Raw genomic sequence first — 57,671 nt, 5'->3', positions numbered from 1 at the left:
ATCGCCAATAGATACAGCGTTTTTCAGATGAACAGGGTGTAGGGGATAGGGTGTGGGGTGTAGGGAAATTAAGCCACCCACAAGGGGCGAGGCTTTAAACCTTACTTCGGGGCTAGTTCTTCCCCTACACCCAACACCCCACACCCTACACCCGCCCCGAAGGGGCTTGGAGTAAATGAAGTAGGGGCGAACAGCCGTTCGCCCTGACAATTATCTCCACAAAATAAATTGCTTTTTTGTAAGAGATTGATTGAGACAGATTAACAATTACAGCCCATTAATAGTAGTTGAGGGCTGAGATGGTTGAATATCAGGCTGAGGTGGAGGTGGAGGCTGAGGATTGAGAAATTGTTGCCAAGTCTTAATTTGCTCTCGTGCCGTACTGTAAACAGCACTAGCGCGGGGAATCAACCTTGCAGTCTCAATGGCTCTAGCAATATCAGATTCGCCTTGAGAGCGTGCGATGTCAAATAACTGCTGACTCCATTGGTCGATAGCCACATTCACATCTAAGCGCAAAACACTACTGTTTGATACCTTATCTGCAAGCCGTATCGCTTCTGCTAAAGCATCTGGCGTGCCGGCAACTGCTACTTCTCGTGCTTTCTTCCAGTTTTCTCTAGCCTGGATTTGCCCGTCCCAGTCATTTATTGCTGCTTGTGCTTCACTAGAAAGCGATCGCCCAGAAGATGCAATTGCTTGAGCTGTATTAATAGCAGCGGGTAAATCTCCACTTTGAGCTAGTTCTCTGGCTCGATCCAAATACGGTTGGTCTTGAATTCGCTCAACCTTAGCTGTCCAAAGGCGAATTCTTTTACGTGCTTCTGGATACAACGCCCGACCTCGACGGATTTGACTAGCCTCAGCGATCGCAGCTTGTAAAGAGTTGATATCGTCTAGCAATGCAATTTGTTCGGCACGGTCTAAGTACGGTTGGTCTTCGATAGTTTGCACTTGGCCCAGCCAACGACCCGCCTCTTGCCTAGCTTCTGAGCCGCGAGGGTTATTCACGGGGACAAGCTGTGCTTCGGCGATCGCTGCTGTTAAATCGTTAATTGTCCCTTGACTAGCCAGCGTTCGCGCTTTGTCTAAACGCGCTACATCTTCAATTTCCAACTGCCAACGAGCAATTAACTGTTGTGCTTTGTCATAAACTGGTCTAGAGGGATCGATTTGTTGTGCTTGGGAGATTGCTGCTTGTAAACCATCAATACTACCCGTCCACGCACTCCTTTGAGCATCAGCTATCGCGATAAAGTCTTCAACTTCCCCTTGCAGGCGGGTATTATCTGGAATTTGCCTGGCAATATCTAAGGCTGTATCTGCATCCCGTTGGTCTAACTTTGCCTGTGCTAACTCCAGCATCTTGTGTCCAAACGCGGGGATTAGCTCTTGAGCTTTTTGATAAAGGTAACTGTCTTGCTCAATGCCCTCAGCTATTTTGATTGCTTCGAGTAAATTATCTACTACTTTACTGTCTGCTAAACCTTGAGCTTTTGCCAATTTTTCGCCATCTTCTTTAGCTGAGGCAATGATGCGATTTAACTGGTCGTATTTGGTACTTGCCCAGTATTTATTGTCTACGCGCAGCAATTTCGACGATAACATAAATGCTGATTGCGAGTTTCCTCGGGCCAATTCGTCTTCTGCCTTGCGGTAGATGTCATCTGCCTTAGACCAAATTGATTGCCACTGGGAAATTTGAGCGTCTACTAATTTATAAGCCGCGAGGTCTTCGGGTATCTTACGAGCAGTAGCGATCGCTTCATCTAAATTCCCTGCTTGGAAACTTCGATCGGCTAGCTGCAAGATATCCTTTGACCATTCTTCGATAAAACGATTGATTTCTCCCCGCAGTGGGTGATCTTGTGGCAGTTCTTTGACTAAGGCGATCGCTTGCAGTAAGTCATTCACATCCTGCTTGGAGGCTGCCAACTGAGCGCAATGCAACCGCACCGAAGCACTAGCCAAGGGCCAAAAAATTGATGGACAATTTGGCGCAGCTGGCAATTTCAGCAGCATTGCCATTGCCAAGAAACCTACACTGCCAGGAATTAAAGCTAATAATGCTGACCACAATACCCAACTTTTTGTCCAGCCTGGCAGTTTCCGAGAAATTTTGCTGGGTAAATTAGTGTCTGCGGAATTTTTCTTTTTTCGCTGCTTCACTGACTTAGAGGTAGAACCAGTAGCTGGGACACCAAATGCTTGAGGTTCCCCTAATTGGGGCGTTCGGGACGATCCTTCCATTTGATCTGGCTCTCCTGCTTTGGTTGGCGACCAACCGTCTGGAATATCCCGCTGTGTCATCTCTCACACCAAAATAATTGAATAGCGATCTGTTCTAGAATGATAATTCCGTTTTTGTTATAGTAACTTTCTCGTCATTAAAAAGCTACTTTTTACATTATCTTTCTCCCAAAATACCATTAATTACTTAAAAAAATAGTGTTGTTTTATACCTAATCGCTAATAGCAGCTTCTGTCTGCAAATCAACAATTAACTGAGCTAAGCGATCGCTACTTGCTTGATAAACTTTGCCACAAAAATCACAAGTTGCTTCAGCACCATCATCTTTAATAATCATGTCTTGCAGTTCGGCTTCTCCGAGGATCTTAAGCGCTCCCAAAACGCGATCGAAAGAGCAACCACAGTGAAAGCGGAGCATTTGGCTTTCTGGAAAAATTGTCAGCCCCATGTCTCCCAAGAGATCGTTGAAGATTTCCGTTAAAGTCTTGCCAGCTTGCAACAACGGTGTAAATCCTGATAAAGCAGCTACCCGCGATTCCAACTTTGCTACTAGGGCTTCATCTCTAGCAGCTTTAGGTAAAACTTGCACCAACAGACCTCCAGCCGCCGTTACACCATCTGCTCCCACAAACACCCCAAGAACTATTGCTGAAGGTGTTTGTTCGGAATTCACTAGGTAATGAGCTACGTCATCACCAATTTCGCCGGAAACGAGTTCTACAGTACTAGAGTAAGGGTAGCCGTAACCAATATCTCGTACTACATAAAGGTAGCCTTGACCTACTGCACCACCAACATCTAGCTTACCTTTGGCATTAGGAGGCAATTCTATAGCTGGGTTTCCTACATAGCCGCGTACTGTCCCATCTAAGCCTGCATCAACCAATATACCACCCAAGGGACCGTCACCCTTCACCCTGACGTTAACCCTAGAGCCAACTCGCTTCATACTAGAAGCCATCAACAAGCCTGCTGTCATCGTCCGACCCAGGGCTGCTGTTGCCACATAGGAAAGCTGATGGCGTTGCCGTGCCTCTTCTGTTAAACGTGTGGAGATTGCGCCTACTGCACGAATTCCACCTTCAGCTGCTGTGGCACGAATTAACTGATCTGCCATGAAAAACCTTACATTTCTTAACAAGTCCATTTGTTCTATTCTAGGTTCTCATCAGCTAGAAAAGTGATGCTGTCATCATCAGTACAAAAAAGTAGGGAGATTAGGGAAAGCTGAGAACTAAAGGGAAAAAGACTCTATTCCCTCATCTTCTTGTTTTCTCCTACTTTTGCCTCCCAACAACTAATTACTTTAACGAGTTAACTTTAATTTATGGCAACTTAACTTTATAAATAATCCTCAAAAAATGCTGGGTAATTTTCAACAAAGCCAACTGCGAATAGAGATTGAAGCATCACCCGATGCCATTCGTGACAGCCTGTTGCATCCGGAACAACTAAGAAAATGGCTCACATGGCAACGTTTTGCTCCAGGAATGCCAGAAGAATTGCATACAGGATTTCAATTTACAAGCTGGACTGGTCCAGTGCCAATTCATCATCAAGTTGAGGTGGTCAAACCTAACTGTCTGCGTTTGCTACTCAGTGGAGGTATTGATGGGTTTCACGAGTGGTATTGGGGAGAAGGTTGGGTGCAATCTCGCTTAGAAGGAGTTTCTGCTTTACCTTTGAATTTAGGTCAAACCCTAAGTTTGTTTAGCTTGCGTCAATTTTTAGCAACTCAAAGACGTTAGACTTCTTGCAGAAGCAGGGAAAAGGAATAAGAACAACCTTTTCCCTTTAAAAATGCACCCCTGACGCGCAAGAGTACAACATGCCAATCGGGCGATCGCAGTAGTTTAAAGTTTTTAAATTGGTATTACCCGCTCTAAGTTGGCTTAACCACTAACACCGAACAATTAGCTTCTTCCACAACTTGACTGCTAACAGAACCTTGAACAATTCGTTTCATACCAGTCAGCCCGCGACTGCCAATTACAATCAAGTCAGCTTTGTAGATATTAGCAAGGCGAATAATCTCGTCCGCTGCATCGCCTGTCACCAGTTCTAATTCACTTTCAACTGATAACTTCTCTTGATAAGATTGCAGCAATTTTTCAATTTGAAAAAAAGAAAGTGTTGGAGAATCTGGATGAGGGCGATCGGCAGGTAGTTCTAACTCTGACTCTGGTGTAGGAAAGACATGGCAAAGAATGAGTTTTGTTTCTGGTGAAAACACCAAATCCTCTATAGTCTGAATGACTCGTTCTGCAATTTCCGAACCGTCCAGAGCTACCAAAATATTTTTTAGCACTGCTCTCGCCTCCTAAAAGAGTAGACACCTGACATCAGTGCCTCAAGAGTTTATTGGCTACGACACCAAATAATTCTCCAGATCGACACTTAGTCTGTATTATCGAAGTTGCACCGTGCGGAATCTTGCCATTTTGCTTGATTTAGGTAAGCTCTATGCCACTTGCCTAAATTCAACTAACCCTATCCAACTTTGCTTACTAGGCAAATAGTTTCTTTGTTGTAGACGCTCAGAGGGCAGCTTTCCGCAGGGTAACAACTATCGTCCAAACTTTCAGTGTGATGCCACTGAGTAACTTTTGTCCCTAGTTTAGGAAAAAATTAAACATTGCAAATCACTCTTCTTGCTGAATTCGCCGTCGTACTGAATCGGTATGAGAAGGTAAGCCTTCAGCTGTTGCTAAGGCATCAATTGCACCAGCCACCTTTTGCAATGCAGTTTGTGAATACTGAATAATACTGGAATGTTTGAGGAACGTTTCCACCCCTAATGCCGAGGCATAGCGGGCTGCGCCAGAAGTTGGCAAAATATGGTTAGGCCCTGCTAAAAAATTTCCTACTGCTTGTGGTGTAGAGTAACCTAAAAATATTGCCCCAGCATGGCGAATGTGTGGCACAAGTGCCCAAGGATCTTTAATTTCTAACTCTAGGTGTTCGGGAGCAAATTCATTTGAGAGTTCTGCCGCTGCTTCTAGGGATTCTACAAGGACAATTAAACCGTAGTGAGCGATCGCTTTTTCCGTGTCTATTCGCCGTGGGTGATCTACTAACTGTCTTTCTACAGCTACTTGTACGTTTTTTGCCAAAGCAGTATCTGTTGTCAACAAAATTGCTGCTGCCATCGGATCGTGTTCGGCTTGTGCCAGCAAATCAGTTGCAACGTGAACGGGATTTGCATTTTCATCGGCAATAATTAATACTTCGCTCGGCCCGGCTAAAGAATCGATACCCACAGTCCCGTAGACCAGTTTTTTCGCTAAGGTGACATAAATGTTGCCCGGCCCGACGATCGCATCCACTTTGGGAATCGTTTCTGTACCGTAAGCTAAAGCTGCGATCGCTTGCGCTCCTCCAACGCGATAAATTTCTTGCACTCCAGCTTCTTGGGCAGCCACCAGAACTGCTGAGTTTATCGCTTTTCCTGCTCTTGGCGGTGTCACCATCACCACGCGAGGTACGCCAGCTATCTTGGCTGGAATTGCATTCATCAGTACCGTACTAGGATAGGCAGCACGACCGCCAGGTACGTATAACCCTGCTCGGTCTACAGGGGTGTAGCGTTTGCCCAGCACTACATCATCATCGCCAAAGTGTACCCAGCTTTTCGGGACTCGCTGACGGTGAAATGCTTCGATTTGACGGCAAGCTAGCTGAATTGCCTGGAGCAAATCCTTGGATACCTGTTGGTAGGCTGCATCTAGTTCTGAACCTGTAACACGCAGTTCTTCAGGTTTCAAGGTTTGATTGTCAAATTCAGCTGTATAATGCAACACAGCTTTGTCGCCTTGGCGCTTCACTGCTTGCAACACTTCCCGCACCGTAGCTTCTTTGTGAAGCACCTGTTCGTCATGGGTGCGATCGCAGATCCGTTGTAGTTCTGCTTTAACGTCTGCCTGCTGAGTAATGATTCGCAGCATGGAGTAAGGACAATGCCAAAGTTTAAAATATTCCCGCCTGAGAATTCAGTCTTGCTCTTGACCCACAAGGGGTGTCAAGCCAACCCTAATTCTCTTCTCTAGCTTAACCTGGATTTTTTTGATACTCCCAAGGCTGCCAGCATCTGGGTTGCTTGAGAAGGCTACTAAATTGCTCAGTCCGACTTGCCTGTGAGGGCTTGCGGCAGGGAGTGGGCGCGCCAATTCCCACCGTCCTTATGTCTCTATTCCTCACTCCCTGTGGGATATAAATGGCGTGCGATCGCATCCAAGTTTCCCCCGATCTTGGGTGAGAAATAGAATCTGAGTATAATTTTTACTGATTTTTCTACTTTAGTAGTTAATTTATGTACAGATACAATGATAACGTGTCTGTACACCTACAGTTATTGACTGCGATTTATTGCAGTCACACCGCTGGGTCAGGTAGTGAGTAATTAAAGTTGCGATTTATCGCAGCACCTCATTCTAACGCATTTCTTTGTTTGAGCAAACACTAAATCAAGGCTGGGCAAGATGGCAAAAGCTGAAAGCGCAAAGGAAAAAACTTTGTTTAACCTTACCCAAGAGCCTTGACTCGATATCAAATTTTTTGCACAAGTCTTAACATTAGCAATATGGGTGCTATATTAGTAAATCTAGTAGTGTGTGTACATCATTAATAGTCTTATTTGGAATTGACTGTGGCGAATACAAAGTCTGCTCTTAAGCGCGCCCAAACTGCAGAACGCAACCGACTGCGTAACAAAGCTTACAAATCAGCAGTCAAAACGCTGATGAAGAAATACCTGAATGCTGTAGAAACCTATACGGCTAATCCTACCTCAGAAGCCGAACAAGAAGTACAAGTGTGGCTGTCTGAGGCTTATAGCAAAATCGATAAAGCTGTAAAACGGGGTGTTCTTCATCCCAATAATGGGGCGAGGAAAAAGTCAAGATTGGCTAACAAACTTAAGCCAGTTACACAAACTGCTAAATAGTCAGTTGTTATTGGTGAGCCAATGTTTTCTTCAGGAGCCAGTCTGCTTCACCGCAGTGGCTCACTAAATAGAACCAGCGACCTGCGACGCAGGGGCATCACCTGAAGGGTCAGTTGTTTGTGCTTTTCCACTAACAACTGACCAATGACTGCTGACAACTGACCTTTAACAACAATGCAGCTGATTGACACCCACGTTCATATTAACTTTGACATTTTTCAACCGGATTTAGCCGGAGTGCGATCGCGATGGCAACAAGCAGGTGTAGTGCGTTTAGTACATTCCTGCGTCGAGCCAGCAGAATTTTCCAGCATTCAAGCCATCGCCCACCAATTTCCCGAACTGAGCTTTGCTGTTGGATTGCATCCTTTAGATGCCCAGAAATGGCAGAACGAAACAGCCGAAAACATCAAGTCATTGGCTAGTTTAGAATCGAAAGTTGTAGCAATTGGTGAAATGGGGTTGGATTATTACAAAGCCGATAACTACGAGCAACAGCAAATAGTATTTGAGGCACAATTAGCGATCGCTTCACAATTGAATTTACCAGTGATTATCCACTGTCGTGACGCGGCTAACCAAGTCAGGGAGATATTGCAAAAATGGCAGAATGTCAAAGGAGCAAACCTGCGGGGTGTCATGCATTGTTGGGGCGGAACGCCAGAAGAAACACAATGGTTCGTTGACTTAGGCTTTTATATTAGCTTTAGCGGGACTGTAACATTCAAAAACGCTAAAGACATTCAAGCCTCAGCAGCGATGGTGAGAAGCGATCGCTTACTGATTGAAACAGATTGTCCTTTTTTGGCTCCCGTGCCCAAACGCGGTCAAAAGCGTAACGAGCCTGCTTATGTCCGACATGTGGCGGAAAAAGTTGCTCAATTGCGAGGGGAAACAGTAGAAGCGATCGCCCATCAAACTACCCAAAATGCTTGCGAATTATTTGGTTTAGCTTTATAAAATTTTCCCGGTCGTGTCGTTGGCAATCGAAAAAATAAAACCTCAGGAGGACAAAATTATGTTAATATTATTCCCTCCAAAACATTTTGCTTGCGTCATAATAAAAAAGGAAGGATTCTGAGAACTCCTAAGCTTGATATTGTAATGTTATCAACTTGACCATTCTCCTAGTCTCTACATTAGGATACTCTCGATACCCAACCAACTCAAATAACCGAACGCGAGTTATACTTTGGCAAAAAGCTGCCTGCTGTGTATTTAACCTATAGAAAATTGTTAAAAGTAATTGTCTTGTGAGAACAATCCAGCAAAATAAAGCCATTCCACCTCAGAGCCGACAAAGTACGGCTCGTTCCCTTGGTCTTAAGATATCACCGTGAGTCTAGTGGTGAACTCAAGACCAATAGTCTAGAGCCGCGGCGGAGACTAATTCACGCGCTTTTGGGAGGGGAAGTGAGGAAAGCAAATCAAATTCAGGAATATCTCAATTATTTGCTAATAAGGAATCAACCTAATAACTGGATTGTAGCGATTATCCCTTCTCCTTTGGAGACGCTAAAGCTAACGGGGTTCGCCAGTCGTTCGGCAAAAAACACTGCTTCACCGCGTTGGCTCAGTTTATATCAAGGGCGATTACCCCCCTTGTCAAAATCGCTTTTTCCAGTTTAAATTGCTGCGTTTGCCTGCACCTGTAAACAGCAGGCGGCGTAAGGAGAATTTCCCTAATAGCTACGAACACTGGCTTGCGGTGGAAACCGTCTAAATTCAGTGTTCTCTAATAAGTTTAACCAGGTTGACTAAGGTAGAGGCATGATTAGCGAAAATTATATTGAACCCGCCTTTTTGTTGCCCGACTTGATTGAAATCCAGCGTTCAAGCTTTCGCTGGTTTTTAGAAGAAGGGCTGATAGAAGAACTAAACTCCTTTAGTCCGATTACAGACTATACGGGCAAACTAGAACTGCACTTTTTAGGTCAGAACTACAAACTCAAGGAGCCGAAATACAGCGTTGAAGAAGCCAAGCGTCGAGATAGTACCTATGCCGTACAGATGTACGTGCCTACACGTCTGCTGAATAAAGAAACAGGAGACATCAAAGAGCAAGAAGTATTCATTGGAGATTTGCCTTTGATGACCGATCGCGGCACGTTTATTATTAACGGAGCCGAGCGGGTAATTGTCAATCAAATCGTGCGATCGCCGGGAGTATATTACAAATCAGAAATCGACAAAAACGGGCGGCGTACTTATTCAGCTAGCTTAATTCCCAACCGGGGGGCATGGCTGAAATTTGAAACAGACCGTAACGATTTGGTGTGGGTACGCATCGACAAAACCCGCAAACTTTCAGCACAGGTACTACTCAAAGCTTTAGGTCTATCAGACAACGAAATCTTTGACGCTTTACGCCATCCAGAGTACTTTCAAAAAACCATTGAAAAAGAAGGGCAGTTTTCTGAAGAAGAAGCTCTGATGGAGTTATATCGCAAACTGCGTCCTGGCGAACCACCGACAGTCTTGGGCGGACAGCAACTTTTAGATTCGCGGTTTTTCGACCCCAAACGTTATGACTTAGGTCGCGTTGGACGGTACAAGCTCAACAAGAAATTGCGGCTGTCAGTTCCGGAAACTATGCGCGTTCTAACTCCTAGCGATATCTTAGCAGCAGTAGACTACCTGATCAACCTGGAATATGACATCGGTAATATCGATGACATTGACCACTTAGGCAACCGTCGGGTAAGAAGTGTTGGTGAATTACTGCAAAACCAAGTCAGGGTCGGACTCAACCGTTTAGAGAGAATTATTAGAGAACGGATGACCGTATCCGATGCGGAAGTGCTAACCCCCGCCTCCTTGGTGAACCCGAAACCATTGGTTGCCGCCATTAAAGAATTCTTTGGTTCCAGCCAATTAAGTCAGTTCATGGATCAAACCAATCCCCTAGCAGAACTGACCCATAAACGCCGTCTCAGTGCCCTAGGCCCTGGTGGTTTAACCCGCGAACGCGCTGGGTTTGCAGTGCGAGATATTCATCCAAGTCACTACGGACGAATTTGCCCGATTGAAACACCAGAAGGTCCCAATGCTGGTTTGATTGGCTCCTTAGCAACTCATGCAAGAGTCAACCAGTACGGCTTCTTAGAAACCCCATTCAGACCTGTAGAAAACGGACGGGTGCGATTTGACGTAACGCCCGTGTACATGACAGCCGACGAAGAAGATGACCTCCGGACTGCTACAGGAGACGTGCCATTAGATGAAAATGGCTACATCAAGGGGCCGCAAGTGCCAGTTCGTTATCGCCAAGATTGGGCTACCACAACCCCAGAACAAGTAGACTACGTAGCCGTATCCCCAGTACAAATAGTGTCTGTTGCTACAAGCATGATTCCCTTCTTGGAACATGACGATGCTAACCGAGCACTAATGGGGTCGAACATGCAACGGCAGGCAGTACCTTTACTCAAACCAGAGCGTCCTTTGGTAGGTACTGGTTTGGAAGCACAAGGAGCAAGAGACTCCGGGATGGTGATTGTATCCCGGACTGATGGTGATGTCACTTACGTGGATGCTACAGAAATTCGCGTCCGTCCCAAAGCCAATGCTTCAGAGATTAAGTACTACCTTTCCAAGTACCAACGTTCTAACCAAGATACCTGTCTCAATCAAAAACCCCTCGTCCGGATTGGCGAACGCGTTGTTGCTGGTCAAGTACTAGCTGACGGTTCTTCTACCGAAGGTGGAGAATTGGCTTTAGGGCAAAATATTGTCGTCGCTTATATGCCTTGGGAAGGCTATAACTACGAAGACGCAATTTTAATTTCCGAGCGACTCGTACAAGATGATATCTACACCTCAATTCACATCGAAAAATATGAAATTGAGGCTAGACAAACCAAACTGGGGCCAGAAGAAATTACCAGAGAAATTCCCAACGTCGGGGAAGATGCCTTGCGCCAGTTAGACGAACAAGGAATCATTCGCATCGGGGCTTGGGTAGAATCGGGAGATATCTTGGTAGGAAAAGTCACACCCAAAGGTGAATCTGACCAACCACCAGAAGAAAAATTGTTGCGTGCCATATTCGGGGAAAAAGCACGAGATGTCCGGGACAATTCCTTGAGAGTACCTAACGGTGAAAAAGGGCGCGTAGTTGACGTGCGCTTATTTACCCGCGAACAAGGTGATGAACTGCCACCAGGAGCCAACATGGTAGTTCGGGTATATGTAGCCCAGAAGCGCAAAATCCAAGTTGGCGACAAAATGGCAGGACGACATGGCAATAAGGGAATTATTTCGCGGATATTGCCAGCGGAAGATATGCCTTATTTGCCTGATGGTTCGCCAGTGGACATCGTACTCAACCCCTTGGGCGTACCCAGCCGGATGAACGTAGGACAAGTGTTTGAATGTCTATTGGGTTGGGCTGGTCAAACTTTAGGAGTGCGGTTTAAAATAGTCCCCTTCGACGAAATGTATGGGGAAGAGTCATCCCGCAGAATTGTCCACGGCAAATTGCAAGAAGCAAGGGACGAAACAGGCAAAAATTGGGTATATAACCCAGACGATCCCGGCAAAATCATGGTATTTGACGGTCGCACAGGCGAACCCTTTGACCGACCGGTTACCGTGGGTGTGGCTTACATGCTGAAGCTAGTGCATTTGGTGGATGACAAGATTCACGCTCGGTCTACAGGGCCGTACTCCTTAGTAACACAGCAACCCTTGGGTGGGAAAGCGCAACAAGGCGGTCAGCGATTTGGAGAAATGGAAGTGTGGGCATTGGAAGCCTTTGGTGCTGCTTACACCTTGCAAGAATTGCTGACAGTTAAATCTGACGATATGCAAGGACGAAATGAAGCATTAAATGCGATCGTTAAAGGCAAGGCAATTCCCCGACCCGGAACGCCAGAATCCTTTAAGGTGTTAATGCGAGAACTGCAATCTTTAGGTTTAGATATTGCCGTACACAAAGTAGAAACCCAGACAGACGGTAGTTCTTTGGACGTAGAAGTCGATTTGATGGCTGACCAAGCAGCACGTCGCACACCTCCTCGACCAACCTACGAATCTCTCTCCCGTGAATCTTTGGAAGAAGACGAGTAAGGAGTGCTGAGTTGTGAGTGAGAAGTTAAGAGTTATGAGTGAAGAATTCTTCACCCATAACTTACAACTCAACACTCATTACTCAACACTCATCACTCAACATTTACTACTCAGCACTCAGCACTCAGCACTTAAATATGAGACCAGCCCAAACTAATCAGTTTGACTACGTAAAAATCGGCTTGGCATCGCCAGAACGCATTCGGCAGTGGGGTGAGCGAACATTACCTAACGGTCAACTAGTAGGTGAAGTCACCAAGCCAGAGACAATTAATTACCGGACTCTCAAGCCGGAGATGGACGGCTTGTTTTGTGAGCGGATTTTTGGCCCTGCTAAAGACTGGGAATGTCACTGTGGTAAGTATAAAAGAGTCCGCCACAGAGGAATTGTCTGCGAGCGCTGTGGTGTAGAAGTCACCGAGTCACGCGTGCGCCGTCACCGGATGGGATATATAAAACTTGCGGCCCCAGTAGCGCATGTTTGGTATCTCAAAGGCATTCCCAGCTATATTTCCATCCTGCTAGATATGCCTTTGCGGGATGTAGAGCAAATAGTTTATTTCAACTCTTATGTTGTCCTTAGTCCAGGGAATGCCGAAACTTTAACCTACAAACAACTACTAAGTGAAGACCAGTGGTTGGAAATTGAAGACCAAATTTATAGCGAAGATTCTACTTTGCAAGGGGTAGAGGTAGGCATTGGTGCGGAAGCTTTGCTGCGCTTGCTTGCTGATATTAATTTAGAGCAAGAAGCTGAAACTCTGCGAGAAGAAATTGGCAATGCTAAAGGGCAAAAACGGGCAAAACTAATTAAGCGTCTGCGGGTAATTGACAACTTTATCGCCACTGGTTCTAAACCAGAGTGGATGGTCATGGCTGTAATTCCCGTGATTCCGCCGGACTTGCGCCCAATGGTGCAGTTGGATGGTGGACGGTTTGCCACTAGCGACTTGAATGATTTGTATCGGCGAGTCATTAACCGCAACAATCGTTTAGCACGCCTGCAAGAAATTTTAGCACCAGAGATTATCGTGCGGAACGAAAAGCGGATGCTGCAAGAAGCAGTGGATGCTTTGATTGATAACGGTCGTCGGGGACGCACGGTAGTAGGGGCAAATAACCGACCTCTGAAATCTTTGTCCGACATTATTGAGGGTAAGCAAGGACGTTTCCGGCAAAACTTGTTGGGTAAACGAGTTGACTACTCCGGGCGTTCCGTAATTGTAGTCGGGCCAAAGCTGAAAATTCACCAGTGCGGTTTGCCAAGAGAAATGGCAATTGAACTGTTTCAACCGTTTGTGATCAATCGTCTGATTCGCAGTGGGATGGTGAACAACATTAAAGCAGCGAAAAAGTTGATATCGCGCAACGACCCTAGTGTTTGGGATGTGCTGGAAGAAGTAATTGAAGGACATCCAGTTATGCTGAACCGTGCGCCGACGCTGCACCGTTTGGGTATTCAAGCTTTTGAACCGATTTTGGTGGAAGGTAGAGCAATTCAACTACATCCTTTGGTCTGTCCGGCGTTTAACGCGGACTTTGACGGCGACCAAATGGCGGTACACGTTCCTCTGTCATTGGAAAGTCAGGCTGAAGCACGATTGTTAATGTTGGCTTCCAACAATATTTTGTCTCCAGCTACAGGTAAACCGATTGTTACACCTAGCCAGGATATGGTGTTGGGAGCATATTACTTAACAGCAGAAAATCCCCAGGCTACAAGGGGGGCAGGCAAGTACTTTGCTTCCCTAGACGATGTAATTATGGCTTTCCAGCAAGAAGAAATTGACTTGCACGCCTACATCTACGTGCGATTTGACGGTGAAGTTGAATCTGACCAGCCAGATACAGAACCAATTGAGGTACATGAAAACGGCGATGGTAGCCGGACTTTGCTCTACAATTACCGCCGAGTTAGAGAAGACGCTCAAGGTAATTTAATTTCTCAGTATGTACGCACAACACCCGGTCGTGTTATTTACAATAAAGCGATTCAGGAAGCACTAGCAAGTTAGTTGTTCGTTGTCAGTTGTCAGTTGTTTCTTACCACTGACTACTGACCCCTTCGGGGTTCGCTAGTCGCTCATGGGGGAAACCCCCAAGACCGCGCTAGCTCACCACTGACCACTGACCAATAACTAATGACTAAGGACTAAGGACTAATGACTAACGAAAATACCGTTTTTCGCAATCGCGTAGTTAACAAAGGTCAACTGCAAAAATTAATATCTTGGGCGTTTACGCACTATGGGACAGCGCGTACCGCAGTAATGGCGGACAAGTTGAAAGATTTGGGATTTCGCTATGCTACTAAAGCAGGGGTTTCCATCAGTGTAGATGACTTGATGGTACCACCTAGCAAGCGATCGCTCCTAGATGCCGCCGAAGAGGAAATTCGCGCTACAGAAGCTCGTTACCAACGGGGAGAAATCACGGAAGTGGAACGCTTCCAAAAAGTAATTGACACGTGGAACGGTACTAGCGAAGCTCTCAAAGATGAAGTAGTCGTTCACTTCAAAAAAACCAATCCCCTGAACTCCGTATACATGATGGCGTTTTCGGGAGCGCGGGGTAATATCTCCCAAGTGCGGCAATTGGTGGGGATGCGAGGACTAATGGCAGATCCTCAAGGGGAAATTATCGGTCTGCCGATCAAAACCAACTTCCGCGAAGGACTCACCGTTACAGAATATATTATCTCGTCTTACGGGGCGAGAAAAGGATTGGTTGATACAGCTTTACGAACGGCTGACTCTGGTTATCTTACCCGCCGTTTGGTGGATGTATCCCAGGATGTGATTATTCGGGAATTCGACTGCGGTACTACCAGAGGCATTAACATCCGTCCAATGACAGAAGGTGCAAAAACCTTAATTCCTTTAGCAACACGCTTGATGGGACGCGTCATTGGAGAAGATGTAGTACATCCAACCACTAAAGAAGTAATTGCACCACGCAATACTCCGGTTTCCGATGACTTAGCTATGGCAATTCAAAAAGCTGGCGTGAAGGAAGTCGTCGTGCGGAGTCCCTTGACTTGTGAAGCAGCGCGTTCTGTTTGCCAACACTGCTACGGCTGGAGCTTAGCCCATGCCAAAATGGTAGACTTAGGCGAAGCTGTGGGAATTATTGCCGCCCAAAGTATCGGCGAACCCGGAACCCAGCTAACCATGCGGACATTCCACACAGGTGGTGTGTTTACTGGGGAAGTAGCGCAACAAGTACGTTCTAAAACAGATGGTACTATGCGTTTGCCGCGTAAATTACGCACCAGAGCCTATCGCACCCGCCACGGTGAAGATGCCTTGTATGTTGAAGCCAACGGGATCATGATTTTGGAACCGAAAAAAGAAGGTTCTGAAACTCCAGCTAACCAGGAGATTCATGTTACTCAAGGTTCCACACTTTATGTAGTTGACGGACAGCAGGTAAAACAAGGTCAGCTATTGGCAGAAGTTGCCCTTGGCGGACGTACAGCTCGTGCTAATACAGAAAAAGCGGTGAAAGATGTGGCCACCGACTTAGCAGGAGAAGTACAGTTTGCCGAGGTAGTTCCAGAACAAAAAACAGACCGTCAAGGTAACACCACGACTACAGCAGCACGCGGTGGTTTGATTTGGATTTTGTCTGGAGAAGTTTATAACTTACCGCCTGGTGCAGAGTTGGTAGTGAAAAATGGTGATGCCATTGTCTCAAATGGGGTTTTGGCAGAAACCAAATTAACGACTTTACACGGTGGTGTAGTCCGCTTGCCAGAAGCTACCCCTGGTAAGAGTACCAGAGAAATTGAGATTATCACTGCTTCTGTAGTCTTAGACCAAGCAACAGTCACAGTGCAAAGCGGTCAAGGACGCAATAGCTACTTAGTTTCCACTGGCAACAACCAAGTATTTAACCTTCGAGCTACTCCAGGCACAAAAGTGCAAAATGGTCAAGTAGTAGCTGAGTTAATCGATGACCACTATCGCACAACCACTGGTGGTTTCCTGAAATTTGCTGGTGTTGAAGTCCAGAAAAAAGGTAAAGCCAAACTCGGTTACGAAGTGGTGCAAGGTGGTACTCTGCTGTGGATTCCCGAAGAAACCCACGAAGTCAATAAAGATATTTCCTTACTGTTGGTGGAAGATGGACAGTTTGTTGAAGCTGGCACCGAGGTAGTTAAGGATATCTTCTGTCAAACCAGCGGTGTAGTAGAAGTCACCCAGAAAAACGACATCTTGCGGGAAGTGGTGATTAAGCCAGGAGAACTGCTAATGGTAGACGATCCAGAAGCAGTGATTGGGCGCGATAACACCTTTGTCCAACCAGGTGAAGAATTTCAAGGCACAGTTGCCACAGAATTGCGCTATATCCAGTATGTGGAGTCTCCAGAAGGACCAGCCTTGTTGAGTCGTCCAGTAGTGGAGTACGCTGTCCCCAATAATCCTGATGTACCATCAACTACATCTGTAAGCCAACAAACAGGACGTTCCATTGAATTGCGGGCAGTACAGCGCCTACCTTACAAAGATTCCGAACGCGTTAAGTCTGTTGAAGGTGTGGAACTGCTGCGAACTCAGTTGGTGTTAGAAATTGAGCAAGAAGGCGAACAAGACCATACCGCTTCTCCTTTGGCAGCAGATATTGAATTGGTACAAGATACCGAAGACCCAGACGTACAACGCTTGCAGTTAGTAATTTTGGAGTCCTTGGTCATTCGTCGGGATATTGCGGCTGATGCTACCCAAGGCAGCACTCAGACAAGTCTGGAAGTACAAGATGGCCAAACCATTGCCCCTGGTGCTGTAGTCGCGCGTACCCAAATTCTGTCTAAAGAAGGGGGTATTGTGCGAGGCATTCGCACTGGCACTGAAGCTGTGCGTCGTTGCTTGGTGTTACGCCAAACTGACACAATTACAACCCATACCAGTACCGAGCCGAAAGTGAAGGTGGGTAGTCTGCTGGTAGAAGGTGCAGAAATTGCTCCGGGAATCTTCGCTGAAGAATCCGGGCAAGTAGTAAACATCAAAAAAGCTGCTGCTCCCTCTGGTGCTAGCGATTCTGCTCTCAGTACTCAGAACTACTCTGTTAGTATCCGCGTCGGTCGTCCTTACCGAGTCAGTCCTGGTGCTGTGTTGCAAATAGAAGATGGCGATTTAGTGCAACGCGGTGACAACTTGGTGTTGTTGGTCTTTGAACGTTCCAAAACTGGGGATATCATTCAAGGTTTGCCTCGGATTGAAGAACTTCTAGAAGCTCGTAAACCTAAAGAAGCGTGTATTTTGGCACGTCGTGCGGGAGAGATGAAGGTTGTTTACGGTGATGGCGATGAAGCGATCGCCATTAAAGTCCTAGAATCTAATGGTGTTGTCACCGATTATCCTCTCGGTCCCGGACAAAACTTGATGGTTCCAGATGGGGCAACTGTCTCAGCAGGCGAACCGTTGAGCGATGGCCCGTCCAACCCCCACGAAATTTTGGAAATCTTCTTTAGCTTGGGTTCTGAAGATGGAGTCTATGCTTGTGCCAGCCATGCCTTGCAGAAAGTGCAGACCTTCTTGGTAAATGAAGTGCAATTGGTATATCAATCTCAAGGAATTGATATTGCCGATAAGCACATTGAAGTGATTGTGCGCCAAATGACCAACAAAGTCCGGATTGATGATGGTGGTGACACCACTATGCTTCCTGGCGAGTTGGTTGAATTACGCCAAGTCGAGCAGGTGAATGAAGCTATGGCGATTACTGGCGGTGCAAGGGCACAGTACACCCCAGTATTGTTGGGTATCACCAAAGCATCTTTGAACACCGACAGCTTCATTTCTGCGGCATCTTTCCAAGAAACAACACGGGTACTCACTGAAGCAGCTATCGAAGGTAAATCTGACTGGCTGCGGGGGTTAAAAGAAAACGTAATTATCGGGCGACTAATTCCGGCGGGTACTGGGTATAATACTTACGACGAACCTGGGGCGATCGATGAGTATGCTGCGCTTGAGAGTACCAGCGTCTTGGATGAAGTCGATGACCCAATGGATATGGTTTTGGATGACCGTACAGCTCGTACCTATAATTTAGATTCTCCTTCTCTTGGAGAAACTGGATTTGGTAGCCGACGTGTTGACAGGTCAATTTTAGATGACGATGAATTGATTGCCGATGAAGTTATTGACCTTGTAGAAGACGATGAAGAAGACGACTACGAGGAAGACGACGAAGACGATTTTGATGAAGAGTAAAAACTACAGTAGGATTGAGAAGTCAGAAGTCAAACTAACTTTATTTCTGTAACGCACTAAACTACAAGCTGCTGTAACAGCAACAAAGAGGTAAAAGAAATTTTCTTTTACCTTTTTCTTATGCGGGATTTTCAAAGTCTATTCGCCTTCACGATTCTTAATCTTTTAGCTTCATCCAATAGCTGACAGAAGTCACACAATCTCATAGGCTGATCTGATAGAGGAAGTAGGCTTTATGTGGGCCAAAGGTAAAGAGGCATAGGAATTAAACAAAGCTCTTGCCCTTTAACCTTTATCTTCTGCCTTTTGCTTCCTAACCACTTACCCTACATTACCTGCCAAAAAAATGCCTTTCAAAATTGTTCAAAACTTTGATAGCAGTTTTACTCTCGAACCAGAGTTACAAGAAAATCTATTCAAATTATTAACGAGCGAAGCTTTCATCAACCAAATTTGTCAACATTTACAATGGGAGAAAGTTGAGTTTACAGAACTACTTTTCCAACCAGTTCCTTACAGTTTAGCTACTCCCAAAGGAATGCCAGCAGAATTTGAAAAATATCACGAATCTGATGATTACACAATCGTTAATGTGCCGCCAAACTTTATGTTTAGTGCAAAAATTTTTAAACCCAGTCGCCTTTGTGCGATTTACAAGAAAATTGGGTAAGAGTTGATGGACAAGATTTTGTTAAGCTGTCGCGCATTTAATTTACACATCTTTTTGTGTTGACTGTTAACTATTAACCGTCAGCGGTCAACGAACTTCATGAGCGATCGCGTAATTTCAAAGCGTAATAGCTTACCCAGTTATTGATGAGCGATTACCAAAGCAAATAGCAAATTTTCAATTAATATATGGCTACTGAAACAAATATTTCTTCTCTAGCTTCCTTAGAATATACAGCTTATATTGATGATAGCGGTCAATTACCCGAACAATTTCAAGGAAAAATAGGCGTATATGCTATATTCGACCGCGATAAAATACTGCAATTTGTTGGATATTCTCGTGATGTTTATCTCAGCTTGAGGCAGCATTTAGTACGTCAACCACAAAAATGCTATTGGGTAAAAGTTCAAACAATTGAGCGTCCCAGCCGTACAGTTTTAGAAAATATTGAGAATGCTTGGATTGCCGAAAATGGTAGCGTTCCTTTAGGAAATGGGCAACATAAGCAAACATGGACGCAACCCATAGATGTTAAAACAGTAATGACTCCTGAAGAACAAGTAAATTATCAAAATCCAGCTAATGATGAATTGGCGCAAATGAAAATCATTAAGAATGTAGCACGACGAGTAGAAACAGAAATTTTAAAAGTGCTAGAAAATCGTGGTTTACAAATGCAAATTCGTTTTAATCCCAAATTAAAAGAAGAAGGATTACTGGATTTGAAGTGAATTATATTAGGCTAGTTATTCCAGATAATCTTCTATGACAATACAGCTGCTGAACGATCGCTATCAAGTTATCCGCACACTAGGTGCTGGTGGGTTTGGTGAAACCTTTCTAGCAGAAGATACCTATATGCCTTCAAAGCGCCGTTGCGTGGTGAAACTACTAAGACCAATTCAAAATAATCCCCAAATTTATCAATTGGTGCAAGAAAGGTTTCAACGGGAAGCAGCGATTCTAGAAGAACTTGGTGGCGCAACTGACCAAATTCCATCCTTGTATGCTTACTTTGAATCGGGTGGGCAATTTTATTTAGTTCAGGAGTGGGTTGAAGGCCATACCCTGACAGCGAAATTTCACCAGCAGGGATTATTTAGTGAAACCGCTGTCCGGGAATTATTGGTGAATTTGTTACCAGTTCTGGAATACGTTCACTCAAAACATATTATCCACCGCGATATCAAACCAGACAACATTATTGTGCGCGATCGCGATGGCAAATCAGTGTTAATTGATTTTGGCGCAGTACGGGAATCTATGGCAACAGTAGTCAATTCCCAAGGAAATCCTACCAGTTCGATTGTGATTGGTACGCCGGGGTATATGCCCAGCGAACAAGCAGCGGGAAGACCGGTTTATTCTAGCGATCTCTATAGTTTAGGTGTGACAGCGATTTATCTACTCACGGGAAAACAGCCACAAGAGTTAGATATAGATTCACAGACTGGTGAGATCGTGTGGCAGCAATATGCCAGTCATGTCAGCCCCATGATGGCAGAAATACTTGATAGAGCGATCGCCTACCATCCACGCGATCGCTATCTTACAGCTAGAGCAATGCTAGATGCTTTGCAGAGCGTAGCAAATCCAATTCCACCCACGCAACCACATATTAAGCAACCACCTGTGGTCTTTGCACCAGCAACCATTGCAATTAATTCTCAGCCTAGCGTTCAAAGTAATAGTAAAAATGGTCTAATCATTGGTGGTTTAATTGCTGGTGGGTTAATCGGTGGCGCTGTCATAATTAGTCAGTTTTTTACAAAAACACCTGTAGCAAGCGAAAACACAACACCTTCAATAACATTGCCAACTGATACACCTTCAATAGTTACGACCCCATTAGTTATCCCATCTTCAGCACCATCGCCAACTGTCCCATCTCAAGTGGTAGAAAGTCCCCAACAGACTACACAATCGACTGTACCCTCTCCACTTCCTGCTACTACATCAACGCAGTCAGATGATTATTTCTGGCTTTCCCAAAGACCTGTCACGGATGCTGATTTGGATGGTAAAGATGGTCAGACATTAGATATCATGCGAAATTGGATTTTCGCTAGGCACGGTCGGCGTTTTGATACAGCAGGCTTACAAGAGTATTTCGATAACCAACCTTGGTATAGTCCTCAATATTCGCCAAAAGAATTTCCTTCTAAGTTACTTTCAAAATTAGAGCAGCAAAATGTTGCTTATATTGCTAAATATCAAGATAGCAACAACTTGAGATATTTTAAAAAATAGATGCTGCACTTTGAAAATAGAGGTAAACTCAAACAAAAATAAAAAGATGATTACTATTTAGAACTTGCTGATTACGAGGAAAATGGGATTGCTAAGTAGAATTAAGATTGGCAGAACTACGAAGAAAGGAAATTGAAGCACACCTGTATCAGTGATAAGTAATAAAAATCTCAATTTATTATAAAACTGTACCACAGGCATCTAAATTAGAAGAATAACAGTTAGATTTGATATTTCCCGTCCCTAAAGTTGTTTAATTAGGTATCTGATGTACATTTGTAAAGGGTGAACGCTTCTAACTTTTCATGACAACGCTGCTGAACAATCGCTATCAAGTTATCCAAGTATTGGGCGCTGGGGGGTTTGGTGAAACCTTTCTGGCAGAAGATACGCACATGCCTTCTCGTCGTCGCTGTGTCATCAAGCAACTCAAACCGATCGCTAACGATCCACAAACTTACCAAATGATTCAACAACGGTTTGAGAGAGAAGCTGCAACGTTGGAGTATTTGGGCGAAAGTAGCGACCAGATTCCCAGACTCTATGCTTATTTTTCTGAGAATGGGCAGTTTTACTTAGTTCAAGAATGGATTTACGGTCAAACCCTAGCAAATATTGTCGAAACTCAAGGGTACAAGAGTGAAACTGTTGTCCGCGAAATTCTCTTGAGTCTACTTTCAGTCTTGGATTACGTTCACAGCAAGGGCATCATTCATCGAGATATCAAACCTGATAACATCATTCTCCGCTCTACCGATAACAAACCAGTTTTAATTGACTTCGGTGCAGTTAAGGAAACGATACGTTCGGTGGTGAGTGCGCCAATGCCGACGCGATCGCTTGTGATTGGTACGCCTGGTTATATGCCCGGCGAACAAGCGATCGGACGACCAGTTTATGCTACAGACATTTACAGTTTAGGTTTAACGGCAATATATCTGCTAACTGGCAAATACCCCCAGGAAATAGAAACTAACCAGCAAACAGGGGAAATTCTGTGGCAAAATTACGCCCCTAACGTTTCTCCCCAGCTAGCGATGGTAATCAATCAAGCGATTAAACCCCAAGCCAGCGATCGCTACAGTACTGCTAGTAAAATGCTACATGCTTTAAAATCTGCTACTGGTATTCCCGTACAGTCTTCTCCCACAGCTAATACAGTTAGCCTGCATTCCACCACTCGACAAACCCAGGCGTTATCTTCGCCGCAAACAATTCCATCAAACAATCGGCAAAAATCTGCTTGGATTGTCGCTAGTTTGGTGGTAGGTGGCTTAATCGGCGGTGTGGCGATCGCTAAAATTATCGGTCAGCAACAGTCTGAAGCACCAATTGCTACTGATTCCACCACTTCACCAGAATTAGCAACTACTAGTCCGCCTGTTACTTCTGAACCTTCACCAACCTCTGTTGTACCGACTTCACCGCCACAGCAGCAAGTAAATTCTGCACCCTTGCCTCGTAAACCAGACCCCACTTCAGAAGCCTCTACACCGTTAAACAACGAGCCTGTAACTTCAGATACTCCTGCACCTCAAGTTACAACAGTACCGCAACAGACACCTGTAGTTCCGATACCAGAGGCAAGTGCAACACCCCAAGAAAAGCCACAGCAACCAAAAAAAGGTAATGGCGAAAGCGTTCCCGCCTTTCCCACAGGCACGCAAAGAAGCAGCGTGGAAGCGGTACTTGGAAAACCAAATCAAGATTTAAGAGGCGCTTGGGGTAAAACTCGTGCTGTCACCTATAAATTAGTACCGAACCAAATCGACCTTGGCTACTTATTTGACCGGAATTCGGGAGTACTGCGCCAAACCGAGGTAGCTTTTGCTCAATCGGTAGATCCACAGGTGATGCAGTCTACCTTGAATGGCATGTTAGGCGGACAAGCTACTGAAAAAATTCAGCGAAAATTGCAACAGATACAACAACGTCAGTTAGACAATTTTAGTTTTTCCAAAGGCTCAGTGAAGGGTCAAATTGTGCGGCAAAATTGTGATTTTATTTACATTAGTATTTGGGATGCAGACTTTCATGATTTTGTAAGTCCATCGTCAGCTAAACAGTGCAGCTAAGAGAAAATAAAAGGGAGTAGGGAGTAGGGAGTAGGGATTGGGGAGTAGGGAAACTAAGCCGCCCCCTTCGGGGCGGGGTTTCAACCTATCTTGTGCAATACAAGGATTTTTCGCGCCACAAGGGGCGAGGCTTTAACCTTTTTTGGGGCTAATTTCTTCCCCTACTCCCTACTCCCTACTCCCCACTCCCGCCCCGAAGGGGAGGTAAAAAAGGAGCCTGACTTAGGCTCCTTGTGCAAAAATTAGTAATTGAAAACTTTAACTATTTCACAGTTACCTTACCGCCAGCTTCTTCAATCCGCTTCTTAGCATCTTCAGCAGCATCTTTGGCTATACCTTCCTTAACTGCTTTGGGTGCAGCTTCCACCAAGTCTTTAGCTTCTTTCAGACCCAGACCTGTTAATTCCCGTACAATCTTCAGCACGGCAATTTTCTTATCAGCAGGGACAGATTCCAGAACCACATCAAACTCAGTTTGCTCTTCTACTGGTTCAGCAACAGCACCGCCACCAGTGGGAGCAGCTACTGCTACGCCAACCGGTGCGGCAGCACTCACGCCGAAAGCTTCTTCAATTTGCTTAACTAATTCCGCAGCTTCCAGCAAAGTCAAGCCTTTCAATTGTTCCAAAATGTTGTCAGTTGTAGCAGACATTGATATAACTCCTGTAATGTTTGATTAGTTATTTGTCAGTTGTCAGTTGTCAGTTGTCAGTTGTCATTTGTCTTTTGTTTTATGAGCAATGACCCTTCGGGTGACGCTCGCAGGCTCGCTAACGCTGCGCTAACGCCAGTTGTTTATGGGGGAAACCCCCAAGACCACACTGGCTCACCAGTGACCATTAACTAATGACTATTCACCAGCACTTTCGGCACTACCGTCTTTCTCAGCCTCGGCCACGGCTTGCAAAGCACGAGCCAGCGAACCTGGAACTTCGTTGATACCCACAGCAATTTTGGTAGCTAAAGCATTGATAGCTCCAGCAATTTGACCCATGAGTTGTTCCTTAGATGGCAAGTCTCCTAAAGCTTTGACATCTGGCTCTTTCAGCAGGCGACCTTCCATCACACCACCGCGAAGTTCTGTCTTCTTGGTGACTTTCTGGAAGTCTTGGTAAGCCTTAATTGCAGATGAGAAATCTTCTTTGACCAACAAAAAGGCAGAAGAACCCTTCAGCAATTCTGACAGTGGTTGCCATTTTTCGTCGCCTTCAATAGCAATGCCCATTAAGGTATTTTTAGCCACCTTGCAGACAGTTCCACTGGGGCGCAAACGCCGCCGTAAATCAGTGATTTCAGCAACAGTTAGACCCTGGTAATTAATTACCAGTGCCAAACTTGACTCACTCAAAGTTTCTTTGAGGTCAGCTACTATCTCTTTTTTATCTTCTATCGTTCTACTCATACTTATTTCACCTCCAAGGGCAAAATTATCATCCCTACTTATGCCCTCTGTTCTAACCAACCAAAAACAACAAACCCCAGCTATGTTAGCCGGGGTTTAGCGATGCCTCTTCATGCGAAAATAATTACACCTTAACAGGTGGCATTCAAGCAATTAGAGTTTCAACCTAGGCAGGATATTAAGCTATTAGCACCTGCTGTCTCCGGCTTTAGTTATTCAGTTTGGTTGAGACGCGATTAACCTTTGTCTGTACAAGAGTCAGTTGTTTATTATTAACTACTGACTACTGACCATTGACTAATGACTAAAATTAGGCTGCTTCAGCCAGTTTTAAGTCCCGTAGGGCGCTGATATCAACTTTAATTGCTGGCCCCATTGTGGCAGATACGTATACTGTACGCCAATAACGACCTTTGGCTCCTGAAGGACGGTTACGGTCAATAGTTTCTTGTAACGCCTTCAAGTTTACCAACAAATCTTCGGGTGAGAAAGATACCTTACCAAACATAACATGGACTATGCCAGTGCGATCGGCCCGGAATTCTAATTTACCAGCTTTGAATTCTGCGATCGCACTTGCGATGTCAAAGGTCACAGTTCCACCCTTGGGTGATGGCATCAAACCACGAGGGCCTAGCAATTTACCCAGCTTTGCCACCTGTGGCATCACATCTGGTGTGGCAATTAGCTTGTCAAAGTCCATCATGCCTTTTTGAATTTGGTCAATCAGCTCTTCCGAACCAACTATATCCGCACCAGCATTGCTTGCTTCTGTTACCTTTTCACCTCTAGCAATTACTGCCACGCGCACAACCTGCCCTGTACCCTTGGGTAGTGCTACCGTTGTCCGTAACTGTTGGTCTGTATATTTGGGATCGATTCCCAGCCGGATATGTGCTTCTGCGGCTTCGGGGAATTTAGCTGTTGCCGTCTCTTTTAATAGGGACAATGCATCTAAGGGTGCATAGTCTCTATCTTCTACTTTTGCTTGCAGCTCCTGCAAACGACGCGATATTTTTTTTCCCATTTTTCTCTCCTGGGGTAATTCCGAAGCTTTGCCTCTCCCCCAATTTAATTTTGGATTTTGGATTTTGGATTTTGGATTGATTATGAATTTTGAGTGAAAAATTCATAACTTAAAACCCATGACTTTTTTAGTCTGTAACTGTTACGCCCATATTCCTAGCAGTACCTTCCACAATCTTCATTGCCGCTTCTATATCATTGGCATTGAGGTCGGGCATTTTAGTTTGGGCAATTTCTTGCAATTGCGCTCTGGTAATTTTCCCAACTTTCTTTTTGTTGGGTTCATTTGAGCCTCTTTCTATTTTCGCCGCTTTGCGAATCAATACTGATGCTGGTGGCGTTTTCAGTACAAATGTAAAACTCCGGTCTTCAAAAACCGAAATTTCTACAGGGATCACCATTCCAGCTTGGTCTGCTGTTTTGGCGTTGTACTCTTTGCAGAACATCATGATATTAACGCCGTGTTGACCCAACGCGGGGCCAACTGGCGGTGCTGGGTTGGCTTTCCCAGCGTTTAAGGCCAGTTTAATGACCGCTACTACTTTTTTTGCCATTTGTATTTAGCTCTGTTTCTCTACCTGATTAAATTCCAATTCTACAGGTGTATCTCGTCCAAAAATCGAAAGCAAGGCTTTGAGCTTACTCCGCTCTGGACTGACTTCAATCACCTCGCCTTCAAAGTCCTTAAATGGGCCAGAAAGCACGACTATCTTATCACCAGTCGCCATGTCAATTTTGACAATCGGCTCTTGTTCGGTGGTCTGTTTAAATATCCGTTCTACTTCTGAATGACTTAGAGGTACTGGTTTAACGTGACCGCGACCTTTGGCACTGCCACGTTTTTGCTCTGCTCCCACGAAGTTAATCACATGGGAGGTGTTTCGTACCACCTGCCAAGAATCATCATCCATCATCATCCGCACTAGCACATAGCCAGGAAAAACCTTTTCTTCTGTGTGCTGGCGACTGCCATCTTTGCGAATTTTTACTGCTGGCGTGTGTGGAATTTCCACCTGAACTATTTTGTCAGCAACATCAAATGTTTGAATGCGTTGCTCTAAATTTGTCTTGACACGCTTTTCACAACCTGAGGCTACTTGCACTGCATACCAGCGTGCTTCTTTGTGCGCTGTTTCTGCTGTTTCCTCTGGTTGCAATGCCGAGTTAAGTGGTTCGTCTGTTGCAGAAGTCATCAAAACACCTGTTTTGCTACCCACCCAAAAAATCCATCGACCAAATATATCAAAGAGGCGGAGAGTGTCACCATCAGCAACACAGCCGCTGATTCACTTACCAATTGCTTCCGACTGGGCCAAACCACTTTTTCAAGCTCTTCTCTAGTTCCCTGAAAGAAGTTAAGCAAGCTAGACCCATTTGTGGTTTCTGGCATTTCTGCTTCATTTTTTTTGGACACAGTCGTTTCTCTCCCCGTTTCTTATATAGCTATACCCTGCTAGTTTATGTCTAGGTTTACAGCTTTAAATTCCATCTTGACTGAAAAAAGTTTTAAGTGCTGAGTTCTGAATGCTGAGTAGAAAATACTAGTACCAGTCTGAGCGCCCTTTTTTCAGGTGTTGTTGCTATACGCAATTTGTGATGGCTACTTTAAATCTAGAAGCAAAAAAAAGCTGCATATATAAAACAACTATACCCGAAATCATTAGCACTAACCGCTATGCTAGCAGATGTGCTACTGTTCCGGGCTGTGTTTTTTGCTTCCGAGCGCGCCCTGGAGGACTTGAACCCCCGACATCAGGTTTTGGAGACCTGCGTTCTACCAACTGAACTAAGAGCGCACAAGCTGGCTTAGATTCTGTAATTACGCTTAATCTTTTAGGTTTAACGCAATCCGAACTCTATTGTATCTTAATTTTGTCAAGAAGACAAACTAGCGGCAAATGCCGCTTATTTAGTAGAGTCTCCCATACGCCAAACGGGGAATCACAAAGAACGGTCAAATCTTTGCTTGATTCGGGTAGCTTTACCTACGCGATCGCGCAAGTAATAGAGTTTAGCACGACGTACTTTCCCACGGCGCAAAACTTTGATGTTGTCAATGCGGGGAGAATGCAACAAAAACACTCGCTCAACGCCCACACCTTGAAATACGCGGCGGACTGTAATAGTTTCGTTGATGCCACCATTACGTTTAGCAATCACAACTCCTTCATAGGGTTGCACGCGGTATTTCTCACCTTCTTTAATTCTCACCCCAACTTTTACGGTGTCACCCACGTATATTAGGGGCAAATCTGATTTTAGTTGTTCCGCTTCGATTGAGCGGATGATCTCTTGAGCGCTCATAGCCTATCTGCTTTAAAAACTCACAATCACTAATGATAAATCGAGAATCCTGTTTCAGTCTACTGATTTAGATTCAGATATTGATAATTTTACTGATACAGGAGCTTCAGTATGGAAGTTATATTGCAATAGGCTATGCTGCAATGTGCTGTATTTATGAAATTTAGTGTCGTCATCACGACCTATAACCGCTTAAACTTGCTGCGCCGAGCGATTGACTCTGCTCTCAACCAGACAATTCCTTGTGAGGTAATTGTTGCTGATGATTGTTCATCTAAGGAGACTGAAATATATGTCAAAAGCTTAGGCGATCGCGTTGTTTATCATCGTAATCAAGTCAATAAAGGTCACGCAGCAACGGTAAATGCTGGAGTTCAAAAAGCAAGTGGCGATTGGATTAAGTTTTTAGATGATGACGATTATTTAGCTCCTAATTGTATAGAACAGATGACAAAGGCGATCGCACTTTGTCCCGATGCTGTGATGTGTTCCTGCATTGCTGCTCAGGTGGATGTTAACGAAGTTGAACTCAGTCGCACTCCTCAACTCGGCCCTGGTTTAGCTTTTTATATTCCCCAAGCAGACATTCACTATGGGATGCTCCTAGAAATTGTACCTTTTGGCACACCCGTACAAGTAGCTTGTCACCGTGAAGCTTTTTGGAAAACTGGCGGTTGGGATTCGCAACTTGATGCTAACTGTGATGACATTGATTCTTGGATTCGCATAGCTCAGTTTGGCCATGCCATTTTTATCAACCAGTGCCTCGCCTACCGTACTATTTGGCCGGGTGCTTATAATCACAAGTTTTCTCTGTCTCGGCGGCTAGATACAAACATTTTAATGAAAGAGAAAATCTACAATTTGATTGATGGGAAGCACCGCTCTCATATCCCTGCTCTTGAAGATATTAAAAATTACCTAAAACTGCATTGGACTTTAGTAGCACTCAAGCAAGGAAATCTCCCAAGCTTTATGAAAATGTTAGATAAATCATTCTTTTCACTTTTTGCTTGGTGGCTTTTGCTGACCGTAATCTGTTCGCGCCACTCACAAATTTCTAATCTTCATATTCAAAAATTTGTGTTGATTGAAACATGATTTTGAAGTGTCAGAGCAAAGCTTTAGTCAACTACTTATTTTTTTCCTTTTGCGTCTTTTGCTGTTGCCTGTCGCCTAAGCGTCTACGTAAAAATAATTTAGGAATTCTTAGATTAAAACGTGATTTGTAAAGCTTTTTATTCCATACACTTAACCTCGTTGAAATTGGTTTCGTCCAATTTCCGCCTAGTAAATCGTGCAGCAGAATATAAAAACAAGGGATGATAAACAGCGTCAACATAGTTGCGATCGCCATCCCAAAGAAAACTACAATTCCTAAAGGCTGCAAAAACTCTGAACCTTCGCCAATACCTAACGCTAAAGGAAACAAACCCAAAATAGTAGTGACTGTAGTCATTACAATTGGGCGTAAGCGTTGTGGAGCAGCTTTAACAATGGCAACTTGGCGAGTACAATCTTCTTGTTCCCGAATTTGGTTCGCTAGTTCCACCATCAGAATTCCCGCGTTGACCACAATTCCTACCAGTAGCACTACACCAACAATCACAGTTGCACCAATCGCCGTTTGAGTAATGTAAAGTCCAAAAAGCCCCCCAGCCAACGCTAGCGGCACTGTAAACATAATTACCAAGGGGTCAATCAGCGAATTGTATTGCACCGCCATCACAACGAAGATTAAGAATGTCGCTAACGCTCCCAAAGTTTTCAAAGCATTCTGAAGCTGCTGATTAGTTTCCTGAGCCGAACTAGGCACAATTGAAACGCCATCGGGTAAATCTACGCTTTTGAGTACCTCATTCACTTCTGCTATGGCTTCACTCAGGCTCACACCCTCATTCAAGTTGCCTGCAACTATAAAAGCTTGACGCTGATTAATCCGCTGCACTTCACCAGGAGCTTGACCTTCTTCGATGCTAGCAACATCAAAAAGGCGGACTAGCTGATTGTTTTCTGTAAATAGCGGTAATTGCTCTAGCTGCGAGGAACCCTGAATGGCTTCTTTATCGAGCTGCACTCGCACATCAACTAAACGGTTGCCGCGTTGAATTTGTGTAGGAACTGAACCTTCGATTGCTGTTTGAACGGTAGCACCAATTTCTTGAGCGCTCAGTCCTAAAGCTGCAACTCTTTCCCAGTCTGGGCGAATTTGGATTTCTGGTTGTCTGGCATCGGCATCTGGTCGGAATGTCGCTAATGTTGCTCTTTCTTGCAATGCTTGCAGTACTTGATTTCCCGCTTGCGTTAAATTTTGTTCGTTCTCACCTTGTAAAATCACGTCAACTTCTGAGCCTTGAACTGGGGAATTACTCAAGATTAAACCCCGCACTTGACCGGGATTGAGGCGTAGTAAAATTCCTGCTAAGTTGAGTTTGTTAAATTCTTGAGTTACTTTTTTAACGAACGCTTCGACATCTGTGCCTGGTTTGAGGTTGATAGTGCTACTGGCACGTAAAGGATTTTCTGTAGTATTGCTGCCAAATAAATTACCACCGACAGTTGTGAAAGTAGACTCGGTTTCTGGTTGTTTGAGCAAAATGTCATCGACAATTTGCATAACTTTTTCAGAAGTTGCTAAAGGTGTACCGGGAGGAAACTGCGCTCTTAAGTTGGCTTGACCAGTACTGATGCGGGGTAAAATTTCTTGGGGAATTTGACCAAACATAAAGAAGCTGCCGCCGCCCAGAATTAGCAAAGCAACTGTGACGACAACAAGCCGATAACGTAAAACTTTAGTTAAAAATCCAGCGTATCCCCGTGTAGCATCTTCAAAGCGGTGGTTAAATTGTCTGAGCAGCCAAAATTCACTAATGCGGCTAGACCAGCGAATTCCTAAAAGTCGAGAAGACAGCATCGGCACTATCGTGATTGCAACGACAAGGGAGGCTGCTACTGCAAAGCTAATTGTCAAAATCAGTTCATTAAATAGTAGTGCGATAAAGCCGCCAATTAAGAGGAATGGCACTACAGAAACTAAGTTGGCTCCTGTGGCAGCAACTAAAGCAGATTCTACTTCTTGAGAAGCATCGATCGCATTGTCAATAAAGAATTTGGAATTTCTCCCCTGCTCCCCTTCCTCTCTCTCTCTTTGATTGGGGGTCATACCTGCTTTTTCGGAGATATTCTCCAAAATCACAACCGATGTATCAATTGCTTGACCGACTCCTAATGTCAAACCTGCCAAACTAAACACATTCAAAGTCAAGCCAAAGATTTTCATCAAAGCGATCGCAGCCAGAGTACACAGCGGTATCGTTAAACTGATGATTAATGTTTGTCTGAACGAACCCAAAAATAGTAACACTGCTGCCGCTGCTAACAATGCCCCAGAAATCCCCGAAAAGATGACATCATTTAGAGAATTGCGGATAAAGATAGATTCATCTGTAGTAGGACTAAAAGTCATGTCGGCTGGAATTAAACCCGATTGCCGTAATTGTTCAATTCGCCGCTTCACAGCATCTACAACTGCGATCGTATTAGCTTCCGGCTGTTTTTGAATTGAAAATTTTACCGCAGGCTGACGGTTGAGGTAAACAAATACTCGCTGGTCTTCTGTATCGTCAATTACCTCGGCAAAGTCTCGCAAGTAGACGCGGCGGGGAGGGGATGAGGGGGATGAGGGAGATGAGGGAGAGGAAACTTCTAAGGAGAGGTTTTCAATTTCCTTGGCATCTCGGAAGCGTCCGACTGTACGAGTCAATGGTTCGGAATTTTGACCGAGAATCCGGCCGCCAGAAATATCTTGATTGCGAGCTGTGAGTTCATTTAATACATCATTTAATCCCACGCCCAATGCTTGCAATCGATTTAAGTCAACAAGTACTCTTACTTCTTCTTCAGCACCGCCAGCGACATCGACTGAAGCAACTCCTGGGACTACACTAAGTTCGCGCGTCAATTCTTCATCGGCAAATACGCGTAAATCTTTGCCTGAAAGTGAGGTAGATGTCAGTGCTATTTCGTAAACAGGTAACTGGGAAGGATCGACTTTAAATAAACGCGGTTCCTCTATCGTGTCGGGTAGCTGTCCTCGACCTCGGTTAAAAGCAGCAGTAGCATCGTTGAGGGCTTGGTCAATATCGCCCCCTGGCTGAAAGTATAAATCGAGGCTTACTTGTCCCTCACGAGTACGGGAGAAAACTTGCACTACATTCTCAGTTGCTGATAAAGCTTCTTCTAGGGGCCGAGTAATTTCATCTACCGCTACTTCTGGCGAAATACCGGGAGCTTCTAACCGAACGCCAATTCGTGGATAGGTAATTGAGGGCAGAAGATCCACTTGGATAGTTGTCAGGAAAAATATCCCGACAACAATTACCGCCACGGTAAGCATGAGTGTGCCAATGTGTTGACGGATGGCGATCGCACTAATACTAAATCCGCCATTATTTGCCTGCTGCATGAGTGTCGCTTGACTCCAACTAAAAATTAAAAATGTCAAAACCTAATTTTTAATTGTTCATTTTTAATTTTTGATTCTCCTGGGGGACTGACTCTGCTGTTTCTGACAAAATTGATAACTTGACAGCGTCACCCTCTTTTAAAGGCTTACCACTACGAGCTACATAACGCTCTCCCGATTGCAAGCCAGATAAAATTTCCACTTTGCCATCAACTGTTTTCCCTAGGGTAACAGCACGCGCCGCTACCTTAGTATTACCTTCTGCTTCAGTAACTACAAATAGCGTTCCATTACGCGGCTCTGATTCCTTGACTGCCGCAGATGAGGAAGATTGTTTAGTATTTGGTTCTTTTTGAATAGCTGTTTGCGACACTACTACTCGCTGTGGTGTCTGGTTTGCAAAAGTGACTCGCGCCAGCAGTCCGCTACCAATCTTACCGTTACTGTTAGGAATCACAACCTCCATAGGTATCAAGCGAGCTGTAGAATCGGCTGCTGGGGAAATGCGGGTAACTCTGCCAACTAATGTTTGATTGGCAAAGGCATCTAAGCGAACTTGTACGGATTGCCCAACTTGAATTTTTGCTAGTTCTAATTCGGAAACTTGAACGACAACTTTGATGCGGTTAAAGTCACCAATCTTCAAGACTTCGCCACCAGCTTGCAAAAGATTACCTGGTTCTGTCACCTTTTCGGTAACTACGCCGGCGATTGGAGATGTGAGCCGAGCATAGGATCTGCGCTCTTTGGTTTGAGCAACTAATGCCTGCTGGGCAACTACTCTACCTTGAGCGGCGGCGACAGCTTGCTCTTCTGTACGGACTTGTTCTTGAGCTGCCCGTAGTGCTTGAGCGGCTGTTTGCGCTTCAGTACGTGCTTGTTGAGCGGTTTGTTCGGCGATCGCTCCTGATTGAAATAGTTTCTGTTGCCGTTGTGAGTCTGCTTGAGCTTGGATGACTTCTAAGCGTCTTTGTTCTACTGCTGCACGGGCATTGCCTACTTGAGTTTTAGCCCTTGCTACTTCTGAATTGAGGGCTGCTAATTCTGCTTCTGCTTGCTTTAATTCTGTTAACAAAATGGCATCATCTAACTGCCCAATATTTTGTCCTCGCTGGACTCGATCGCCCACATCTAAATTCAAAGCTAATAATCTAGCTTCTACTTGCGATCGCAGCGACACAATCCGCAATGGTGCTGTAGTACCTGTATATTCCTGTTGTTTTTGTACTATACCTGTTCGGGCGATCGCTACATCCACAGGCGTTGCACCGCCCCCCCGCTCACCTTTCGGACTCTGAGATTGTGCGTCGGCTGAGTCTTTGGGCAGCGATCCACAACTTGCTGTAATCAATCCAAAACCCAAAAAACAAGCGATCGTTAAACTAGATCGCCATCCCCAGAGGCGGGACAACTTTTTTACATTCTCTGTGTCACCTGTATCATTTAACTGAGAATGCATTAGCTGCTCTATATCTGGTAAATTTTGCATTTTCACCAATTTGTGCGGCTTATTTCTGTCCAAAATCATTTTTTTGCTCCTAACAGGGCGCTTTTGGCTAAAACAGCCGTTTACTTCCAAGTGTTTTTATATAGATTTGAGCGATCGCAGGTAGAAGACAGCATCAGTCAGCTCTTGAAAGGGTTTATTAGTATAAAAAGTATTGTTTAACTAAATAAAAATCGTAAAAACTCCCTATACTTACTGCTTACGTAAACACAGAGAAGTTTATAGCACTCGTATCCCTTTTCAACTTAGTGTAGGTATTTTTAGTTTTTCTCGGCTCTACTGCAAGCAACATATAAACTGAAACTTGCGTAAAATCGACTTTTTTAGGAGAAATTTGCGATTTCCAAAAAGTAGCAAATCACAAGTTTAATTTTTACCGTTGTAGCCAAACTGGCAGTAATGATTTCACTTTCTAGTTTAGATTAAAAAAAGTAAATAAATTTACTATTTGAGACATAAATAATGTAATGAGTCTCAACGCCAACTACCAGACAGACATTGTGTGAGGAATGCAACCAGTGACATCACCGCTCAAATTTGCACAAACTACTGAAGAATCCCAGATTGCAGAATTTTTTCAGGAATCAGCAGGTAAGTGGCGATCGCAAAGGCGTTACTATACTTTGCCAGAAGGAGAAACTAAGGAACTAGTGACTATAGTCACGATTTGTTATTTAAAATCGGGATGCAATGAATTGCACAAGCTAGCTCAGATGCACGATTTAGCTCCTTCAGTGAGTCTAACCTGTGGTGCAAAAGTCACCTGGGAAAGCTCGGATATAGTCAAGGGAAGAAAAGAGTCGCAAGGTTCGACTTTATTTGGTGCATTGGGAAATACTTTGTATCGCGATCGCGGTTTTGCTACATCCAAACCAGTCACCGCCAACTATTATTTCCCCAACTCCCAAACTCTATGTTTGCGAACTGAGTACAACGGTTCAGTATTTGAGGAAGAGTTAAAGTTAGTTGGTCGCAAATACCGTACCAGACAAACTATCATCTCCCGTGCTGGCGAACAGTTGATGATTGGTCAGTATTTAGAACAGAGAATTGATTAGGACAGAACAAAAGCAAAAGAAAAATTCCGAAAACTGTAATTCGGAATTTTTCTTCAACTGAATTTTTGGTGGTAGAGTAAGTTTTAAAGTAACCCTCGCTCTACACCAGACTCAATTACTTTAAGCGCTAGTAGCATCAGATTGATTCAACAAAGAACGCGCATTTAGCGACAGCATTGTACGGGAAACGCCTGTAAACAGAACGCTAACACCTACAAGTGTGCCCAGAATCCAGGGTGCGTTAAAGGGCCATTGGAACCAAATCATTGCACCTAATATCAGAGTAATCACGCCATTACCCAACACCCAAGTCCAGTTTTGTTGCGGACGTAACCGGAAGGCCAGAATTAGCTCGAATGTACCTTCAGTTAGCAAAAAGCTACCTAATAAGAGAGTGAGGGTTAAGATACCAGTTCGGGGGTAAACAAACAGCATCGCACCCGTTGCAATGTATAGTGCGCTTAATAACAGCTGCCAAACGAAGCCTCCGCGATCGCGATTTTGAGTAGCGTAAACCAGCTTGGCAAATCCCGAAGAGATGAGAATTAAAGCAAACCAAGTTTCAGCGAAAATTGTGGAAACAGTAGGTAGTGCGATCGCTATAATTCCGAAAATAATCAGTAGAACGCCAATCACTAGCGATCCATTTATATTTTTACTAATGTCTTTAGATTCATTAGAAACGTTGCTTGTCATAGAAATTTTCCCTATGCTTAAGTGAACCTATGATTAGGCTAGGAAATTTTTGCCAAACAAGATACAACCTTAAGATATAGACCAGGTAATAAGTTCTACTCAGATTTGAGGAATTGCGAGTTATTGACCAGACATAGCGGCTACAAGAAATCATGTTATAGCTATTAAGGGCGATATACCTGCATTTGTGAGATACTAACTTCGCACTCAAGAATCATACCCTTGGCTTACGACAACATTTGCCGCTACTTGGCTCAAGCTTATCCTATACCTTTTGCTAGTTGGTTGCTGAATGCTGAAGTTATTGAGATTCAGCCTTTACCCACAGAACTAAGCCTTGAACCAATTCGTTCTGATGCTCTCTATTTATTACCCAACAGCGGTCAAATTCTCCATCTAGAGTTTCAAACTGTACCTACCTCTAGCCCACCCTTACCCTTACGAATGCTGGATTACTGGGTGAGACTGTACCGAAAATACGAGTGTCCAATTGAGCAAGTTGTGATTTTTCTGAAGGAGACAAAATCACCCATAGTTTACGTCGAGCGATTGGCTGTAGGCGGGACTATTCATCCCTATCGAGTAGTACGCTTGTGGGAGCAAGAACTTACTCCACTGCTAGAAAATCCAGCGTTGCTACCCCTAGCAGTACTAGCTAGAACAGATACACCTGAAGTTCTACTAAAGCAAGTAGCTGATAGGATTGGTAGGATTGAAGAGCCAGAGCAACAACAAAATATCTCTGCCTGTACTGAAATTTTAGCTAGGTTAAAGTTTGATAAAAATCTGATTCGGCAATTTTTACAGGAGGATCTGATGCGAGAATCGCCACTTTATCAAGAAATTCTGCAAGAAGGAGAGTTAAAACTAGTTCTGCGTCTACTCACTCGGAAGCTGGGAAATATAGAACCGAAGTTGCAGACGCAAATTCAGCAACTATCGAGCGAGCAATTAGAAGCACTAGGAGAGGCTTTGTTAGATTTTTCTGTGACACAAGATTTAGTCACTTGGTTAGAAAATTACCAATAATTTGAGGCTTATTTAAGTTGTCTATTTATGATATCTGGGAAAAAGAATTAACTTATCTCACCCTCTGGTTTAATTCATTTCTACTTGTAATTTTAACCCAGGTAAAACTTCTTCCCCAGAAAGTATAGTTGGCATTTTAACTACTTCTATCGGCTGTTCCGAACGATAAATTTCCACTTGTCCATCTTGAGGATTAATCAGCCAGCCCAAGCGCAAACCATTTTCTACATACTCCCGCATCTTAGATTGCAGAGTTTTAAGACTGTCAGTTTGCGAACGAAGTTCAATTATAAAGTCAGGCATTAATAGTGGAAATTTCTTACGTTCGTCTGGGGTGAGTGCTTCCCAACGCTCTAATTTTACCCAAGCAACATCGGGCGTAGACGCGAAGCGGCTTGTCGAAGACATCGCTTTGCTCCATTTGGTAGCCTAAATATAGTAGAGGAACTAAAAACTTTTCCCAATTTCGTTTGACGGTTCCAGATTTCTAAGTCAGTAATTAACTCCGCTTCCTGATTTCCGCTTTCTCCTCCCACGGGTGGCACAATAATGAGTTCTCCTTGAGCATTGAGTTCTAAACTTAAATCTTTATTCGCTATGCAGAGTTGATAAAACTGCTCGTCGGTAAGGCGAATAATTGACTCTAGATTTAGCACAACTGTATTCATTGCACTACTCTTTCCTTCCTCCTGACTTCTGCCCTCTGCCCTCTGCCTTCTGCCTTGTCCCAACCAAGATCGCCAAAAGTTGCCAAGAACCACATTATCCTTTAAGTGACAATTTTTGGTCAGGGTATGATTCACAATTTGGTCATCCAGGAGGTAAAAGCACAATTACTGCTAGTTTTACAAAAATTTACAACGTGTGCCATTTTGCTGTTATCTCGGCGGATACCCTAATACGAGTCGGCTTCATCTCTTAGAACGTTGGCATAATTCTAATCAGGACAAACAATCGTCCGGAAACCGATGTGATTAGTTGAAGTATCGATATCTTCTGGGTATCGGGCAGCAGGACGATAGCGGGCGCAGTAGTTAGGGGCACAGAGAAAAGACCCTCCTTTGAGGACTTTACGCGGTTTCTGCATTGAGGGTGGTATTTTGCGATCGTAGCTCTCTTCTTCGGTTCCGCCTCGCGGATTTCTAGGGGTACAACAGGCTTTTGTAGGATTTTCGGGATGTCGTTCCCGATACCAGTCGCTTGTCCACTCCCACACATTGCCAATCATGTCGTAGAGTCCATAGCCATTGGGGGGATAGTTGCCAATCGCTTCCGTCCCTGGCGAACGAGATTTCAGATTTTGCCAGGGAAACTGTCCTTGCCATGTATTCGCCATGAGTTTACCATCGGGTATAAATTCATCGCCCCAAGCAAATTCTGCCCCCTCTGAGCCGCCTCGCGCTGCAAATTCCCACTGTGCTTCGGTTGGTAGTTCTTTTCCCGCCCATTTTGCATAGGCAAGGGCATCTTTATAAACAATATGTACAACAGGATGGTTTTCTCGATTTTTGATTGAACTTCCTGGGCCTTCGGGGTGTCGCCAGTTCGCCCCAGGGATATAGTGCCACCAGCATAGAGTACGAGGATCGACAGGGCGATCGGGTTTCACGAATACGGCAGATCCAGGGACTAGCGTTTCGGGATCTGCATTGGGATAATCTTCTGCTTTTGGGGGTTTCTCAGCAAAGGTAATATATCCCGTTTCTTTGACGAATTTTCTAAATTGCTTGTTGGTGACTAAATATTGATCCATCCAGAAACCATTCACTGTTACGGTGTGGACGGGGCCTTCTTCGGGATATTTACGACTGTTTGATCCCATTTCAAATGTTCTCCCTGGAATCCATACCATATCCTTGTGGGGAGGTTTAAAGATACTGGGATCAGATGAGGGGTTTTGAGATACTTGTGAAGAGGCAGTCATCGTGAGTTATCAGTGAGAAAATCTCATTTTTTGGGTACAAAGTTAAAAAATTTTTCTGAAACTTACCTAGAGCAACTTTTTTAGCCGTTGTGTGGCGGTTGATAGCAGCTTCGCTACTTTCGCCCCAAGTAGTTCGACAAAAATATTTACAGTCATTGCGAGCGAAGCGAAGCAATCCCAACCCTTGCGATTGCTTCATTTCGCTTCGCTCCATTCGCAATGACGTTGTGTAATTAATTCTGTCAGACTACTTAGATTGTCAAGCAACACTCTAGAGATTAGTCGCGCATCAACATTCCTCTGAGTTCTTTTTCGTAATCGATCGCACCAGCATCATTCTTAATGGTGACGATCGCTTTTTTCAGCTTTGCGCCTTCAAACTCGTAAGGAATCTCGTGTTCGTAGTCTGTTGACACGGGTTGGCCTGGATCTCGACCAATATTGAAGCCTTCACCACATAGGGCAAACTTACCAGGTTGAGTCAGGAATGTATCAGGATATTCTGGGAAAGCTTCCTCAATAGTGGCACTTGTTTGCTCAATACCATTGATATAGAGTTTTACTTCTCCTATAGTGCTACCACCAAACTTGCTATCTGGTTGATCTGGCTTCTTCTCAAATGCAACTTTGAGTTTCTCTTCGTTGCCAGTAAGATTGGGGAGTGAACAAGTAATCTTCTGTTGCTGCTGTCCTAGCCAGTTATAGACATAACAGAGTTTCCTCCCCTCATGGATATAGTCATGGATATAGAAACTATGTCCACCAAAACGTCCTCCATGTGCGACCAGAACACCTTGTAAGTCTCCCTCAGCTTTGGAGAAATCAACGATCGCTTCGATCGCGTAAGAACGACCACGGATATTCGGAGCAACAGCTTCAGGAATTTCTGAGCCACCAGGATAGTAGATGTATCCAAATTCGCCCTGATTCCAAATGCCTTCTCCACTAAAATCAGGAGGATCAGCTAAATGAGGACGTTCTCCACCCAATATATCAGCCGCACAGCGATCGTCTAGGGGAGTACCATTGTATATACCTGCTTGCACGAACCACCGATTCTTCATCTGTTCGAGCTTGTCGGGGTAGTCTTTAGCTAAGTTGCGAGATTGAGTTGGATCGGCAGCTAATCCTAATTTCTCATCGCCATCCATACAGTACAATTCCCAGATATCCCGATCAAAATTGCTCCAATCAGAAGGTGCAGGAGCATGGACAGTACAAGCGTGCCAGCCTTTATACCAGACTCCCCGTGTGCCTAACATGGAGTAGAACTGAGTTTCTCGCACTTTTTTGGGTTTTCCATGTTTGTCTTTGGGTTTTTGCTCGTCAGACAGTTTATAGGCAAATTGATACTCAGGTTGAGCATATTTCGGATCGAAGGTATAGGCAAAGCTAATACCCTCAATGGGACTTTGGGTATAGCCTTTGACCACTTCTGGCGGTTCTATGCCACACATTTCGTAAAGGGTCGGCACTACGTCAACTGCGTGAATATACTGTTTGCGAATACCAGTATCTGCCACTCGTGACTCCTTAATACCAGGCCCACACATCATAAAGGGAGTAGCAGCACCACCTTCATAACCTGACCAACGTTTCCAGTATTTGAAAGGAGTATCAAATCCCCAAGCCCAACCGCTAGGATAGTGATTATAGGTCTTGAGTGTTCCTAAATCTTGGAGAAATGCAAAGTTTTTGTCAAAATTATCAGGAATGTCGTTAAAGAACAGGTTTTCATTAACTGAACCATTAGGACCCCCTTCCGCACTTGCACCATTATCTGCTACTGCAATAATGATAGTGTTATCCATTTGACCAGTTTCTTCAAGAAAGTCTAACAGACGACCGATTTGTTCGTCAGTGTAGGTGGAAAAAGCGGCATAAATCTCTGCCATACGCACAAATAAAGCTTTTTCTTGTTTCTCTAAGCTATCCCAAGGTCTTACCCAATCAGTTTGAGGCCACTTCTTATCTTTAGGAACTCCTTGGATCTTAGTGTGGTCAGGGTTGTCTTTTGCAAGTTCGCCCTCACCATGAGGATTAATCACTGAGGGTTCTGTCACTTCATCCCCAAAGATGCCTAATTCTTTCATTTTGGCAAGGACTTCTGTGCGATAAGCTTGATACCCATCTTTAAAGACGCTAGTTATCTCAAAGGAAACGTCCTTGGGATTATCGGAGTAATCCAATGTTGTGTTGTATTCGTAATCTAAAATCTTCTGAGGCCAGATTTGATGAGGCGCATGGTTTGCTCCTGGAGAGAAGTACATCATCCAAGATTTATTCGGAGCGATCGCTGTTGTATCTTGGATAAAGGAAATGGCCTTATCGATCAAGTCTTTGGAGAGGTGATAGCCGTTCTTTGTATCCTCCATATTGGGTTCATAGGGCGGTTCAAACAGATGGTTGTCATAGACAAGATCGGGATACCATTGATCCGTCTCTCCGCCTAAAAAGCCATAATAGCGTTCAAAACCACGACCAAGCGGCCAATGGCGCTTGCTAGATGCCATATTTGCCTCTTCTTCGGGGAGTAAGTGCCATTTGCCAAGGGCGAAGGTACTCCAGCCTCGCTCACTCAATACAGCAGGAATCATGGCATTTTCAAAGGGAATGCGACCATTATTACCGGGGAAACCCGTTGTCGCTTCTTCAATACAGGACATCCCGTTACTGGTGGCGTTGCGTCCGTTTAACAAGGATGAACGAGTGGGAGAACAGAGGGCGGTGGTGTGGAAGTTGGTATAAATTAAGCCTTTTTTGGCAATACGGTCTAAATTGGGCATTTTAATTTTGCCGCCAAACATCTCCCAAGCACCAAATCCCGTATCGTCAATTACGATGTAAAGAATGTTCGGCGAACCTGCGGGGGCTTTCGGTTCGGCGTAGGGTTCCCAGTCGGGTACGGAATCACGAATATCTAGGGCAATCGTACCGTTGAATTGTTTAGCCATTTGAACTTCCTTGAGTTGAGGTTTTTCCTAGGGCAAAGGCATCTAAATTCCGTAAACCTTGCCCATTAAGAGTTTTAGCCATTATTTATTAGTAAAACTAAATAATAGCTAAAACTCTTAATGGGCAAGCATTTTGAAAATAATAAGATGCGTTTTTCCTAGTTAATACTCTGAGCAACTTATGCAATTCATGGCATAATTTTTCTCTTTCAAAAAGGCATGATTTAATACGCTCTTAAAAAAAAGAGATATAACTTCTATAACGGTTCAGCTTTTTTGAACAAAATTGCGGTAAAAATCCTTATGAGTCATAACAATTTATAAGAAATTGAAGAAATTCAAATTCTTATAAATATACAGTTAATTTGCTCACTAAATCATCGTTGCATAAATTAGCAGAGTCACTTTTAGTTTTATCTCTGTATAGTTTTATCGCTGTATTTCATAAACCTGAAACTCTTCTTTCAAAAACTTATGATTTTCCTTTATATAAAAGAAAAAAAATGATTTAATGAGTCTTTAGTTAGATTATCTAGATACCTCTATTGATAGAGGAAATTAATCAAAATCTTGAAATTGCTCCCCCACTCCAGACGGCAGATCCATTAAAGCTACCACAGGATTTAATGACGATAAATCCTTTTTTAGAATCTCACTGAAGCCCCATTGGTTAAATCTAATTGTTCTTACTCGCCCAGGCACACAAGAGTTATAGTTAGGACTAGCCCTTTCAAGGTGGGTAAAAATTTTGGTCAATAAATTCCTCTTTAACCTCTAGTCTCTGTTTTCTCTGTGTATTTGTGGTTAAATAAATTACTTTTAAACCGCAGAGGCACAGAGAACGCCGAGAAAAAACAATCTTATTTTACTAGTCACCTTGAAAGGGCTAGTCCTAGGTTCTACACTGAGATCCATCTGTACTCAAGCAGGTATCTCAGAGAGGAGTTTTTGTCAGCTTATGATCAAAGCTGAAAGCTGGGATTGAATTTTTATACTAAATAACTTGAAATATACAGCTACAAATAGAGTCATGAATTAAGCGATCGCTTCTCTCCAAACAAGCTTACCAATAGGCGGTTCGTGAAAACAAGATGATACGCGATCGCTCTTTTAAGTTCAAGTTTTTAGCTTAGAACTCGAAACTTCAAGCTCTGAACTCGGCGCTTCAAGTTTAGAACTGCAAATGTTGAGTTCTAAACTCGGCGCTTCAAGCTTGGAACTCCAAACGTCGAGTTCTAAACTCGGAACTTCAAGCTTGGAACTCCAAACGTCGAGTTCTGAACTCGGAATTTCAAGCTTAGAACTCCAAACGTCGAGATGCCGAAGCTTCGCTTCTAGGAACTGGAGAAGAATTTGCTAATACCTAATCCCCAGTCCCCAGTCCCTAGTCCCCAGTTAATAATGAGTTCCCGACTTGCGGTGATGCACGGCTGTTACTCCACTATTATCTAGTAATTGACCATTGTCCACAGTTGCATAAACGAGCCAATGGTCGCCAGACTCCATGCGGTTTTGTACGGAACATTCGAGATAAGCTAAAGCATCTTTCAATATGGGAGAACCGTTTTCAGCTTCTTGAGTAGCAACATCACTAAATCGGTCTTGTCCGGGGCCAAAGGGTTTGAGGAAGTGCTTCATCAAGCCTAAGTGATTGCCTTCTTTGAGGATGTTGAGGACAAATTGATTTCCTGAGTGTGTCAAACTTTCAACAGCGCGGTCTTTGGCAACAGCAATGGTTAAACCAGGAGGACTAAAGCTAGCCTGAGATACCCAAGAGGCTAACATTGCACTGGATATATCATCTTGCTTGGCTGTGACAACACACAGCGAACCAACAATCCGACCGACTGCTTGTTCTACACTGGTAGCAGGAACACTTGGCGATCGCACTTTTTTACCTTTCTTCAGTGCTTGGGCAAAGTCAGTTCCAGCTTGTTCGCACAACTGCAAGGTGGCATCGTCGGGTTTGAATTTAACGCGAATGGTGTCAAAACCAAAACGATAGCCAGCATCTTTGAGTTTACTTTCGATTAAATCGACGGCTTCGCCACTCCAGCCAAAGGAACCAAAGACACCAGTCAGCTGATTATTAGTAGCGGTAGCTAGGACAATTCCTAAAGCTGTTTGTACGGGTGTGGGTGCGTGTCCGCCAAGGGTAGGGGAACCCATAACAAAGCCATCTGCTTTTTCCACCGCAGCGCGAATTTCCTCTGGGTCAGTAAACTCGCAGTTAATTGATTCTACAGCGACACCAGCTTTGGTGATGCCACGAGCGATCGCTTGGGCTAAGGTTGCAGTGTTCCCATACGCTGATGCATATATTAATGCCACTGTCAAGTCAGCAGATGTTTGTTGCCGACTCCATTGCCGATAAGCGCGTGTGAGTTCGATTAACCCATAACGCACCAAAGGCCCGTGTCCGGTAGCATACATTCGCACAGACAAATCGGCAAGTTTATCGAGCGCCGTTTCAACTTGACGGGCATGAGGAGCCATCAAGCAATCAAAATAATAGTGCCGATCTTCGTTATAGATTTCCCAACCTTCATCAAACACTTGATCTCCACAAACATGGGCTGCAAATAGCTTATCTGAATAGAGTATTTCCGTTTGCGGGTCGTAGGTGCAAAGGTGATCTGCATAACGGGGGTTGGGTGTGGGAATAAATTGCAGATAATGTCCCTTGCCTAAATCTAGGGTTTCTTCCCCGCGCATCACGATAATTGGTAAATCTGGGTTTTCTAACGCCCCTCGAAGATTTTTTGCCCCCGGATTAGAACAAATAAAAGTAATTTGCGGGGCAATTTCCAGTAATGCTTTTAAAGTGGCGGCGCGGTTGGGATTGATGTGTCCCAAAATTATATAATCCAGCTTTGTCACATCAATCCGCTGTTGCAGTGCTTCTAGATAAATTTGCGTAAACGTTTCCCCTGGAGGGTCGATGAGAGCAATTTTATCTGCTTCAATTAAATAGGAGTTGGCAGTTGTACCCTTAGCAAGAGCGTATTCAATTTCAAATCTGAGTCTTGTCCAAGTGCGCGATCGCAGTACTTTTGTATCTGTAGCAACAGGGAAAACTTGAACGTCACGTGGTTTAGTTTCTGGCATAATACCTTACTTTTGTTTGAAGTATTTTTTCATAAATTCGTCGCTGAATCCGAACCGTTGCAATAAGCTAGGTAAGTCCATCCTTCTGACATCCATTAAGGCTACTATTGCTTTAACTTGTTCTGATTTTAAAGGTTTGATTCGAGCTTCATCGATTTCTATTAAGCGGTCTTCTATCTGCTCCGGTGATAAAGATACGTCTCTTTTAAAATAGTTTTCTAAAAAATTCAAACCATCTGTAAAGTCTGTAATTCTTTTCAATAACTCTTGTTCTACATCAACCCAAAATCCTGCTGTCCGAGCAGTTTCTTGCGAAGCAATTAAATCATAGGCTAAACGCACAAGGCGAGTGTAAAAAGTTTTAATATCCACCGTAAAAAAGCCTGTTTCTGTTCTGGCATTCATAATTGCAATAAATCCCAATCCAAAACTTATTGCTCTACCAATCAGATTAAAATTTATTTCTGGTTGTAAGTAGAAAGAATCTGTCAGCCAAAAAAGCACGCAAGGAAAAGTCAATTGAGCAATTGCCCAAATCCAAACACCTGGAGTTTTTTCAGGGTCAAAAAAAGGTAGAAATTTGCAATCATCAGCTAATTGTTTAAAAGCTACTAGAAGGTTTAACAATCCTGGAATCAGCGCCACTAAAATCCAAGGTAGCCATTTGAACAATTCGCTCATTTTAATGAGTTATAGGGAAGTAGGGGGATGCAGATGATAATGACCCTTGGAAGTTAGTATAAAATAAGTCTGAGAATCAGAAAGTACTGTTTTTTGTTTTTTTTCTTGGCTTCCTGCTGGTACTATGCGATCGCCTACGGTGTTACCTAATACAGCACCAATTGCAGCACCAAATATACCCGCAGTCATCGCACCGAGTACACCACCAACGATTGTACCGCCAGTTATTGCACGAATTTTTGCCCCAGAACTAACGCTAGTGGTGGTATCAATGTAACCTTCATTCCACAGCCTCATTATGACTTCCCGCGTTTCTTCTAATGGCAAGCCTAAAGCATAAGCAAGGTTTTCAACTGTTAAGGGTCGTCGTTCCAAGGCAGTCAGTACCCGAATCTCATCCATAGCTGGCTACTTCCCTTCCCTGACCATTATTGTAAGCTTTCTCTGTGTCTTGGTACGCCAGTCGCCTTAAAGGAGGGAACCTCTGCACAGCGCTGGCTCTTCTTGGTGGTTAATTAAATTTATTTTTTAACCATAAAACCAAGACACTAAGAATGCTTTAATAATGGTTGCCAACTTTGCGATGGTGGACTGCTGTTAGGGCATCTGGATCGGAAACTCGTCCGGCGTAAACGGTGCTGTATACTGCCCAGTGGTCGCCGCAGTCCATGCGACTAACGACTTCGCACTCAACATATGCCAAAGCATCGGTCAGGATGGGCGCACCATTTTCGGCTGGCTGAGTTCTCACACCTTCAAAACGATCTGCACCAGGAGCAAATCGCTTCAAAAAGTGTTTCATCAGTTTTTGGTAATTACCTTCTTCTAAAACGTTGAGGACAAAGCGATCGCCTACTTGCATCAGCGATTCAATAGCCCGGTCTTTGGCTACCGCAATGGAAAATCCCAAGGGTTTAAAGCTTGCTTGAGCAACCCAAGAAGCTAACATCGCACTGGAGACATCGCTTTTTTTGGCAGTAATGATGTATAATCCGCCGCTGATTCTACCTAATGCTCTATCTAAGTCAGCACCCAAGGATTTCATGTTTTTGATGCTGCGATCGCGTGTCACCCATTGCCCTAAGTCTGTACCCGCTTCTTCACAGAGTTTGTAGATATTTTCTGTGGGTGTTTGTTTTATCCGAATTGCTGGGAAAACTGTTGCCAAACCCAAGTTGCGGAATTTACTCAACAACGGATCTATTGGTTCGTCATCTCCGCCGCCAGTTTCAAATATGCCTATACCTTGTTTTTCTTTGGCAGAACCTAAAATGGTGCTGAAGGCAGCTTGAGTATTTGCAGTACTAGAAGCTGGAGGCATCCCCACAACAAGTCCGGCACAACGCCCAACTAATTCACGCAACTCTTGTAAGTCTATTTCTGCTCCCAAGTCCACTATTTCCACACCAACATTAGTTTTGCTGATGCCGTTAGCAATCGCTTGGGCGAGGCGATCGCCATAGCCGTATTCAGAAACGTAAAATATCCCAATAGTTGTTTCTGGCTTGGCTTGTTTTTGACTCCAAGTTCGGTAACGCTTGGTTAATTCTTCCACATGATGGGATAATAGCGGCCCGTGACCAGTGGCGATCGTGTTAATTGTTGGCAGTTCATCCATACGCTTGAGGGCAGATAGCACTGAGCGCGCATTCGGCCCCATCAAGCATTCGTAGTAATATTGAAAATCTGCTTCCAGAGTTTTTAAGTCTTCGTCAAAGGTGCTATCAGAGCAATAGTGCATCCCGAAAGCATCGCAGGTGTAGAGAATTTGCGTTTTGTGGTCGAAACTAAAGATGGTATCCGGCCAGTGTAAATTTGGAGCAATCACAAATTCAAACTCGTGACTGTTGCCCAAATCTAAGCGATCGCCATTTTTCACAATCTGGCGTTTAAATGGCTGATGTACCAAATCCTCTAAAAACTGGATTGCCACTTTCGAGCCGACAACAGTGATTTCGGGAGCCATTTGCAATAAATCTTTGATTAAACCGCTATGGTCTGGCTCGGTATGGCTGACAATCAGATAATCAATATCAGATAAGTTAATTAGTCCGGTGAGCGTATCAAAATACAACTTGCGAAACTTTTCGTGGGAGGTATCTACCAAGGCAGTTTGCTCACCGCGAATCAGAAACGAGTTATAAGTAGTACCGTTTTGCAGACCAAACTCAATATCGAAGCGATCGCGATCCCAGTCCAGAGAGCGAATTGCCGTCGTCTCTTGAGCAATTTCCGCAGTCTGTATGGTGAGCCGTTTTTCAGTTTTTTCGGTGAGCGCTACCATAACTCCCCTCCTTGAAAAATTGAGTATTTATTCCTCTTGTCTTATTGTGCCACGTATTGAATGTTAATTTTTATTAAGATTTTTCTATTTTATTTAAAAAATATAGTGACACTGTAGAGGCAAAGGAATATGTGCAATATAAAAAAAATTTGGCTAGCTTTGGAGATTGGAAATTCTCAGCTGCATTGGGCGTTGTTTAACGGCGAAATTCTTGATTTTACTTGGGATACTGAGTATTTACCTGAGTCTGTCATATCTCAGCTAGCTCAATGTCAAACACTCAATAATTTATTACTAGCAATTTTTCCACTCCATCAAAGAACGGAGGTACAGAGGGAACAAAAGGAAATTCTCGCAGAAGCATTTTTCTCATCTCCTCCTCTGTTTTTAGCTTCCGTAGTTCCTAGCCAAACAACATTGTGGCAAACCTACCCTAATATTCGCGTTATTACCTTAGACCAAATACCGCTGCGAGGTGTGTATCCCACTCTAGGAATCGACCGGGCTTTAGCTTTGTGGGGTGCTGGGAAAACTTGGGGTTTTCCAATGCTAGTAATTGATGCTGGAACAGCGCTAACTTTTACAGGTGCAGATGATAATCAGTGTTTGGTAGGAGGCGCAATTTTACCAGGATTAGGGTTGCAAATTGCAACTCTCGGTCAAAAAACAGGGCAATTACCATTAGTAGAAACGCCAAATTCTGCCTCTTTACCCACACGCTTTGCACTCAATACACCAGAAGCAATTCAAAGTGGAATTATTTACACTTTAATCGCTGGAATCAAAGATTTTATTGAAGCGTGGTGGTGTTTATTTCCTGAAGGAAAGATTGCAATTAAAGGAGGCGATCGCACTTTACTATTCAATTATCTGCAAACTTTATATCCTGCGATCGCATCACATTTGATAGTAGAATTAAATTTAACCTTTTGGGGAATGAGAGAAATAGCTATGAGTTAACGTGATTTGAAGGCGATCGCAACTTGTAGAGGTATATCAAAGTAACGATAGGATATAATGTAGATACAACCTTGTTTCCAGTAATCATATGCCTGAAACATCACAGCTAGATGTGATTATGCAACAAATAGAAGTCCTATCTTTAGCGGAACTGCTAGCAGTGAGAGTGAGAGTTGATGCATTGATTGAGAATTACTCGTCACCATTTAAGAAAATTCAATCACCTTTAGTTAGTTTGCATAAGGACTGGCTCGCCCAAAAACTTCCATCTTTTGGAAGTTACAGTAGTTTTACAGTAATTTCCAGCGAAAATAGAGATGTTGATTTACTTACTATACGACCAAGCCCAAACAAAAGAAAAATTACAATATTTGATATTTTAGATAAGCTTAAGTTAGAAGAATTAGAACAAAATAAAATTGTCCAATTCCTTGAATCAGAAAAAAACCGAGCTAATTCTTTAGAAAAGGTTACAGAACTAATTGACGAATGGATGGCTGATGAATCAAATTATGATGACGAAACTTATCATCAAATTGAAGTATCTTTGAACAAAAATCAACCATCTTTATAAGTACTCAGATGGGTAGAGTTATATTGTTGGATACTCATCCATTGAGTCAAGTAACGCATCCTAAAGCAGAACCAAAAGTAAAACAGTGGTTACAATCTTTAGATAAATCTGAAACTAACATAGGCGTTCCAGAAATAGCTGATTATGAGTTGCGGCGTGAACTATTGAGACAAGGAAAGCAAAAAAGTATAGACCGACTCAACCAACTGAGCCAGATTTGTCTAATACCACTGACTCATGAAACAATGCAAAAAGCAGCCGAGTTATGGGCATGGGTACGAAACCAAGGAAAGCCCACAGCAACTGATGATAGCTTAGATGGTGATGTAATTCTTACTGCTCAAGCAATCCTTCAATTAAGAAGTTTTGATGAGGTCACAGTTGTGACAACCAACTTGAAACACATATCACGATTTGAAAGTGAGGGAATATTCGTAGTAGATTGGCAGCAAACTCTGAATAAATTAGTTTAATTGCTTAATAAAGTCCTTAATATCTCCAGCGACAATACTAGCGCAAGATTTTGGTAAATCGTTTCCTGCATGAGGAATCATTTTAAACTCAACTTTAGGAGTTAGTTGAGTATAAGTTTGACTTTTAACCACGGCATCAAGTAAATCTTGACCGCCTTGCAAAATTAAAACTGGCACTTCCATCAACTGCAATCGATTTTGCAGTAATTCTGCCTCAATTTCTGGCTGCTGTCGTTGAAATAGTAGCTGACAAGCTGTAGGGTATTGCAGCAGTTCTTGGCGCGTCTGCCAATCTTTTTCAATTTTTTCGCTAAAGCCCAAAACTTTGGTTAAAGGACGAAGCGATCGCAATAGTTTATAAAATAGTGACGAACGATTGATTAACTGGCGCATATTTTGCCAATACTTTTTCTGTCCTTCCACCTCTACACCTTCTGGCGCTAGCAGCACTAAACCGCGAACTTGCTCTGCATACTTTAAAGCATAACTAGCAGCAATCCAACCCCCTAGAGAATGTCCTACTAAATATACCTTTTCTAACTTCAAAGCTTGCACAAACTCAGCTATACACTCTACCTGCAAATCAATAGAGTAATGATTTTTCGGACCTTCTGACTCACCAAAACCTAATAAATCTGGTGCAAAGCAATGAAAATTCTCAGATAACGTCTCCATCACTGATAGCCATTGGCTGCTATCTTCCCAAGCACCATGTAAAAAAATTACAGCAATACCTTCACCAGCCTCGCGCCAGAATAATAGCCCTTGAGAGAGTTTCCTCCGGGAGTTACGAAATAGGGTATCCATCTTAATTGAAGAATTAACTTTTAGAATATTAGCTACTTGTCAATAGTCAATAGTACCCAACTACTGACAAATGACAAATGACTAGTAACAAAATATTATTATGCCAATGTGGTCAAGCCATTCAAGTAATCTTGTAATTGTCGAGAGTGGTCGTGAGACATTTTTCCTGGAGGTAGAGAATTGGGAGGGAAAGCTTGAATGTCCATTACTTCCAAAGTATCCTGAACTGCCATTATTCCCTGCACTTGGGCTTCAACCACAACACAAATTGAATGAATTCTGGGATCGCGATCTCGTGCAGAGTAAACTCCAACCAAACGCTTAATTTCTACCAACTCTAGTCCAGTTTCTTCCATTAACTCTCGGCGGACTGTGTTAGGAATATCCTCTCCCCAATCCACCATACCTCCAGGCAATGCCCAGCAACCGTCGTCGCGCCGCCGGATTAGCACAATTCGACCATCAGGTAATATCGGGATGATACTAGTACCAGGAATAGGATGACGGAAGATAATACCCAGTACCGTTTGTCCAACGCGCCATAAGCTACGTGTAGACTGGATAGCCGCTGCAAAAAAAGCAAGAACGTTCAATCTTAAAATGTCTGTGTTGTATTATCTAAGTGCCCTACCACCTAACATCGGCTTAACTACTTCAGAGTTAAGATTTGTATTTTACAAACATGTTCGTGGTTTGGGATTTTATTCTAAACGATTTTTGGAAAATATATCAATTTTAGGATTCTGTTAACAGAAAATTTTTGTTATTTTATATACATAAATTATTTTGAGACACTAAGAGTTTTCCAATTAAACATAGCATGAATTTGACCGATAGCAATAATTAATATTATTCAATAGCAGAGAATATAATATCTAAATATGTTTATTATCAGCTTAATAGCTTACAATACTATGATTATTAATGCCTATATACAGAAATTCTACGATAATAATTGGCTCTATTAAATGTTAGTTGATTGCCAAAATCCATTTCCATAAAACTTATAAATTTTATTCCGAGTTAATAGTACAAACCTTCAAGCCGAAAAATTAATTATTTCCTTCGATCGCAGATTTTTACAGTTAACTATATAAATTGCTTTATTAAGGATTGTCCTGTTTTCTACTCGCTACATTAGTATACAAACACCTTGGCATTCTAGAAATAATGCTGAATTGCTATTGACATATTCAAATTGAATGCGATAGGATTATAAGCTGTTCAAAGTATGTAGGCTGCTAAACTAGGCTAAAATTATATCAATAATATTGGTAGCTGATATTGCCTACTTGATGCCTAGTTACCATTTTTTGTTGTTTATTTAATGAGGTGAACATGGCCAAGCGCCGTAACCCGAAAAAAGAAAAGGCGCTACGGAACCAGGCATATGCCAGAAAGTTTCGTAAACGAACTACGACAGGAAGAATGCAGAGAAGATTCCAACAAAGACCGCCGAAGAATGAGGAAGATGAGGGCGCAGCAGCAGTTGATGCTGAATAAATTGCCTCCCGAAATTCTAATTCTTTGAGTTTATGAAATTTTAGGGTGTACAGTTAGCTGTACGCCCTTATTTATTAGTTGTTAGTTGTCGTAGAGACGCGATTAATCGCGTCTCTACAAGAGTCAGGAGGCAAAAGGTAGAAGTCGCAAGTCGCAAGTTGCAGGTTGCAAGTTATTCTCCCTCACTCCCTCATCTCCCTCACTCCCTCATCTCCCTAATCTCTGTGTTCCGCAATTTGAGTGCGGGCATGAAGGATTGCTTTGCTTACTTGAGCAAAGCCAGTACCACCATAACTGTTACGGGCAGCTACAACTTTACTAGGAGATATCGCTTCATAAATATCTGCGGCAAATGCTGGGTGTATTTGTTGCCACTCCTCCAATGTCAAATCTTTCAGGAGTTTACCTGCGGCAATACTGGTTTTTACTACTTTACCTACGAGATTGTAAGCCTCCCGGAAAGGCACACCCCGCGCAGCTAAATAATCTGCTACATCGGTGGCATTGGAAAAATCTTCTGTCACCGCTTGCGCCAAACGCTGGGTGCGAAATTCTAAACCTTCTCGCAGCAAAATTGTCATTGCTTCTAAACAAGCTTTAACTGTTTTGACGCTATCAAATAGACCTTCTTTATCTTCTTGCAGGTCTTTATTGTATGCCAGAGGTAGCCCCTTCATCATTACCAACATCGCCTGAAGATGACCGAAGACACGCCCTGTTTTCCCCCGGACTAATTCTGGCACGTCGGGGTTTTTCTTTTGGGGCATAATGCTGGAACCAGTAGCACAGCTATCTTTGAGGGTGACAAAGCGAAATTCTTCTGATGACCACAGAATGATTTCCTCGCTGAGGCGACTGAGGTGAACCATAATCAAGCTGGCAGCGCAGATAAATTCGATCGCAAAGTCGCGATCGCTGACTCCATCCAAGCTATTAGCATAAACGCTGTCAAAGTTCAATATTTGGGCTGTGTAATGGCGGTCGATGGGGAAAGTAGTTCCAGCCAAAGCCCCACACCCTAGTGGCGAGATATTCACTCGGCGATACACATCTCCCAGACGTTCCCAGTCGCGCTGTGCCATCTGAAAGTATGCCAGAAGGTGATGAGCTAAACTTAGAGGTTGGGCGCGTTGCAGGTGTGTATAACCAGGAATCAGAGTTTCAACGTGCTGTTCGGCTATATCTAATAAAACACCTTGAAATTCCCGCAATTGGCTTTTGATTTGTTGGATTTGGTCGCGGAGGTAGAGTCTGGTATCAGTGCCAACTTGGTCGTTACGCGATCGCGCCGTATGCAATTTTTTACCGACATTGCCAACAATTTCTGTCAACCGCCGTTCTACAGCAAAATGTACATCTTCAGCATCTATGCCAGGATTAAAATTACCCTGATGGTATTCTTGGCGAATTTGTTCTAAACCTGCAACTAGTTGCTCTCCCTCTTCTGGGGAAATGATACCAGTGTGAGCCAACATTTGGGCATGAGCTTGGGAACCAGTCAGGTCGTATTCGATTAATTCAATATCAAAACTTATACTGGCATTAAAACGAGCGATCGCAGGATGCAACGCTGATTCAAACCGCTGACTCCAAGTTTGTTCTTTGGTCATAATTTAGGTACTGGGTACTGGGGACTAGGGACTAGGGACTAAGGACTAGGAGGAATTTAGTTCGCCAAATTGCTTTTTCTTCTTAATAGTCAATACCCAATCCCCGATCCCTAATCCCTAATATCTAGCCCCGACATCAACCGTAGCTTGTTAGATTCCGAATGATATAACCAATGACCAAACCAATCAATAGCGCCCAGATTTGTCCTGTTTGTACAAAGTGACTCCAAGCTTTGGAGATTTGACCTATAAGGTCTGGATCGTGAATTTCTTGAGCTAGTAGCGTCACGTTAGCAGGCAAATGCCAAAATAACTGAGACATCAAAACATTGTAATAGTTCATACTTGATAATTAATGGTTAGCAGTGGATTGGGGACTGGGTATTAAATATTGGGGATTGAGAATTTAGGCTTGAGGATAGAAATAATTTATACCTATAATATTTTTCCCAGTATCCAGTACCTAGTCCCCAATCCCCAGTCACTAATCCCCAGCCTCTTGAATGTCTTAACTCAAGATGCAGATGATGCCAACCGCAATTTCTCGGCTGTTCGCAAAATTTGCCCCGCCAAAACTGCTGCACCAAAACCATTATCAATATTCACCACGCCTACACCAGCAGCACAAGAATTGAGCATTGTCAATAGTGGTGCTAAACCGCCAAAACTTGCACCATAACCGATGCTGGTAGGAACGGCAATCACTGGACAATCTGCCAAACCCGCAACAACACTGGGTAAAGCGCCTTCCATTCCTGCTACAACAATTAATACCGATGCCGATTCAATCACATGGCGATTATTTAGTAAACGGTGAATTCCAGCAACGCCGACATCCCAAAGTCGCTGTACGCGAAAACCAGAAAGTTCAGCTGTGACTGCTGCTTCTTCTGCAACCGCTAAATCAGCAGTACCAGCTGAAAGAATAGCGATTTCTCCCCTAAACTGTGGCTCAATGCTTGGAGGAGTAATAGCACAGATTCTCGCCAGTTCGTAGTAGTATAAACCTTTAACTTTTGATTGTAGGGCTGCATAAACTGCTGGTTCAATGCGCGTTGCCATTACTACTGGGTTGCGTTGGCGCATCACTTCCATAATTTGAGCAATCTGTTCGGGCGTTTTTCCCGGCCCCCAAATTACCTCTGGAAAACCAGTTCTTAGTTGGCGATGGTGGTCAATTTTGGCAAACTCACCTACAGATTCATAGGCTAAGTCTTTGAGTGAGTCTAACGCCACATCTGGAGTAACTTTACCATTGGCAACTCCTTCTAGAAGCGATCGCAAAGCTTTTTCATCGGTCATTTGTCATTTATCCTTTGTCAGTAGTCAGTAGTCAGTAGTTTTTTGCTAATGACTAATGACTATTGACTAATTCGTTATTTTAATTTCATGAATGTTCCAGAATGCGCCACCAATAGCAGAGTATTGAATGCCTTCAAAGCGATTGCGAACTGCTGACATTGATAACTGATTCACTAAATAAATAAATGGTAAATTTTCCTGGGTAATTCGCTGCGTTTCTCCATAAATTTCTTTAACTTTGGCTTCATTAAATTCCTGTGCGGCTTGAATGTAAAGCTTGCCGATTTCTGCTTCCCAAGGAGCGACTTCCCAACCCTCAATCGGTTTTTGTCCTGATTGTGGTTTCTGATTAAACATGTGTAATCCTCCTTCAGGGGCCCAGACATTAGCCCCATCGTTCGGTTCTAAACCACCAGTCAAACCTAACATAGAGGCTTCCCAGTCTAAGGTATTAGAAAGCTTATCTGTATAAGTATTCCATGCCAATGGTGTGAAATCGACTTGCATACCGATTTTACTCAAGTCTTGCTTAATCTGCGCTCCTATGGCCTCACGAATTTTGTTTCCAGAATTGGTAAGCAATGTGAAACGAACGCGATTTCCATCAGCATCTAATAATTGACCTTGTTGATTGTATTTAAATCCAGCTTTAGTTAATAGTTGTTTTGCCTTTTTTATATCGTAAGTATAGCTTTTTAAGCCTTCTTTTGGCGAAAGGTAATAAGGACTTTGTACTGTAATTGGTGAATTTTGTGGCTCACCTAATCCCCGGAAAGTATTATTAATCATCGTTTGGCGATCGATAGCATAAGCTACTGCTTGCCTAAATTCAACTGTATTAAACCAGCGTGATTTAATTGGATTGACTAATGGTTTTCCGTTTCTTTTCCCTTTATTTAAATTAAATAAAACGAATGTTGTACCAGTTCCAGGTTCATTACCGTAAATTTTATAGTTTCCTTGTTTTTCTTGCGTTTTTAGCAAGGAAAAGTATTCAGGTGATATTCCTACAGTATCTAATCCACCAGAGCGAAATTGCAGCAAAGAAGTATCTGTATTTTCAACGATTTGCCAAACTATGCGTTCAATATAAGGTTCTGCTTTACCTTGGTTATCTTTGCGCCAGTAGTAGGGATTGCGTCGAAATACTACGCGTTCGCTTGTGTCATAGCGCTCAAGTTTGTAAGGGCCGTTGACGATAATTTGTTCGGCAGGTGTATCTACACCCCACTTACTTAAAAATATCGGCTTTCCTTCTGTATCTTTCTTTTTTACAGATTCCCGTAGTGCATGTGCAGGTAAAATAGAAGTGCCTGTATTCAATAAGAAAGGTCTAAAGGGTTCTGGTAGAGCAAATTCTACCCGACGTTCGTCGATTTTTCGTACCGTAGGTAGTTTACGACTGACACCAATTCTGAAACCGTCTCTAGTATCTGTGGGAATCGCTTCATTGAAGTAAATCTCGTTGTAAGTAAATACAACATCATCAGCGGTGAGTGGCTGCCCATCAGACCATTTTAAGCCTTCACGTAAAGTAAAAATAAATCGTAATTTGTCCTCAGAAATTTGCCATGACTCGGCTAAATCTGGCTCAACTTTACCAGTAATTGGATTTTGGGTAACTAATCCTTCATAAGTCAAACTAAAAATATTAGGAGATTCTTGGCTGAGAGCAAGATTGAAAGTTTTGGGATCGCTGAGAATAGTAGTTACTAATTGCGGTAATTGAGCAGCAGAACTTTTCAGTTCTGATGGATTGCAAGCGGTAACTGTAATTGCTGTTGCAAAAGCCAAAATTATGAGTAACCAAAAACGCTTAATTCTGGTAATGATGCTACTGAAATTCATAGTTTTAATAAATGAATAGTCAATTTAATTCAATGAAATTAGTTAGCTGCCAATAGCAAGACAACAGCATAAGCACAGATGCCTTCTTCTCGTCCAACGGGGCCTAATTTTTCATTGGTAGTTGCTTTGATGCCAATTTGATTTGGTTGCAATTCTAAAACAGCCGCTAATTTGTCACGCATTTTCTCGATATGCGGTTTCAATTTTGGACGTTCAGCAACTACCACCGAGTCAATGTTACCTACTTGCCAACCTTGATTTTGAATTAACTGATTTACTTGAGTTAGTAGTACTAAACTATCAGCCCCTTGCCATTGGGGATCGCTGGGAGGGAAATAATGTCCTATATCCCCCAAAGATAACGCGCCCAGCATGGCATCCATAATGGCGTGTGTTAATACATCAGCGTCACTATGACCCAATAAACCCAGTTCGTGAGGAATTTGCACTCCTCCTAAAATTAAAGAGCGATCGCTCACCAGTCGGTGGATATCGTAGCCGTTACCAATACGAATGTTAGTCATTTGTCAGTTGTCAGTTGTCAGTTGTCAGTTGTCGTAGAGACGCGATTAATCGCGTCTGTACAAGAGTCATTTGTCAGTAGGTAGGAGTAGCTATTATCTCTTCCTTGTCTCCCTTGTCCCCTTGTCCCCCTGCTCCCTCATGCCCCTGCTCCC

At 43.5% G+C, this 57,671-nt stretch carries 44 protein-coding genes, 1 tRNA gene, 1 pseudogene and 1 other annotated feature; of the genes and pseudogenes, 17 read left to right on the top strand and 29 right to left on the bottom strand.

The window, feature by feature from the left end:
* Positions 1-267 precede the first annotated feature (267 nt).
* Both I8752_RS06605 and hslO read right to left on the bottom strand, forming a co-directional pair.
* Positions 268-2,310, bottom strand: coding sequence for a chromosome segregation ATPase (locus I8752_RS06605; protein ID WP_214431508.1), 2,043 nt, complete (start codon positions 2,308-2,310; stop codon positions 268-270).
* A gap of 152 nt (positions 2,311-2,462) precedes the next feature.
* Positions 2,463-3,368, bottom strand: coding sequence for an Hsp33 family molecular chaperone HslO (gene hslO / locus I8752_RS06600; protein ID WP_214431507.1), 906 nt, complete (start codon positions 3,366-3,368; stop codon positions 2,463-2,465).
* A 244-nt stretch (positions 3,369-3,612) separates the two neighbouring features.
* Between hslO and I8752_RS06595 the strand changes: the two genes are divergently transcribed.
* A complete protein-coding gene (locus I8752_RS06595; RefSeq protein WP_214431506.1) occupies positions 3,613-3,999 on the top strand; it encodes an SRPBCC family protein in 387 nt (128 codons plus the stop codon).
* Between the two features lie 134 nt (positions 4,000-4,133).
* Here the strand turns inward: I8752_RS06595 and I8752_RS06590 are convergent, their stop codons facing one another.
* The gene (locus I8752_RS06590) at positions 4,134-4,559 is read right to left on the bottom strand and encodes a universal stress protein (RefSeq protein WP_214431505.1); all 426 of its coding nucleotides are present in this window, start codon (positions 4,557-4,559) and stop codon (positions 4,134-4,136) included.
* A gap of 334 nt (positions 4,560-4,893) precedes the next feature.
* Positions 4,894-6,195 (bottom strand): histidinol dehydrogenase, encoded by a 1,302-nt coding sequence (gene hisD / locus I8752_RS06585; RefSeq protein ID WP_214431504.1) that lies wholly within the window; start codon positions 6,193-6,195, stop codon positions 4,894-4,896.
* Positions 6,196-6,896: 701 nt separating this feature from the next.
* On the opposite strand from hisD, the gene rpsT reads away from it, so the two are divergent.
* The 9 genes from rpsT (at position 6,897) to I8752_RS06540 (ending at position 23,479) form a co-directional block, all read left to right on the top strand.
* A complete protein-coding gene (rpsT, locus tag I8752_RS06580) occupies positions 6,897-7,193 on the top strand; it encodes a 30S ribosomal protein S20 (protein WP_214431503.1) in 297 nt (98 codons plus the stop codon).
* A gap of 174 nt (positions 7,194-7,367) precedes the next feature.
* On the top strand, positions 7,368-8,153 hold the full coding sequence (locus I8752_RS06575; RefSeq protein ID WP_214431502.1) for a TatD family hydrolase: 786 nt from the start codon (positions 7,368-7,370) through the stop codon (positions 8,151-8,153).
* Between the two features lie 810 nt (positions 8,154-8,963).
* Entirely contained in the window at positions 8,964-12,263 is a 3,300-nt protein-coding gene (gene rpoB / locus I8752_RS06570) for a DNA-directed RNA polymerase subunit beta (protein WP_214431501.1), read from the top strand.
* A gap of 137 nt (positions 12,264-12,400) precedes the next feature.
* Positions 12,401-14,278, top strand: coding sequence for a DNA-directed RNA polymerase subunit gamma (locus tag I8752_RS06565; RefSeq protein ID WP_214431541.1), 1,878 nt, complete (start codon positions 12,401-12,403; stop codon positions 14,276-14,278).
* A gap of 147 nt (positions 14,279-14,425) precedes the next feature.
* On the top strand, positions 14,426-18,481 hold the full coding sequence (locus I8752_RS06560) for a DNA-directed RNA polymerase subunit beta'' (RefSeq protein ID WP_214431500.1): 4,056 nt from the start codon (positions 14,426-14,428) through the stop codon (positions 18,479-18,481).
* 346 nt (positions 18,482-18,827) lie between these two features.
* Entirely contained in the window at positions 18,828-19,151 is a 324-nt protein-coding gene (locus I8752_RS06555; RefSeq protein WP_214431499.1) for a hypothetical protein, read from the top strand.
* A gap of 188 nt (positions 19,152-19,339) precedes the next feature.
* Entirely contained in the window at positions 19,340-19,885 is a 546-nt protein-coding gene (locus I8752_RS06550) for a GIY-YIG nuclease family protein (RefSeq protein ID WP_214431498.1), read from the top strand.
* Between the two features lie 34 nt (positions 19,886-19,919).
* Complete coding sequence (locus I8752_RS06545; protein WP_214431497.1) at positions 19,920-21,404, top strand: protein kinase domain-containing protein; 1,485 nt, start codon at positions 19,920-19,922, stop codon at positions 21,402-21,404.
* 305 nt (positions 21,405-21,709) lie between these two features.
* Entirely contained in the window at positions 21,710-23,479 is a 1,770-nt protein-coding gene (locus I8752_RS06540) for a serine/threonine-protein kinase (protein WP_214431496.1), read from the top strand.
* A 262-nt stretch (positions 23,480-23,741) separates the two neighbouring features.
* Here the strand turns inward: I8752_RS06540 and rplL are convergent, their stop codons facing one another.
* The 8 genes from rplL to rplS form a co-directional block, all read right to left on the bottom strand.
* Complete coding sequence (gene rplL / locus I8752_RS06535; RefSeq protein WP_214431495.1) at positions 23,742-24,131, bottom strand: 50S ribosomal protein L7/L12; 390 nt, start codon at positions 24,129-24,131, stop codon at positions 23,742-23,744.
* A 198-nt stretch (positions 24,132-24,329) separates the two neighbouring features.
* Positions 24,330-24,881, bottom strand: a complete 552-nt coding sequence (rplJ, locus tag I8752_RS06530) for a 50S ribosomal protein L10 (protein ID WP_214431494.1) — start codon at positions 24,879-24,881, stop codon at positions 24,330-24,332.
* A 59-nt stretch (positions 24,882-24,940) separates the two neighbouring features.
* Positions 24,941-25,105 (bottom strand) — a sequence feature (ribosomal protein L10 leader region).
* Positions 25,106-25,191: 86 nt separating this feature from the next.
* A complete protein-coding gene (gene rplA, locus I8752_RS06525; protein ID WP_214431493.1) occupies positions 25,192-25,908 on the bottom strand; it encodes a 50S ribosomal protein L1 in 717 nt (238 codons plus the stop codon).
* A 127-nt stretch (positions 25,909-26,035) separates the two neighbouring features.
* On the bottom strand, positions 26,036-26,461 hold the full coding sequence (gene rplK, locus I8752_RS06520; RefSeq protein ID WP_214431492.1) for a 50S ribosomal protein L11: 426 nt from the start codon (positions 26,459-26,461) through the stop codon (positions 26,036-26,038).
* A gap of 6 nt (positions 26,462-26,467) precedes the next feature.
* Positions 26,468-27,100 (bottom strand): transcription termination/antitermination protein NusG, encoded by a 633-nt coding sequence (gene nusG, locus I8752_RS06515; RefSeq protein WP_214431491.1) that lies wholly within the window; start codon positions 27,098-27,100, stop codon positions 26,468-26,470.
* Positions 27,100-27,321, bottom strand: coding sequence for a preprotein translocase subunit SecE (gene secE / locus I8752_RS06510; RefSeq protein ID WP_214431490.1), 222 nt, complete (start codon positions 27,319-27,321; stop codon positions 27,100-27,102). Before secE ends, nusG begins: the two co-directional genes overlap by 1 nt.
* Before the next feature lie 309 nt (positions 27,322-27,630).
* Positions 27,631-27,703, bottom strand: a tRNA-Trp gene (locus I8752_RS06505).
* Between the two features lie 145 nt (positions 27,704-27,848).
* Complete coding sequence (gene rplS, locus I8752_RS06500) at positions 27,849-28,211, bottom strand: 50S ribosomal protein L19 (protein WP_214431489.1); 363 nt, start codon at positions 28,209-28,211, stop codon at positions 27,849-27,851.
* Between the two features lie 156 nt (positions 28,212-28,367).
* Here rplS and I8752_RS06495 point away from each other — a divergent pair, with 156 nt between their 5' ends.
* Complete coding sequence (locus I8752_RS06495; protein ID WP_214431488.1) at positions 28,368-29,312, top strand: glycosyltransferase family 2 protein; 945 nt, start codon at positions 28,368-28,370, stop codon at positions 29,310-29,312.
* A gap of 31 nt (positions 29,313-29,343) precedes the next feature.
* Here I8752_RS06495 and I8752_RS06490 read toward each other — a convergent pair whose 3' ends face one another.
* Both I8752_RS06490 and I8752_RS06485 read right to left on the bottom strand, forming a co-directional pair.
* The gene (locus I8752_RS06490; protein ID WP_225895482.1) at positions 29,344-32,676 is read right to left on the bottom strand and encodes an efflux RND transporter permease subunit; all 3,333 of its coding nucleotides are present in this window, start codon (positions 32,674-32,676) and stop codon (positions 29,344-29,346) included.
* A 49-nt stretch (positions 32,677-32,725) separates the two neighbouring features.
* On the bottom strand, positions 32,726-34,204 hold the full coding sequence (locus tag I8752_RS06485) for an efflux RND transporter periplasmic adaptor subunit (protein WP_214431487.1): 1,479 nt from the start codon (positions 34,202-34,204) through the stop codon (positions 32,726-32,728).
* Positions 34,205-34,701: 497 nt separating this feature from the next.
* Here I8752_RS06485 and I8752_RS06480 point away from each other — a divergent pair, with 497 nt between their 5' ends.
* Positions 34,702-35,241 carry a phycobiliprotein lyase gene (locus I8752_RS06480; protein WP_214431486.1) on the top strand — a complete coding sequence of 180 codons (540 nt, stop codon included), beginning with the start codon at positions 34,702-34,704 and terminating at the stop codon, positions 35,239-35,241.
* A 120-nt stretch (positions 35,242-35,361) separates the two neighbouring features.
* Here the strand turns inward: I8752_RS06480 and I8752_RS06475 are convergent, their stop codons facing one another.
* The gene (locus I8752_RS06475) at positions 35,362-35,937 is read right to left on the bottom strand and encodes an HdeD family acid-resistance protein (protein WP_214431485.1); all 576 of its coding nucleotides are present in this window, start codon (positions 35,935-35,937) and stop codon (positions 35,362-35,364) included.
* A 222-nt stretch (positions 35,938-36,159) separates the two neighbouring features.
* On the opposite strand from I8752_RS06475, the gene I8752_RS06470 reads away from it, so the two are divergent.
* Positions 36,160-36,966 carry a DUF4351 domain-containing protein gene (locus I8752_RS06470; RefSeq protein WP_214431484.1) on the top strand — a complete coding sequence of 269 codons (807 nt, stop codon included), beginning with the start codon at positions 36,160-36,162 and terminating at the stop codon, positions 36,964-36,966.
* A 69-nt stretch (positions 36,967-37,035) separates the two neighbouring features.
* Here I8752_RS06470 and I8752_RS06465 read toward each other — a convergent pair.
* From I8752_RS06465 to I8752_RS06435, 7 genes and pseudogenes are all read right to left on the bottom strand, one after another.
* A pseudogene (locus tag I8752_RS06465) lies at positions 37,036-37,634 on the bottom strand (Uma2 family endonuclease).
* A 269-nt stretch (positions 37,635-37,903) separates the two neighbouring features.
* Positions 37,904-38,818 carry a formylglycine-generating enzyme family protein gene (locus I8752_RS06460; RefSeq protein WP_214431540.1) on the bottom strand — a complete coding sequence of 305 codons (915 nt, stop codon included), beginning with the start codon at positions 38,816-38,818 and terminating at the stop codon, positions 37,904-37,906.
* A 350-nt stretch (positions 38,819-39,168) separates the two neighbouring features.
* Positions 39,169-41,844, bottom strand: a complete 2,676-nt coding sequence (locus tag I8752_RS06455) for a sulfatase-like hydrolase/transferase (RefSeq protein WP_214431483.1) — start codon at positions 41,842-41,844, stop codon at positions 39,169-39,171.
* A 1,395-nt stretch (positions 41,845-43,239) separates the two neighbouring features.
* Positions 43,240-44,952 carry a diflavin flavoprotein gene (locus I8752_RS06450; protein ID WP_214431482.1) on the bottom strand — a complete coding sequence of 571 codons (1,713 nt, stop codon included), beginning with the start codon at positions 44,950-44,952 and terminating at the stop codon, positions 43,240-43,242.
* Positions 44,953-44,958: 6 nt separating this feature from the next.
* Entirely contained in the window at positions 44,959-45,633 is a 675-nt protein-coding gene (locus tag I8752_RS06445; RefSeq protein ID WP_214431481.1) for a hypothetical protein, read from the bottom strand.
* Positions 45,634-45,642: 9 nt separating this feature from the next.
* Positions 45,643-46,035, bottom strand: a complete 393-nt coding sequence (locus tag I8752_RS06440) for a hypothetical protein (RefSeq protein WP_214431480.1) — start codon at positions 46,033-46,035, stop codon at positions 45,643-45,645.
* Between the two features lie 157 nt (positions 46,036-46,192).
* The gene (locus I8752_RS06435) at positions 46,193-47,917 is read right to left on the bottom strand and encodes a diflavin flavoprotein (RefSeq protein ID WP_214431479.1); all 1,725 of its coding nucleotides are present in this window, start codon (positions 47,915-47,917) and stop codon (positions 46,193-46,195) included.
* A 129-nt stretch (positions 47,918-48,046) separates the two neighbouring features.
* On the opposite strand from I8752_RS06435, the gene I8752_RS06430 reads away from it, so the two are divergent.
* From I8752_RS06430 to I8752_RS06420, 3 genes are all read left to right on the top strand, one after another.
* Positions 48,047-48,877: a pantothenate kinase gene (locus I8752_RS06430; protein WP_214431478.1), complete on the top strand. Its 831-nt coding sequence runs from the start codon at positions 48,047-48,049 to the stop codon at positions 48,875-48,877.
* A gap of 88 nt (positions 48,878-48,965) precedes the next feature.
* Complete coding sequence (locus I8752_RS06425; protein WP_214431477.1) at positions 48,966-49,451, top strand: hypothetical protein; 486 nt, start codon at positions 48,966-48,968, stop codon at positions 49,449-49,451.
* Positions 49,452-49,459: 8 nt separating this feature from the next.
* Entirely contained in the window at positions 49,460-49,924 is a 465-nt protein-coding gene (locus I8752_RS06420) for a type II toxin-antitoxin system VapC family toxin (protein ID WP_214431476.1), read from the top strand.
* On the opposite strand, the gene I8752_RS06415 is transcribed toward I8752_RS06420, so the two are convergent.
* Together I8752_RS06415 and I8752_RS06410 are read right to left on the bottom strand one after the other, a co-directional pair.
* Positions 49,916-50,731 (bottom strand): alpha/beta fold hydrolase, encoded by an 816-nt coding sequence (locus I8752_RS06415; protein ID WP_214431475.1) that lies wholly within the window; start codon positions 50,729-50,731, stop codon positions 49,916-49,918. The two genes, I8752_RS06420 and I8752_RS06415, sit on opposite strands and share 9 nt — an antisense overlap.
* Before the next feature lie 98 nt (positions 50,732-50,829).
* Complete coding sequence (locus I8752_RS06410) at positions 50,830-51,324, bottom strand: NUDIX hydrolase (RefSeq protein WP_214431474.1); 495 nt, start codon at positions 51,322-51,324, stop codon at positions 50,830-50,832.
* A 745-nt stretch (positions 51,325-52,069) separates the two neighbouring features.
* Between I8752_RS06410 and I8752_RS06405 the strand changes: the two genes are divergently transcribed.
* The gene (locus tag I8752_RS06405) at positions 52,070-52,234 is read left to right on the top strand and encodes a hypothetical protein (RefSeq protein WP_214431473.1); all 165 of its coding nucleotides are present in this window, start codon (positions 52,070-52,072) and stop codon (positions 52,232-52,234) included.
* 215 nt (positions 52,235-52,449) lie between these two features.
* On the opposite strand, the gene argH is transcribed toward I8752_RS06405, so the two are convergent.
* The 5 genes from argH to ispF form a co-directional block, all read right to left on the bottom strand.
* Positions 52,450-53,844, bottom strand: coding sequence for an argininosuccinate lyase (gene argH / locus I8752_RS06400; protein WP_214431472.1), 1,395 nt, complete (start codon positions 53,842-53,844; stop codon positions 52,450-52,452).
* 136 nt (positions 53,845-53,980) lie between these two features.
* The gene (locus I8752_RS06395; protein WP_214431471.1) at positions 53,981-54,187 is read right to left on the bottom strand and encodes a hypothetical protein; all 207 of its coding nucleotides are present in this window, start codon (positions 54,185-54,187) and stop codon (positions 53,981-53,983) included.
* Positions 54,188-54,357: 170 nt separating this feature from the next.
* The gene (larB, locus tag I8752_RS06390) at positions 54,358-55,146 is read right to left on the bottom strand and encodes a nickel pincer cofactor biosynthesis protein LarB (protein WP_214431470.1); all 789 of its coding nucleotides are present in this window, start codon (positions 55,144-55,146) and stop codon (positions 54,358-54,360) included.
* A 66-nt stretch (positions 55,147-55,212) separates the two neighbouring features.
* A complete protein-coding gene (locus I8752_RS06385; RefSeq protein WP_214431469.1) occupies positions 55,213-56,994 on the bottom strand; it encodes an ABC transporter substrate-binding protein in 1,782 nt (593 codons plus the stop codon).
* Between the two features lie 38 nt (positions 56,995-57,032).
* Complete coding sequence (gene ispF / locus I8752_RS06380; protein ID WP_214431468.1) at positions 57,033-57,518, bottom strand: 2-C-methyl-D-erythritol 2,4-cyclodiphosphate synthase; 486 nt, start codon at positions 57,516-57,518, stop codon at positions 57,033-57,035.
* Positions 57,519-57,671 lie beyond the last annotated feature (153 nt).

Origin of the sequence: Dendronalium phyllosphericum CENA369 (assembly GCF_016056275.1) — a bacterium.
GTDB lineage: Bacteria > Cyanobacteriota > Cyanobacteriia > Cyanobacteriales > Nostocaceae > Dendronalium > Dendronalium phyllosphericum.
Note: the sequence above shows the minus strand (reverse complement) of the source record. Positions and strands in the feature narration are given on the sequence as shown.

Excerpts from the sequence above, each read along its gene's own strand:
- I8752_RS06605 (WP_214431508.1), bottom strand. The coding sequence starts at position 2,310 with ATGACACAGCGGGATATTCCAGACGGTTGGTCGCCAACCAAAGCAGGA.
- hslO (WP_214431507.1), bottom strand. The coding sequence starts at position 3,368 with ATGGCAGATCAGTTAATTCGTGCCACAGCAGCTGAAGGTGGAATTCGT.
- I8752_RS06595 (WP_214431506.1), top strand. The coding sequence starts at position 3,613 with ATGCTGGGTAATTTTCAACAAAGCCAACTGCGAATAGAGATTGAAGCA.
- hisD (WP_214431504.1), bottom strand. The coding sequence starts at position 6,195 with ATGCTGCGAATCATTACTCAGCAGGCAGACGTTAAAGCAGAACTACAA.
- I8752_RS06575 (WP_214431502.1), top strand. The coding sequence starts at position 7,368 with ATGCAGCTGATTGACACCCACGTTCATATTAACTTTGACATTTTTCAA.
- rpoB (WP_214431501.1), top strand. The coding sequence starts at position 8,964 with ATGATTAGCGAAAATTATATTGAACCCGCCTTTTTGTTGCCCGACTTG.
- I8752_RS06565 (WP_214431541.1), top strand. The coding sequence starts at position 12,401 with ATGAGACCAGCCCAAACTAATCAGTTTGACTACGTAAAAATCGGCTTG.
- I8752_RS06560 (WP_214431500.1), top strand. The coding sequence starts at position 14,426 with ATGACTAACGAAAATACCGTTTTTCGCAATCGCGTAGTTAACAAAGGT.
- I8752_RS06555 (WP_214431499.1), top strand. The coding sequence starts at position 18,828 with ATGCCTTTCAAAATTGTTCAAAACTTTGATAGCAGTTTTACTCTCGAA.
- I8752_RS06550 (WP_214431498.1), top strand. The coding sequence starts at position 19,340 with ATGGCTACTGAAACAAATATTTCTTCTCTAGCTTCCTTAGAATATACA.
- I8752_RS06545 (WP_214431497.1), top strand. The coding sequence starts at position 19,920 with ATGACAATACAGCTGCTGAACGATCGCTATCAAGTTATCCGCACACTA.
- I8752_RS06540 (WP_214431496.1), top strand. The coding sequence starts at position 21,710 with ATGACAACGCTGCTGAACAATCGCTATCAAGTTATCCAAGTATTGGGC.
- rplL (WP_214431495.1), bottom strand. The coding sequence starts at position 24,131 with ATGTCTGCTACAACTGACAACATTTTGGAACAATTGAAAGGCTTGACT.
- rplJ (WP_214431494.1), bottom strand. The coding sequence starts at position 24,881 with ATGAGTAGAACGATAGAAGATAAAAAAGAGATAGTAGCTGACCTCAAA.
- rplA (WP_214431493.1), bottom strand. The coding sequence starts at position 25,908 with ATGGGAAAAAAAATATCGCGTCGTTTGCAGGAGCTGCAAGCAAAAGTA.
- rplK (WP_214431492.1), bottom strand. The coding sequence starts at position 26,461 with ATGGCAAAAAAAGTAGTAGCGGTCATTAAACTGGCCTTAAACGCTGGG.
- nusG (WP_214431491.1), bottom strand. The coding sequence starts at position 27,100 with ATGACTTCTGCAACAGACGAACCACTTAACTCGGCATTGCAACCAGAG.
- rplS (WP_214431489.1), bottom strand. The coding sequence starts at position 28,211 with ATGAGCGCTCAAGAGATCATCCGCTCAATCGAAGCGGAACAACTAAAA.
- I8752_RS06495 (WP_214431488.1), top strand. The coding sequence starts at position 28,368 with ATGAAATTTAGTGTCGTCATCACGACCTATAACCGCTTAAACTTGCTG.
- I8752_RS06490 (WP_225895482.1), bottom strand. The coding sequence starts at position 32,676 with ATGCAGCAGGCAAATAATGGCGGATTTAGTATTAGTGCGATCGCCATC.
- I8752_RS06485 (WP_214431487.1), bottom strand. The coding sequence starts at position 34,204 with ATGATTTTGGACAGAAATAAGCCGCACAAATTGGTGAAAATGCAAAAT.
- I8752_RS06475 (WP_214431485.1), bottom strand. The coding sequence starts at position 35,937 with ATGACAAGCAACGTTTCTAATGAATCTAAAGACATTAGTAAAAATATA.
- I8752_RS06460 (WP_214431540.1), bottom strand. The coding sequence starts at position 38,818 with ATGGTATGGATTCCAGGGAGAACATTTGAAATGGGATCAAACAGTCGT.
- I8752_RS06455 (WP_214431483.1), bottom strand. The coding sequence starts at position 41,844 with ATGGCTAAACAATTCAACGGTACGATTGCCCTAGATATTCGTGATTCC.
- I8752_RS06450 (WP_214431482.1), bottom strand. The coding sequence starts at position 44,952 with ATGCCAGAAACTAAACCACGTGACGTTCAAGTTTTCCCTGTTGCTACA.
- I8752_RS06445 (WP_214431481.1), bottom strand. The coding sequence starts at position 45,633 with ATGAGCGAATTGTTCAAATGGCTACCTTGGATTTTAGTGGCGCTGATT.
- I8752_RS06440 (WP_214431480.1), bottom strand. The coding sequence starts at position 46,035 with ATGGATGAGATTCGGGTACTGACTGCCTTGGAACGACGACCCTTAACA.
- I8752_RS06435 (WP_214431479.1), bottom strand. The coding sequence starts at position 47,917 with ATGGTAGCGCTCACCGAAAAAACTGAAAAACGGCTCACCATACAGACT.
- I8752_RS06430 (WP_214431478.1), top strand. The coding sequence starts at position 48,047 with ATGTGCAATATAAAAAAAATTTGGCTAGCTTTGGAGATTGGAAATTCT.
- I8752_RS06425 (WP_214431477.1), top strand. The coding sequence starts at position 48,966 with ATGCCTGAAACATCACAGCTAGATGTGATTATGCAACAAATAGAAGTC.
- I8752_RS06420 (WP_214431476.1), top strand. The coding sequence starts at position 49,460 with ATGGGTAGAGTTATATTGTTGGATACTCATCCATTGAGTCAAGTAACG.
- I8752_RS06415 (WP_214431475.1), bottom strand. The coding sequence starts at position 50,731 with ATGGATACCCTATTTCGTAACTCCCGGAGGAAACTCTCTCAAGGGCTA.
- I8752_RS06405 (WP_214431473.1), top strand. The coding sequence starts at position 52,070 with ATGGCCAAGCGCCGTAACCCGAAAAAAGAAAAGGCGCTACGGAACCAG.
- argH (WP_214431472.1), bottom strand. The coding sequence starts at position 53,844 with ATGACCAAAGAACAAACTTGGAGTCAGCGGTTTGAATCAGCGTTGCAT.
- I8752_RS06395 (WP_214431471.1), bottom strand. The coding sequence starts at position 54,187 with ATGAACTATTACAATGTTTTGATGTCTCAGTTATTTTGGCATTTGCCT.
- larB (WP_214431470.1), bottom strand. The coding sequence starts at position 55,146 with ATGACCGATGAAAAAGCTTTGCGATCGCTTCTAGAAGGAGTTGCCAAT.
- I8752_RS06385 (WP_214431469.1), bottom strand. The coding sequence starts at position 56,994 with ATGAATTTCAGTAGCATCATTACCAGAATTAAGCGTTTTTGGTTACTC.
- ispF (WP_214431468.1), bottom strand. The coding sequence starts at position 57,518 with ATGACTAACATTCGTATTGGTAACGGCTACGATATCCACCGACTGGTG.